Raw genomic sequence first — 52,516 nt, forward strand, 5'->3', positions numbered from 1 at the left:
GCCGTCCCGGTCCTCGCTCACCGCGCTCTTGTTCATCTCGATGAAAAATTTCAGCCGCGCGGTATCGGCGGAGCTGATCCAGCGCGCCGTCTCGAACGGGGCAGGGTCGAAGGCGACCGGCACGTTGTATTCCTGCTCGATCCGGCTCGCCAGCACATCCAGTTGCAACATGCCGACCACGCCGACGATCCAGTCCGCGCCTGTCAGCGGGCGGAAGACCTGGGTAACACCCTCCTCCGCCAGATCCTCCAGCGCCTTGCGCATCTGCTTCGCCTTCATCGGGTCGGCCAGCCGCACGCGGCGGAGAATTTCGGGGGCGAAATCCGGTATCCCGGTGAAGCGTAGAGCCTCGCCCTCGGTTAGCGTATCGCCAACCCGCAGCGTGCCGTGATTGGGAATGCCGATGATGTCTCCCGGATAGGCTTCCTCCGCCAATGAACGGTCTTGGGCGAAGAAGAAGATCGGCGCCTGAATCGCCATCGGCTTGCCAGTCCGAGAATGCACGAGCTTCATGCCGCGTCTGAACCGGCCCGAGCAGATGCGGGTAAAGGCGATACGGTCGCGGTGCTGCGGGTCCATATTGGCCTGCACCTTGAAAACGAAACCGGTGACCTGGCCTTCCTCCGGCGCCACGGCGCGCGTATCCGCCGCGCGGGGCTGCGGCGGCGGCGCGTCCGCCACCAGCCCTTCCAGCAATTCCCGCACGGCGTAATCCTTTAAAGCCGAGCCGAAATAGACCGGGGTGAGATGCCCTTCCTCGAAGGCGGCGCGGTTGAACGTTGGATAAGCGGCGCGAATCAGCTCCACCTCCTCATCCAGCTGCGCCTTCTGCGCCAGCGGGATAGCGAAATCCGCCGCCTCCGCCGCCGTCTCGCCTGGCCGGCGGGCCGAGACCAGCCGGTCATGGCGCAAATCGTAGCAGCCCCGGAACAGCCCGCCCATGCCCACCGGCCAGACCATCGGGCAGATATCCAGCGCCAGCGTATCGGCGATCTCATCCAGCAGGGCGAACGGATTCTGCCCCTCCCGGTCGATCTTGTTGATGAAGGTGGTGATGGGAATATTACGAAGGCGGCAAACCTCGAAAAGCTTGCGGGTCTGCAGCTCGATCCCCTTCGCCGCGTCGATCACCATGACGGCGCTGTCCACCGCTGTCAGCGTCCGGTAGGTATCCTCGGAGAAATCCTCATGCCCTGGCGTGTCGAGCAGGTTGAACACCGCGCCGCCGAACTCGAAGGTCATCACCGATGAGGTAACGGAAATGCCGCGCTGGCGCTCGATCTTCATCCAGTCCGAGCGGGTGTTGCGGCGGTCTTGCCGCGCCTTGACCATCCCCGCCTCGCGAATGGCCCCGCCGAAGAGCAGCAGCTTCTCGGTCAGCGTCGTCTTACCGGCGTCGGGGTGGGAGATGATGGCGAAACTGCGCCGGGGCGGGATGCCCGATGCCGCCTCGCTTTGGTGCAGGGCTTGGTCCATCGCGGCGCTCTAGCAGGTTTCGTGGTGAAACCAAACGCCCAGCCGTGGGTGATTAATAATTCGCCCACAACCCCGGAGTGGCGAATTCCAGCACGTGCCCATCCGGGTCGGCGAAGTAGAGGCTGCGCCCGCCGGCTGGCCAGCGCATCTCTCCCAGCAGATTTACCCCCGCCGCGGCCAGCCGCGCGCGCCAGGGCTCGTAGCTTTCCGCCGGGATGGCGAAGGCCATATGCAACCGCCCCGCGCCCTCATGGCCGGGGATGACGCCGCCTTTTCCATGGATATCCTCCGCGGTCGTGCCGCGCTGGAACAATAGCACAACCCCTTGCCTCCCGGCATCGAAAGAGGTCAGCCGCTCGCCGCGCACCATGCAGCGCAGCCCGAGCAACCCCTCATAAAACGCGACGGCCCGCGCCATCTCCGCCACATAGAGGGAAGTTTCGAGTATCCCGCTGATGGGCGGCGCGCCATCCCCGCTCATATCATCCCTCCTTTGTCTACCAGGGGATGATCTTGCCCCGGTAATCCAGAAATTCGTGTCCGCCTTTGCCGGCGCGAGATTCCAAAACGTCCGCCATGCCGCGGACGCTGGTTTCCACATCCAGCGGCGCGTTGGGGCCGCCCATATCCGTGCGCACCCAGCCGGGATGGAGATTGATGATGGTGAGATAGTCGTGCGCGGCGGCAAAGGAGCGGGTGAGCCGGTTGAGCATCGCCTTGCTGGCGCTATAGAGCACACTGCCGTCATTGGCGTTGAGCTCCAGGCTGCCAAGGGCCGAGGACATGAAGGCGATAACCCCCGTCTCCGGCCGGAGCAGCGGCGCCAGGCGTTCGGCCAGCCGCACCGGGGCGACAGCATTGGTCATTATCAGATGCGAAATCTCCTCGGCCGTCGCGTCGCTCAGCCCCCGGCCCTGCGGGCCGTAAATGCCGGCATTCAGCACGATGACATCAAACTGGCGGTCCTGCATCCGGGCAAGAAACGCCTCGGTAAGATGCGGATTGTTGATGTCCAGCGTATCCATCGTCAATTGCTCGTAATAATCCTCCAACCCCGCGCCGGTGATGGCGGCGCGCACCGTGGCGGTCACATGATAATCGCGCCGGAGAAACTCCTTTAAAAAACCAAGCCCCAACCCGCGTGAGGCGCCGATGACCAAAGCGGTCTTTCTTTCCGTTTTCACGCTTGCCGCCACTCCTTCCGTATTATGTTAAAAATGAAGTGCGTCTGCCTCCGCAACGCAAGGGAGCGGCGTAATAATATTGGCGTCCTGACCCGATGGCTTGATCCGGATCATGGAAAGCCCCGATCCGCGACCTATATTGAAACAAGGTTAGCGATGAGGAGTGGAAGCGCCGCATGACCACCGCGCATTACAAAATCGTCCCGCATGATGGCGGCTTCGCCTATACGCTGAACGGTAGTTTTTCAGAAACATTCGCCACTCGCGAGGCGGCGCTCGCCGCGGCGCGCGCGGTGGCCGCTGAGCAACGCGTCCCTGGCGAGACCACTCTCATTATGTATGAGACTTCGGACGGCAGCTGGCATACGGAAACCTCCCTCGGCACCGACAGGCCCGAAACCGAGGTGGAAGGCTGACGCGGCTCAGACCCGCGCCTCCAGCAGGGCTTATCTCCGCCGTTGCCGCTTATGGCGGGCGCGCTTCACTTGCTCGAGTCGCCCTCGCTGCCCCGCCCCGCCACCAGGCCCGCGCGCCAGGCCGCGGCCTCACGCGCCAGCTTGCGGTAGCTGCGCAGGGAAAAGGGCAGCATGACGACATAAGCCAACCCCGCCAGCGCTCCGGCACTATAGGGATCCGCGAAAACCAGCGCCGCGAAGACCACCACGCCCAGAAGCAGCGGCAAAATCTCCGCCGCCGGAATTTTGAAATTCTTGAAGCTCCAAACCGGCAGGGTGGAGACGCAAAGCAATGCCACCCCCACCATCACCGCCCCGGTGAAAAGCGGGTAGCTGACCAGCGCTTGCAGGCCGAACAGCCCATGCTCCCCAGCCGCGAGGCCGAGAAAAAGCGGGCAGAGGACCAGCAAAGCTCCGGCGGGAGCGGGCACGCCGGTGAAAAAATTTTGCGCGAAGGCGGGTTTGGGCGCGCTGTCCAACGTGGCGTTGAAGCGCGCCAGACGTAGCGCCATGGCGGAGGTGAACATCAAGGGCGGCAGAAAGCCGATCGCCCCCCAGGGTTCCAGAGACCAGATATAAAGCAGCAGCGCCGGGGCGATGCCGAAACAGAGAAAATCGGCGAGCGAGTCGAACTCCGCACCAAAGCGGGACGTCGCCTTGAGCAGCCGTGCCAGCCGTCCATCCAGCCCATCGATCACGCCGGAGACGGAAACGGCCAATACCGCCGCGCCATAACGGCCGTCCAGTCCCAGCCGGATGGAGGAAAGGCCGATGCATAAACCCAGCAGCGTCATCAGATTGGGCAGCACCCGGTTGAAGCTGAGCCCGGCGAGACGCTGCCGCCGGGGCAGAACGCCAGCCGGTTTCATATCACGGCGGGCAGAGGCTCGGGCAATTCGGCAATCACCGTCTCCCCGCCGATCATGCGCTGGCCCACCGCCACCAGCGGCGCCGCGCCATGAGGAAGATAGATATCGGTCCGGGAACCGAAGCGGATGATGCCGATGCGCTGCCCGGCCAACAGGGCCTGGCCTTCGGCAATGTCACATATTATGCGCCGTGCGATCAGCCCGGCGATCTGCACCACCACCAGCTCCTGCCCAAACGGGGTGCGCAGCAGGATGGAATTACGCTCGTTATCATCGCTCGCCTTGTCTTCGGCGGCGGAGAGAAACAGCCCCCGATGATAGGCGATTTTCTGCACCATGCCGGCAATCGGGGCGCGGTTGACATGCACATCCAGCACCGAGAGGAAAATCGCGACGCGCAGGCGCGGCTCTGGCGTCAAGCCCAGCTCGGCCGGTGGCACCGCCTCCATGATGCTCACCACCAGCCCATCCGCCGGAGCGAGAACCGCATTGGCGCGCGGCGGCGGCACGCGCTCAGGGTCGCGGAAGAAATAGAGGCAGAACAGGGTGAAGAGCAGGCCGAGCCAGGCGAGTGGCTTCCAGAACAACAGCCCGAGCAGGGCTACCACCACGCCGCCGGCGATAAACGGATACCCCGCCTTATGAGGCGGGCTCAGAACCGATTTGACCGTATCTTTCAAATTCATATCAAAAACCCGTGACGCTCAGCGCGCCTGTTGCGGCGGCAGGGAGAATTTCTGCCCCGGAAAAATGAGATCAGGGTCACGGATTTGCCCCGCATTGGCGGAATAGATCAGCGAATACCGGACCCCGTGGCCATAGACGCGCCGGGCGATCATCCAGAGATTATCACCAGGAACGATAACCACCTGGCCTTCCCCCAGCGCGGGGGAGAGCGTCTCAGGCGCGAAAGGCACGCTCACCTCGGGCAATGCAGCGCCGCTGCCGGTGGTTGCCTTCAGCGTGATCATCCCCGGCCCGGCGGGCACCGGCGCCTGGAGATGCCAATGCCCATTGGCGTCGGCCTGGGCAATACCGAGCGTCTTGCCCCCTTGCGTCACCGCCACGCGGGCTCCCGCAGGGCTGGCGCCGCTGAAAATGGCATGGCCCGTGGCATCATAATCCACCGCCCCCATGCCAAGTTCGCCCGGCTGGGGACCCTGCCCGCTCACCACGGCGCTGCCACCAGGGCCGGAGATGACGGCGAGCGCCTGCCCGCCATGGCCGGGCAGGTTGATGGAAGCGCTCTGCTCACCCTCTATGATGTTTCCATCCGGCAGAGTCTCGGAGAGGGTGATTTCATGCTGGCCGGGAGGAAGCGGCTTAGACGGCAGCAATACAAAAGCGCCGCGCGTATCCGCCTTGGCGGCACCGAGCACGGCGTTTCCATCCTTCACCGTCACCGTGGCGCCCGGCATGGCGCGTCCGGCCAGCACGGCATTGCCCGCCGCATCCACGCGCACGATGTCAAACCCCGGCGGGGCGGGGCCACGCGTCTGCGGCTTGGAGACCGGCGCGGCGGGCGGAAGCGCCGGGATCGGCTGCTGCCGGCGGAGATGCAAGACGAGCACCAGGCCATTCGCCAGCGCCAGCAAAACCAGCAGGACGAGCAGGGCGAGGCGCCAGCCCGGCCGTGGCGGCGCCGCGCCGGGGTGGTGTGAAACGGGGTTGCTTGCCATGGCGGTCCCAGCCTGCCACGAACGGGCCAGAACTGGAAGCGAGGCAGAGATTCGATGGGCAGTTTTTCCGTCACCGTGTTTTGCGGCTCCAATCCGGGAGCCGACCCGGCCTATGCCGAATCTGCCCGCGCGCTGGGAACGGGGCTGGGCGGGCGTGGCATGCGCCTCGTCTTCGGGGGGGGCCATGTCGGACTCATGGGCATTACGGCGGGGGCGGCGCTGGCGGCGGGCGGCGAGGTTACCGGCATCATTCCGGATTTTCTCCGCCAGCGCGAGGTGGAAATGCAGGGCCTCACCGAGCTGATCGTCACGGATTCGATGCACACCCGCAAGCGCCGCCTTTTTGCTCTGGCTGATGCCTTCGTGGTGATGCCGGGCGGCCTCGGCACCTATGATGAAACCTTCGAAATCCTCACCTGGAAACAGCTCGGCCAGCACGCCAAACCGATCATCATCGTCAATATTCTCGCCTGGGCCGCGCCCTTCCTGGCAATGGTCGAGGAAACGGTAAAGCGCGGCTTTGCCCGGCCGGAGGTTTTGAATCTCTACGAGGTGCAGCCGGATGTACCCGCGTTATTCACGCGGCTGGAGGCACTGCGCGGTGTGAGTGCCTAGGACTTGAATTTTTCCTCGGCCCGGACCATGCCACGCGCATATTTCAGCGCCTCGAACCCGGTTTCCGCCGCGATCAACGATAGCAATGCCGCCCAAGCCGCCTTCTCTGCTTCCGGCGCCGCCGCCAATTCAGCGGTAGCGGCCTCCTTCGCCCCGGCCAGCGCGGCCACGCGCTCCTCTTCCGGCCCGATATAGGCTTGCTGTAAAGCGAAATAGACCCGCCGTGCCGGCGTCACAGCGTCTTCCACCTGCATGATTTGTTTGCCGAACAGAAAACGGGCGTGATTATTCAGTTCAAGCCGGGCGCGGGTCTTGAAACGGATGACCGCGCCGTTGAGAATCATCGATTCGCCCTGTTTTAGTTCCAGGATCAGTGAAGACATGCCATCCAGCCCGTTTGCTCACACCACGTCTCTCTGTGTGCCGCAACGAGCTTAATATTCGGTGAATGCCAAAATCACACGACCTCTTTTAGATAGGGCACGCGCTTCCAAACCAGGATGATGGGAAAAGCAACGCAAAAGATCAGCGCGGCGTTGACCGGCGGCCCGATGACGATTTGCCGCGCCACCATCACCCCAAATCTTTGCAGCGCCAAAAAAACGCACCAATGGATGAGGTAGATTCCAAAGGAGCAATCACCCAGCGCCATGATCAGACGGCGCGCTCTGACTGAGAGCCTGGCCAGATCAAAACCCATGAACAGGTTGAACATCGCGAAGGAGGAGAGGAAAATAAAGAGCGACGTGTATTGATACCAGAATTCGTTCGGTCCGCCTTGGTGGCGGGCGAATTTCACCGCCAGCGCCATGTTCAAGCCACAAAGCAGTACATAAAGGCCCGCCGCCGCCCAGGGCTTCATATCGCGGATGAGAAATGGCGCGCAGAGACCGAACAGCAAAAACGAGGGCAGAGTAAAATCGAATTGATTGAGCGGAGACAGGTCGAGATGAATGAAGCCGAACCCGTTCAAAAAACCATTCAACGAGGGCAGAATGATAGAAAACACGAAGATCAGCAAAACGGGCAGTCTTTGCCTTCCGGCTTCTCCCTGTCTGGCATAGGCCAGCAATAGGGGTAAAAGCGCCGCGTAACCGGTAAAAACGGGCAGGAACCAAAGGTGAAAATTCGTCGTATCGAGAAACATGCGGCGAATGATTTCGGTCTCAGGATGAATATGGTTCACATAGGCGTAAACCAGCGACCAGAAAAGAAACGGTAACACGACCCGTTTCAACGTCTTGAGAGGCGGCCTGGGCTGATCGCGATTGATCTGGAAATAAGCCGATATGATGAAGAAGCAGGGAACACAAAAATGGGAGAAGGCATAATAAAAATTTGGCACGAGCCAGAGGCGGGGATGCGCCTTCATCAAGGTCTCATCATAGTAATATCCCATCGTGCAATGGATGAGAATCACGGCGTAAATCGCGCAGGCCCGCAGCAACTCGATATTGACGTTATCCCGCCTCTTGCCGGCGGGAGCGGCCTGCATTGCCAGCTCTGTCATGCGTCCGGCATCACGGGCGCCAGCCTGCCGCCCAGGCGCAGCGGTGAAATCCGCCGCGCGAGGCCAGTCGCATCATCCGTTTCCACAAAGGCGCCGCACAGCGTGGCCTCACCTTCCGCCGGGCTCAGCTTTTCTCCCGGCATTTTGCGAATGAACCGGCCAAGCGCGGCGCCCGTCTGCATGCCGATCACCGAATCGTAATCGCCGCTCATACCGAGATCGGTGACATAGGCGCTGCCGCCCGGAAGAATCTGATGGTCCGCCGTCGGCACATGGGTATGGGTGCCGGTGACGGCGCTCACCCGTCCATCGAAAGCATGGGCGAAGGCCATTTTTTCCGAGCTCGCCTCGGCGTGGATATCGAGCAGGATCGCCTGCGCTGTCACCCCCAACCGATGGCGGGTGAGCAATTCCTCCACGGCACGGAACGGGCAATCGAGCGGCTCCATGAAGAGCCGGCCCATCGCCTGCGCCGTCAGCACCTTGCGCCCATCCGCCAGGGTGGCGAGATAGGCGCCCTCGCCGGGCGTGCCGGGGGGAAAATTCAGGGCGCGCAGCAGCCGTCTCTCCGTGGCGATATACGGGATGATCTCCCGGCGGTCCCAGGCATGGTTGCCAAGTGTGATCACATCCGCCCCGGCGGCGAAGAGCGCCTCCGCCATCTCCGGCGCCAGGCCGAAACCGTGCGAGGCGTTCTCCGCGTTCACCGCCACGAAATCGAGCCGCAGCCGCGCGCGCAGGACGGGAATATGCTTGAGCGCCGCCTCCCGGCCCGAGCGGCCGAGCAGATCGCCGATGAGCAGAAGCCTCACGGGACCGAGGCTCCACGCGCGAAGACCAGCACGCTGGCGGTAAAATCCTGAAGCACCTCGCCCTTCTGGTTACGGGTCTGGGTACGGATGGTCACCATCCCCCGGTCCGGCTTGGAGCGCGAGGGTTTGATTGCCATCACCCGGCTTTCGACATGCAGCACGTCACCCGGGCGGGTCGGGCGCGGCCAGCTTACCTCCCCCCCCGCGCCGATGATCCCTTCCGCCAGCGGGATGGCGGCAACGAGCAGCTTCATGCTGATCGCCATGGTATGCCAGCCGCTGGCGGCAAGGCCTTGGAAATAACTCTCCTTCGCCGCCGCCTCATCGATATGAAAAGGCTGCGGGTCGAACTGCTTGGCGAAGGCGATGATCTGCTCCGCATCGAGCGTATGCTCGCCGCTGCGGAACTCGTCGCCCACCGCCAAATCTTCCAGATATAATTTCCGCCCGCTCATTCGCTGTCTCCAAGCCGCCCGGGGCCATTCACGCCTCGGCCAAAATCTCCCCTTCCCGGATCATATATCGGGCCGCCGCGCAACCCGCGAAGGGCTCCAGATCCGTGCCGGTCATCCAGGCCGGGACATCCGCCCCCGCCAGGGCGGCGAAAAGCGCCCGCCGCCTGGCGATGTCCAGATGCACCAGCGGCTCGTCGAGCAATAACAAAGGCGGCTGGCCACGCGCCGCCGCGATCAACGCGGCATGGCCGAGAATGGTGCCAAGGAGCATCGCCTTTTGCTGGCCCGTGGAGGCGAGCGCCGCGGGCTGCCCCTCCGCGTCGGCCATCAGGAGATCGGTCCGGTGCGGCCCGTACCCGGCCCGGCGCGCCTGGGCGTCGGTGGCACGGCTGGCCGCGAGCGCCCCGCGCAGCCAGTCCTCGACATCCAGAGCCGGAGCGGCTCCCAGCCGCGCACCAATGAGACAATCCAACGCCAGCCGCACCAGGGGAAACGGCGCCGCCGCCCCCGCCGCCAGCGTGGCGTTGAGGCGGGCAATGAGGGCAAGCCGCGCCGCCGTCGCCGCCACGGCATGCCGGGCCATCGCGTCCTCCAGCCCCGCGAGCCAGCGGGCATCCGCCCTGGCCTCACCCAGGAGCCGGTTGCGCTGGGCGGCGGCGTTTTCGAACGCGGCGATTTGCCGGGCATGAAAGGGTTCCAGCGCCACCACCAGCCGGTCGAGAAAGCGACGCCGGCCCGAGGCGGAATCGGTGAACAACCGGTCCATCTGCGGGGTGAGCCACACGGCGGCGAGCTGCTCCGCCACCTCTGATTGCGTCCGCGGCTTCACCCCGTTCAGCCGGAACTCCCGCCGGTCCGGGCCTTGGGCGGCTCCGCCGGTGCCGATCTCCAGCCCATCAGCGAAGCGCGCCGCCACCGCCCACCTTCCGGCACCGCCGCGCCGCGCCAGAGCCGCACCGGGCGCACCGCGCAAGCCCCGCCCCGGCACGAGCAGCGACAAGGCTTCGAGCAGGTTGGTCTTACCCGCGCCATTCGGCCCGGCGAAGACCAGTCGCCGCTCCCCAGGCGCGAAACGCAGCGCGGCGTAGGAACGGAAATCAGTTAGGGAAAGAGAAACGATCATGTATTAGAAATAAAAGCTTCAACCCTCTCTCATGAGGCGAAGCTGGGGCGCTAAACCAAAATTGGGTAAAGCCTTCCTTCTTAGGCCGAAAAATTGTCAGTGCCCACGTATCCCTTGGCGAGTTAAGCCGTTTAGCGCGGGGTATCCGTAACCACAATGGGGGGATGTAGCAGGATCATGCCCCTCGCGGGTGGTAGAGAAGCGGCGATTTGGCGGCGTTCGCTACCGTCTTTTTCAAATCAGCGCGCACAGGCCCTCAACAAACGCGAGAACAGCGGGGCCTGGTGTCTCACCTCATGCCGCTTGATATAATCGCGCATCAGCCGGGGCATGGTGCGCACTTCTGCGATAGGTGCGGTCATGCCCTGCCTTATGCCATCCCAAGCCGCCTTCAGGCGGGCATGCCGCGCGGCCACCAAGCCATAGCCCAAAATACGGGGGGAAAGGGTCAGCCATGATTGCCCCCATTTCCGGCCAATGATGAGGCGGTTGCGGATGAAATGCCTTGTTCTCTCATCCTGCCAACGCAGCCGCGCCTCTACGGCGGAAGTATGAATCACGCTCAACCCGCCATCATAGAGAATACGCCACCCGCGGGAAATCGCGGACAAACAGAAATCATATTCTTCCCAAGCGAAAAAGAAGCTTTCATCATACCCGCCCACGGCCTGCCAAGCCGCGCGGCGGATGGCATGGCCAGCGCCGACAAAGCGTGTCACCTCGAACCGCCCGCGCAAGCGCGGCAGCAAGGTTGGAGAATATCCCCAGCATCCTAAATCCGGCGCCTGCCCATCCGCCGCGAGAATGCAAAACGCGAGCGCACCGAGATCAGATTCACGCTGAAAGCGCCGCACGGCGCCCGCCACAACCTTGTTATCAGCAAACCGGGCATCATTATCCAGCCCCACCAGAATCTGACCATGGCCAAACCCGGCTAGCCGATTACGCCCTCCCGCCACGCCATGATTGGCGCTGGCGGCATAAAGCGCGAAATTGCGGGTTTTACCAAAACGCTCAATCAATTCCCGCAACATTTCCGGGCTGGACCCCTGATCGAGCACGGAAACATGAAACTCCCCGCCGCGCTGCCCCAAAGCCGAAGCAATCGCCTCTTTGGTTTCAGCCGGCCGGTTCAGTGAGAGGATGATGATATCCGCGTCATAAGCGCCGGGTGGCGGTCGCGCGCCCGCCACCAGCCTTATCTCAGACCGCACCGCCCTGCCCAACCAATACCGGCAAGGTCTGCAGCAGGATGGCGGCATCCAGCCCCCACGACCAGTTTTGGATATATTCGAGATCGCTGGCCAACCGGCTTTCCAGGGCGCGAAGATGCCTGGTTTCGCCGCGCTGTCCGCGTATCTGAGCCAAACCCGTCATCCCAGGCCTTACACGGTAGCGGAGCGGGTAAAGCGCCAAAGCGGCGTCGAAGCGCACCCCCTCCACCGTGGTTTCCGGCGCGTGCGGGCGCGGGCCAACCAAAGACATTTCACCCCGCAACACATTAATCAACTGAAGAAGCTCATCTAATGAAAGGCGGCGGAGCCACCTCCCCACGGGGGTGGCACGTTCATCGTCTGGCCTGGCTTGCTCAAACGGCGCCCCGGGATCGTGCCGCATGGTTCGGAATTTCAGCAATATAAAGGGTTGCCCGCCCGCTCCGATGCGAAGCTGCCGGTAAATAACAGGTCCTGGTCCGCTCAGCCAAACCAGGATGGCGAGTATCCCCAACACTGGCGCGAGCATGATCAATAAAACGAGAGATAAAACCAGATCCTGCCCGCGTTTCAAACACTGGGCCCCGTCTTTTACAATGTAAGGTTGCAATCTTCCGTAAGGAAAGACCTCTGCCGCCGTCCCCGCCTGCATTTTAACCTCCCGATTCCGTTTGACGGAAGCCAATGGGATCGTCTTGAGACCCACAAACTTAGGTTGTGCTTAACGGAAAACCAGTGTTTTGGAAAGAAAATAGTTAAAAACCAAACCCGCCATCGACCCCGCGGCGATACCAATGACCGGATGTTCTACGACCAATGGCCAAAACGCTACGAGCAGAAAAAATGTGCCGCGATTAGCGACGAAACCCACGGCATTCGCGGCGAGGAATTTACCCCATTGGATATGCATGGGGGCGTGCTGGATCTCGCGAAACGTCCAGATTCGGTTGATAAACCAGTTAAACGTGGCCGCGACCACAAAGCCACACGTGCCCGCGACATAAAGATTTACATGGGGCCTCAACAGGTAAACCGTTCCGGTATCCCATAAAAATCCCAAGGTACCGACCGTTGCAAAGCGAAGAAAGGCTTCGCTGAGCCCAATACGGGAAACGCGCCGTATCAGCTCATCCAATAGCTTCAAAGGGAGCAGGGCGCGTGGTCGCGGGTTAGCTGGCAAATGGGTCTTGCATCAGAATGGTGTCATCCCGCTCCGGACTCGTGGAGAGCAAGGTCACGGGCGCCTCCACCAATTCCTCGATGCGTTTGACGTATTTAATCGCCGCCGCGGGTAGATCCGCCCAGGAGCGCGCCCCGCGCGTGCTGCCGCTCCACCCTTCCAGACTCTCATAGACCGGGCGCGCCCGTGCCTGGGCGCCCATCGCGGCGGGAAGATACGAGTAGGCCTCACCGTTAATGGTATAACCCGTGCACAGCTTTAATTCTTTGAAACCATCCAGAACATCCAGCTTGGTGAGCGCCAAGCCCTGGATCCCGCCTACCTTCACCGCTTGCCGCACCAGGGCGGCGTCAAACCAGCCGCAGCGTCGCTTGCGCCCCGTCACCGTGCCGAATTCATGGCCGCGTTCACCCAAAAGCCGCCCGGTTTCGTCATCAAGCTCGGTGGGAAACGGCCCGGCGCCAACCCTCGTGCAATAAGCCTTGGCGATACCAAGCACACGCCCCGCCGCGTCAGGTCCCATCCCGCTGCCTGAGCCCGCCGTGCTGGCGACGGTATTGGACGAGGTGACGAATGGATAAGTTCCATGGTCAACGTCGAGCATCACCGCCTGGGCGCCCTCGAACAAGATTTTCTTGCCCTTTGCCTTGGCCTGGGCCAGCCGCTCCCATACCGGCTCGGCATAAGGCAGCAGGCGCGGCGCAAGACGAAGCAATTCCGCCAGCAGCGAGTCCTTATCGAAGGTGGCCGCGCCCAGCCCCGCCAAGAGCGTGTTGTGATGTAATAATAATTCGTCCAGCTTGGCAGCCAGCGTGTCCGGCTCCGCCAGATCGCAGACGCGGATCGCCCTCCGCGCCACCTTGTCCTCATAGGCCGGGCCGATCCCACGCCCGGTCGTGCCGATCTTGCGGTCCCCGCGCGCCGCCTCGCGCGCGGAATCCAGCGCCGCATGCAACGGCAGAATCAGGGGCGCGTTTTCGGCTATACGCAACGTCTCAGGCGTGACCTTCAACCCCTGCGCCGAAACCCGCTCGATTTCCGCTAAGAGCGCATGAGGATCCACCACCACGCCGTTGCCGATAATGCCGAGCTTTCCGTTGACCACACCGGAAGGCAACAGAGAGAGTTTATAAGTCTGGTTGCCCACCACCAAGGTATGCCCAGCATTGTGCCCGCCCTGGAAGCGCACCACGATATCGGCGCGGCTGGCCAGCCAGTCCACCACCTTACCCTTACCCTCATCGCCCCATTGGGCTCCGATGATCGTCACATTGGCCATTATGTTTTTTCCGTTTCCTCCAAGAGCGCCTGGATTTTGCCGTCCTGCAGCAAATGGCTGCAATAGAGCCGGCGGGCTTCCCTCTCCGGCGCCGAATTAGGCGCTAGCCCCGCCACGGTGGCGTAGCCCTGGGAACGCGCGGCGGCGGCCTCCGCCGGGCTAGTGCCAAAAGGCAGGTAAAGCCGGAAGCGCAGCGCCATGGGCCGGGCCAGCCGTATGATCCGTTCAGGATAGAGAGTAATGCCGGTGGCGGGCTCCGCGTCACCACATAAATACCGCCCGCCCCGGCCCAGCTCCATTTGCTGGCCTGTCGCGAAAATCGTCATCGCGACGCCCGTATGGTAGCGATACCCGCGAAATTCCACCGGGTCCACCGTCAGCTTCACCTCCGGCAACACGGCACGCACCGCCTTCACCGTTTCAGCCAGGCGTTCGGCCTGGGAGCGAACCGCCTCTGGCAACCCAGCCGCCAGCAGCGCCGGCACGGCGCGGGCGGCGGGACCGCTCGCCTCCAGCAATTTCAACAACAATCCGGCCTGGGCGCCGCCGAGTTCGGCCACGGCTGCCGCGTCTTTGCGGTCAAGCGCGTGGGCAAGGTCAAAATGAAGGGGCGCGGGCAATTCATCCAGCAACATCGGCGCCAGCCGGGGAATGGTAAGATCGACGGAAAGATCTTCCAGCCCCACCGCCTTCAGCGCGGCGATGGCGGTGAGTATGATTTCGGCATCGGCCGCCGCCAGGTCAGGGCCGATCAGCTCGATCCCCGCCTGGGAAAGCTGGCGTTCGGGCTGCATCTGGGTGCCGCGTACCAACAGCACCGGCCCGCAATAGGCAAGTCGCAGCGGGCGCGGCGCGTCCGCCAGCCGGCTGGTCGCCAGCCGGGCGATTTGCGGCGTGGTATCGGCGCGCAATCCCATCATCCGCTGGCTTTCCGGATCCATCAGCCGGAAGGTCTGCTCCGCCGTCGCGGCGCCAGACCCGGCGAACAAGGAGTCCTCGAATTCCAGCAAGGGCGGTGTCACCCGCTCATACCCGTGCGCGGCGAAGCAATCCATGATCACCTCGGCGGAGCGGGCCTGCCGTTCGGCCTCGGGCGGCAAAATATCCGCGAGGCCGGCAGGCAGCAGGGCAGGATGGGCGTTCGGCGTCTCGTTCATGGCAACCAGGTTGATGCGGGCGGCGCTATAACACCGCCGGGCGAAAGGGCCAATTGCCAGACACCGGATGATTGGGTTAAGCAAACCATACAACCTAAACGGGCATACAGCATGCTCTTCAACAGCAGGGATTTTATTCTCGGCTTTCTGCCGGTGGCGCTGGCGGGGTTCTGGCTGTTCGGGCGGCGCCCCACCGCCGCGCTCGGCTGGCTGCTGGGGTGCAGCCTCTTTTTTTATGCATGGTGGAGGCCGCCGATGCTGGCCTTGCTCCTGGCTTCCATCGCCGTGAATTTCCTCATCTCCCGGCTAATGCGGCGGGCAGACCGGCGCGAACCCTGGCTCATCGCGGGGCTCGTTTTCAATCTCGGCTTGCTCGGTCTCTATAAATATGGCGGCATGCTGGGCCTCGCCTGGCTGGGCCTCGCGCTGCCGCTCGGCATTTCCTTCTTCACGTTTCAACAAATCATGTTCCTGGTAGATAGCTACAGGGACGAAATCCCCCCGCCCCCATTTCTCGATTACGCCTGCTTCGTCGCCTTTTTCCCCCATCTGATCTCGGGGCCAATCGTTCGCCCCGGCCATATTCTGCCTCAGCTCGCCCGCTTGGCGCCGCGCCGGGAAACCGCAGCGCGGCTGGCCGCCGGCTTGGAAATTTTCCTGCTGGGTCTTGCCAAAAAACTCGTCCTCGCCGACGGCTTGGCGCGCTTCGCCGATCCCGGCTTCGCCGCCGCCGGGCGGGGCGACGCGCTGACGCTGATCGAGGCCTGGGTGGCCCTTCTCGCCTATGCGTTGCAAATTTATTTCGACTTCTCCGGCTATTCGGATATGGCGATCGGCCTCGCCCGCATGTTCGGGATTGAATTTCCCGTCAATTTCCGCTCGCCTTACCAGGCCCGTGACATCAGCGATTTCTGGCGCCGCTGGAACATCACGCTCAGCGGGTTTCTCAAGGAGTATCTTTATATCCCTCTCGGCGGCAACCGCCATGGCGAGGTCAAGCGTATCCGCAATCTCATGATCACCATGCTGCTGGGCGGATTATGGCATGGCGCGGCATGGCGCTTTCTGCTCTGGGGCGGGCTGCACGGGGCTTATCTCACGGCGCATGGGTGGAGCAAAACCCGGCTGCGCCTGCCCCGCCCCATCGCCTGGGGGTTGACCCTCCTGGCGGTGCTGCTCGCCTGGGTGCCGTTCCGGGCTCAGAATTTCAATGCGGCATGGACGATGTATAAAGGGCTATTCGGGCTGAATGGATTGGCTGTGCCCGCCATGCTGGCCCGCTTCATCCCCTTCGGCCACGTAGTGCCGGTTCTGCCTCATCTGGGCGATGCCCGGGGCATGAGTCTGCCGCAAGCGGTGCTGCTGCTCGCTTGCGGATGGTTCGTCGCCCTCGCCCTGCCCGATCTCGCCGCGATGAATCCCCGGCGCCGGGCAGCCGCCCTGGTGGCGAGCTTCGCCTTCACCATGCAGGCGCTGTTCTTTGCCCCCGCGGCCCTTCCCTTTCTTTATTTCCAATTTTAATGCGCCGCCTCGCCGCCTGCGCCGCGCTTTCCTTGAGCCTCTATTTCCTGCTGTTCGGCCTGGTGCTGGATCGCCCCCTCTCTTTGGAACCGCTGCGGCTGGAGCTGCTCTGGAAAGCGGGCCGGCTCGCCGCCTTGCCCTCGCCCAAACTTGTCATCATCGCTGGCTCCAACGGACCATATTCCCATAGCTGCGCCGTGATCGGCCCGATGCTCGGCCTAGCTTGTGAAAATGCCGGCATCGCGGTGGGCATCGGTCTGGATGAGATCTTCACCCGCTACGCGCCCGCGCTGCGCCCCGGCGATATCGTCTATATGCCGATGGAGCTTGAGCAATATGCCATGACCCGCGCCGAATATAATGCGCTGGTCGATGGCGCGCTCTTGCTCCGGCATGACAAGACGAATTTGGCGACGCTGCCGCCAGGGCGGGTGGCGGGCGCGCTCTTCTGCTGCACGCTGGGCGACGCGTTGGAGGCGCTGGTGGAAATGCCTTTGGCGGCGCTCCATTGGCAGAACCCGGCCGCCATGCTGGCGCGGCAATATAACGCGGAAGGCGACCGCGTTGACAACCTCGCCGCCGGGGCGGATGCAGCGCTGCTCTCCGGCCCGGCGCGCGCGGCACCCAGCGCGGCGGAGATTCAAAACGGCTACGGCGCCTGGTTGATCGCGCGCTTCGTGGCGCAAGAACGGGCGCGGGGGATTAGGATCATCGGCGGCTGGCCGGTGGATTTTACCGATGCGCGGGTTTCCGCCGCGGCACGGGCGGCGGTGTTACGGGTTTATGGAGGGGATTTTCTCAACCTGCCGGGACAAAGCCTTTACCCCCGCGCTGATTTCTTCAACAGCGAGGATCATCTGGCTCGGCCGTTCCAGATCAGGCATTCGATAACCATCGCGCTCGGGCTAGCGGGGATGCTCGGGCGGAAACCGGCGCCGCCGGATGAAACCATCAAAGCCCTGGCCTGGAATGGCAGCCCCTCTGAAGCATCGCCATTCAAGCCTGGCCACCAATCCTCACCGTAAAATCCTCGTTACGCCAAGTCCCGTTCATGTCATGCCAGGTAAACACGACGCTTCCGCCGGGCGGCATCGCCTCGGTCGGTAGCTTCACGGCGTATATGCCGAGGCCTGAATCGTAGGTTGGGGTTTCATGCACCGTCTTCCAGCCGTCATCGCTCCAATGCACAATGGCGGGTTCGCGCAATTCCACGCGCAGACTCTGTCCCGCCGGCAATTCGCTTCGCCGCCAGCTCTCACGCCAGTCCCGGCAAACTGGCTGCCGATTCTCGATGATATAACGTTGAACCGCTTGGGGCGGCAGGTCAAAAACCTCCTCATCCCGCAAAGACCTGAGCAGTTTTATATATTCCGCATGCGCCCAGACCAGCGGCATGGCCGAGCCGGTGGGCCGGCCGCGAAACAATTCTCTGGCGGGAATATCCTCCGCGTCCCATACCTGTTCGGGAAACAAACCGCCTTCACTGGTGCTTCCTTCCATTGTCTTGCATAAACGGGATGCCTCGCCAAAATTACGCGCGGCGATCTCGTAGTGAGCGCGTTCGCCGGTAAGCAGTGGCCAGGCTCTCCCGTGGCCCGTGCCATCAAACGGCCGCCCGTCATGATGCTCCCCATAACCGTCACCATTATACCGGTGCCAAACGGGCCCTTGCGGCAATTCGACGCGAGTCAGATGATCAATGACCTTGATCGTGTCTAAAATCCGGGGATCATCAGCGGGGCGCAACCCAAACCGCACCAACGCGAGAGCATCCGGGCCAACCAAATTTTCAGAAGCCATTTCAGCTTTGCCGGAAGGGCGGTTTCGTACGGCTACCCGGGCATGGACCGGCGAGTCTGATAAATCATGGCTTCCGCCTGGGGAGATGCGCAAATAATAGCCTCTCACCCCGCACTGCTTGGCCAGTTCCGTATCCGTCACATAAATCCAGCGTTCGACATCGGCGTTCCAGGCATCCGCCGTCTCGCGCAGAAAGCGGGCGGCCTCGACCCTGCCGGATCGTTCCGCGAAATCGGCCGAGATCAATAGCGCCACGATTTCCACCGCGATGGTGGCCGGCGTGTACCCTGCGTTTTCCTCCCAGCGATCCTGGTCGGTCGCGGGCCCGTTCCAGATGATGAAGCCGCAGGCGCGCTCCACCATCGGCCAGTATTCCTCCAGCTCCCTTTCCGGAATCGCCCCATTGCGGAAGGCGAGATCGAGCAGGAGAACGGGAAACGCCGTCTCATCCATTTGCGTGCCGTTCCAATAGGCCGAGCCGTCGAGCCAGCTATTCTGCTGCCAGTGGCCATCCGGCTCTTGAATGGTGCGCAGATAATCCAGGGTCCGCCGTGCATCGGCCAGCGCCCCGCAGGCGAGCATCCCGCCGGCGGTCTCTACTAAATCCCGTGGCCAAACCAGATGATAGCCGCCAAGGTCGTCGTCGCCTTTGCTATCGCCCCAGGGAATCGAGAGGCTCGCTATGACCCCTCCCGGAAAAAGCGGGCTTTCATGGCAGCGCAGCACGGTTGTACTGATTCTATAATGGTTATGGGGCGTGACCTGATGGGCCGGGTCGAGAGGCTGCAACATTTCCTGCCAGCCCTGCCAGCCCGCGACATAGCCGGCTGCGGCGCGCTCATAGCCGCCATTCAGGCTCGCCCGGGCCTGGAAAGCCGCTGTTTCGGGCGTTCTTCCAAACCCGATGGCCAGGATGAACGGAACAGCGGGATCGAGTTCAGCCACCAGGGCGACATTTCCGTCCGCTGCGCGGTCATAACTCTCGGTAAGATATCCAGCGCGGCGCAACATCTGCCAGCCATCCGAATAGCCTACAAAACCGACGCTGCGCGCGAGAAAGCCGGTGGAGCAGGCAAGCGCCAAGGCGCTCCGCTTTCCCGTGGCAAAAAGCATCGGGGCGCCTTTATAATCTCCCAGCCAGCCCGTGTTATGCGACCCGGCATTAACGAGGTGGGGGGCGAGCAGCCCGAACAGCCGTAGTCCCGTCACGCCTTGCGCTGGCGACAATGTAATCTTTTGCAGGACACAATCATAAGCAGGGTCCGCGACGATTTGTTTTTCAATGGTGAAGCGCCCGCGCTTACAGGTATTGGTAATCGTGAACAGGGGAACGCCATCGGCAAATCGGCGGGTGAGCGTGGTCGTGTCGCGTTTTTCCTCGGCAAAAAAACCGCCCGCGATGCCGTCCGTTACAATCAGGCCGCAATCGCGGGTACAGGCTTGGTCCACGCAAGGATAATAAATTTCGTTGAGAATGCCATGGCTATGGGTGAACCATACGTTACTCCGGGGAGAAAGCGCGGTTCCAATTCCGTCTTTGGCGCTCGTCGTCCAGCGTGGGTTTATCCCCGGATGGCCAGGGGCATCGGTCATAAGCGCCTCCGTTGGCGGTCTGCGGCAAGGCGAGGTTGACCGGGATAGGCGGGAAGATCAAGCACCCCGCCCGATGGCCGGGCCCATGCCGCGCGATGCTTCCTGCGAAACATACGGCGCCACGAAAAGCGAGCCGTGATACGCGCCGCGCAAAGTACGCGCCGCCACCATCGCCCACAGGATAAGAAACAGCCAGCTCAGCCCCTCGCCGGTCAGGGCAAAGACTCGTAAGTCCGTCTGCCCCGCCAGCGCGTTGGTGGCGAGAATGAACACGCCAAGCGGGAAGGTGAACCCCCACCAGCCCATGTTGAAGGGCAGACGATGAGGCCGGTAGGCCAGGGTCATCACCACGGCAAGCCCCAGCCACCAGAGGCCATAGGCCCATAATACCAGCGCGCCGATGATGCCGAGCCCCTGGGCCGCGCTGGAAGCCGCCGCCAGCGGCGTGGCGCTGAAGGCCAGAGGGGCGGCATGGCCAAGCAGCAGCAACCCCAGCGCCCCGGTGCCGAGCGGCCCCAGCGGCAGCCAGCACGAGACCGCGAGTTCCGGCGGCGGCAGAGAATGCAGCACCAGCCGCAGGAACAGGATGGTGAGGATGCCAAGCGCCAGCGGCACGGAGAGCGCCCACAACCCATACCCCGCCACGAGCAGAGGCGCCGCAAGGCCAGCGGGCAGATGCGGCGCCAGCAATCCGGCGCCCGCCGCCGCCACCTCGCATGGCACCACCGGCAGCAGCCAGACGGCGGTCATTTTCTCCAGGGCATGAGTCTGACGCAGGATCATGGCGGCGGGCACGCACAGCCCGGCGAGCACGGCGAGCCCGCTCTCCACCGCCCAGAGCCGCAACGCCAGGTCCGGATCATGAGCAAAGACCAACGCGCCATTCGCAATGGTGGCAAGGCCCATCGGGATGGCCCCCAGGAACATCGGCGCCACTGGATGGCTGAAGATTTGCGCCGGCTCCCGGGGGTAGAGCAGCCAGCGCGCGGCGTAAAGCAGGCTGAACAGGCCAAACAAGCCAATATTGACCTTCCAGACCAGCGGCGCGGTGGCGGTGAGCCAGGCCGGGCCGGGCATCTGGGCAAGGATGAGAGCCAGCACGCCGGTGCCCATGGTGACGGTGAACCAATTGGCGGTGAAATGCCGCAGGGCTTCACCGGGTCGAAGATGATAGCTGAGGGAACGGCGCAACATTCGGGTCCTTTCCTTTATCCCTGCTAAGCTAGGTCCCGTAATATCATTTGAAAAACTGATTATTCTTTTTAAACCAACAAATTTTAGTTATGAATCACCATGACATTCGAACAGTTACGCATTTTCGTGGCGGTGGCGGAGCGGCAGCATGTCACCCGGGCAGCCGCCGCCCTCCATCTCACCCAGGCGGCGGTGTCCGCCTCCATTGCCGGGCTGGAAGGGCAATACGGCGTGAAGCTTTTCGACCGGGTGGGGCGCGGCATATCTTTGACCGCCGCGGGGCGGATGTTTCTGGAGGAGGCGCGCGCCGTGCTGGCCCGGGCCGCGGCGGCGGAGGCGGCGCTGCGCGACCAGGCCGGGTTGAAGCAGGGACGGCTTTCCGTTCATGCCAGCCAGACCATCGCCAGCTATTATCTACCCCGGCTGATCGTCGAATTCCGCCGCCGCTATCCAGGCCTGGCCGTGGACCTCGCCATCGGCAACACGGCCCAGGTGGCGGGGGCGGTGGGCAGCGGCGCGGCGGAGCTGGGCTTCGTCGAGGGACCGTTGGACGCGCCCGCCTTCGCCAGCGAGGAGGTTGAGGGTGAGCGTATGCTTGTCGTGGTGGCACCCTCCCATCCCTGGGCGCGGGGCGGGGCGCTGACCAATGCCGATCTGCGCCAGGCGGATTGGGTGTTCCGCGAGCCAGGCTCCGGCACGCGCGAGGCGTTTCTCGCGGCGCTGGCCGCGCGCGGCCTGGACGTGGCGGCGCTGAAAGTGGCGTTTACCCTGCCCTCCAACGAGGCGGTGCGCGAGGCCGTGGCCGAGGGAGCGGGGGCGGGTTGTCTCTCGCCCCTGGTATGTGTCCGGGCGCTGGCGGCGGGCGCGCTCAAACGCGCCAATATTCTGTTACCACCGCGGCCCTTCCAGGCCGTATGGCACAAGGAACGTTATATGCCGCAGGCCGCGGCGGCGTTTTTGGAGCTGGCGCGCACCGCTCCGCGGGTCATCCCGAGCTGAGCGGCAGACCCGCGCCCACCCAGGCGTTGAGGCCGCCCTCCAGATGGCCGCGCACCGGCATCCCCGCCTCGGCGCACAGAGCGGCCGCGCGCAACGAGCGTATGCCGGCCGCGCAGACCAGGACGATGTCTCCGGCGGGCAAGGTCGCGGGATCGAAGCAGGAGAGCGGCAGGTTGACCGCGCCCGCGATACGCGCCGCCTCGAACTCCTTCGGCTCGCGCACATCGACAAGGATGACGCTATGCGCCGCCAGCGCGTCGTGCAGCGCGGCGGCGTCGAGGCGGAGAAAGGGGGAGGTGGAAGATTGGGACAAAGCCATAGCGGCGATCCTTGGATGGTGGGCCGGGGCGCCGGTTTAGGCGCGCGCCCACGCCCCGGCAAGCGCGGCCACCATTACAAAACACCAAGCTCACTCGGCGGCGGCGCGCAAAGCAAGGCCCGCCCCCAGCGGCGCCAGCGGCAGCGCTGCCAGTAGAATGGCCCCCAGCATATAGAGCGGCCCCGCTGGATGCGGCGCCAGCGTGGCGGTGCCAAAAATCAGGCTCGGGATCATCAGGGGCAAGGTGAGAAGCGGCATCAGCATCGCCCCGCGCCGCGCCCCCAGGGCGAGCGCCGCCGCCAGCGTGCCGATGAGTGAAAAGATGAGGGTGCCGGGCAGCAGGCCGGCGAGCAGCGGCGCGATCTGCCCGGCGGGCAAACGCAGCATCACCGCCAGCGGCACGGCGATGAGGAGGAGCGGCAGGCCGGTGGTCAGCCAATGCACAGCCGCCTTGGCGGCCGCGATGGCGGCGGCGGGCCAGCCGGAGAGGAGCAGCAGATCGAGCGTGCCATCCTCGAAATCCGGGCCGAAAAGCCGCTCCAGCGGCAGCAGCGCCGCCAGCAAGGCCGTCACCCACACCACGCCTGGAGCGATGCGAGCCAGCGCCGCCGCATCCGGCCCCACCGCGAAGGCGAAGAGCGTGGCCGCTATGACGAAAAACAGCAAAGCCGCCATGCTCTCCGCCCCCTGGCGCAGGCATAGCCGCAAATCCCGGGCGATGAGAGCGATCACAATTCCAGCGCCTCCGCCCCAGGCAGGGCGAGTGGGGTATGGGTGCTGGCGATGACCATGCCGCCGCGGGCCCTTTGCGCCGCGCACAGCGCCAGCAGCCGCGCCACGGATTCCGCGTCCAGCCCCGTCGCAGGCTCGTCCAGCAGCCAGAGCGGCCGCGCCGCCGCCGCCAGCCGCGCCAGGGCGAGCCGCCGCCTCTGCCCAGCCGAGAGAAATCTCGCCGGCAGAGGCGCGAATTTTTCCAGGCCCAGCGCGGCGAGGGCGGCGGGCGGCGCCTGCTCTGCCACCGTGAGGGCGGGCTTCACCCCGTCCTGATGACCGAGCCAGCCGATGCGCGCGGCATGGGCCTCCCGGTCCGCCAGCGCGGGCATGCCCGCCCAGAGCAGTTCACCCGCCGCAAGCGGCGTCAGCCCAGCCAGTGCCCGCAACAGGCTGGACTTACCCGCGCCATTCGCCCCACGCAGCAAGAGCGCTGAGCCCGGAGCCAGCGAGAAGCCGATACCGCTCAGTACCAGCCGGTCGCCACGGAAAACCGAGAGTTTTTGAGCGGTGAGCAGGGGCGGATTCCTCTGGCGGCGGAATGGACGGATAGGACAGGCTATGGTTTAAGCCCGGCAAGACCGGCATGGTCTAGTTGAACGCCGTCCGCGGTCAACCAGGCCGGATACCGGTCGTGAAGATAATTCACCAGCGGCAACAACAGCAGAGAAAGGTTCTGCCCATGACTGCGATCGGCCATGACAGCCTGGCAACCCGGAAAACCCTGACCGTCGACGGCAAGTCCTATGAGTATTTCTCGCTGCCGGCGGCGGCGGAAAAGCTGGGCGACATTTCCAAATTGCCCAAAACGCTGAAGGTGCTGCTGGAGAACGTGCTGCGCTTCGAGAATGGCGGCAGCTACACGGTGGATGACGCCAAGGCCATCGTCGCCTGGCAGGAGAAAGCCAGCTCCACCAAGGAAGTCCCCTTCAAGCCCGCCCGCATCCTGATGCAGGATTTCACCGGCGTGCCGGCGGTGGTCGACCTTGCCGCCATGCGCGATGGCATCATCCAGCTGGGCGCGGCGCCGGAGAAGGTCAACCCGCTGATCCCGGTGGATCTCGTCATCGACCACTCGGTGATGGTGGATTATTACGGCACCAAGGATGCGTTGCGGAAAAACATCGAGCTGGAATTCGAGCGCAATGCCGAGCGCTACCGCTTTCTACGCTGGGGGCAGAAAGCCTTTCATAATTTCCGCGTCGTGCCGCCCGGCACCGGCATCTGCCACCAGGTCAATCTCGAATATCTCGCCCAGGTCGCCTGGACCTCGGAAAATAACGGCAAGACCTTCGTCTATCCCGACACGCTCTATGGCACCGATTCCCACACGACCATGGTCAACGGTCTCGGCGTGCTGGGCTGGGGCGTGGGCGGCATCGAGGCCGAGGCCGCCATGCTCGGCCAGCCCATCGCCATGCTGATCCCCGATGTCGTCGGCTTCAAGCTGACCGGCAAGCTCTCCGAGGGCGTGACCGCCACCGATCTCGTGCTGACCGTGACCCAGATGCTGCGCGCCAAGAAGGTGGTGGGCAAGTTTGTCGAGTTCTACGGCCCCGGCATGGCCGAGATGGCGCTGGCCGACCGCGCCACCATCGGCAACATGGCCCCTGAATATGGCGCGACCTGCGGCTTTTTCCCCGTGGATAATGTAACCCTCGATTATCTGCGCCTCTCGGGGCGCGATGAGCACCGGATCAAGCTCATCGAGGCCTATGCCAAGGCCCAGGGACTCTGGCGCACCGATGAGGAGCCGCTTTTCTCCGATACGCTGGAGCTCGATCTTTCCACCGTGCAGCCCTCTCTCGCCGGGCCGAAACGCCCGCAGGACCGCGTCCTGCTGAAGGATGCCGCCGCCTCTTTCAAGGCCGAGCTGACCAAGGGACTGGGCGTGCCGCCCGAGGCGGTGAACATCAGGGCGAAGGTGGAAGGCAGCAATTATGAACTGACGCATGGCGATGTGGTCATCGCGGCCATCACCTCCTGCACCAATACCTCCAACCCCAACGTGCTGGTCGCGGCCGGGCTGGTGGCGCGCAAGGCCCGCGCCCTCGGCCTGCATCCGAAGCCCTGGGTGAAAACCTCGCTCGCCCCCGGCTCGCAGGTGGTGACCGAATATCTCGACAAATCCGGCCTCACCGGTGATCTCGACGCCATGGGATTCGAGACGGTCGGCTATGGCTGCACGACCTGTATCGGCAATTCCGGGCCGCTGGCCGAGCCGATCGCGGACGCCATCGAGACCAACAAGCTGGTGGCGGTTTCCGTGCTCTCCGGCAACCGCAACTTCGAGGGGCGGGTGCATCCCAATGTGCGGGCCAATTATCTCGCCTCGCCGCCGCTGGTGGTGGCCTATTCGCTGCTCGGCAATATGCGCGAGGATATCGCCACCGCGCAGATCGGCACCTCTCAGGATGGCAAGCCGGTCTATCTCAAGGATATCTGGCCGACGAACAAGGAGATTCACGACATCGTCAATTCCGTGGTGACGCGGGAGATGTTCGTGGAGCGCTATTCCGATGTGTTCAAGGGTCCCAGGCAGTGGCAGGAGATTCAGATTTCCGGCGGCACCGACACCTATTCCTGGCCGCCTTCCACCTATGTGAAAAACCCGCCTTATTTCGAGGGCATCACGCCGGAGCCGCGGCCGGTCACCGATATCAAGGGCGCCCGCATCCTGGCGTTGCTGGGCGATTCCATTACCACCGACCATATTTCCCCGGCCGGGACCATCAAGAAATCCTCCCCCGCCGGCATCTACCTTTCCGAGCACCAGGTGGCGGAGAAGGATTTCAACTCCTACGGCTCCCGCCGCGGCAATGACGAGGTGATGGTGCGCGGCACCTTCGCCAATATCCGCATCAAGAATGAGATGATGGGCGGGGTCGAGGGCGGTTACACCAAGCATTATCCGGGCGGCGAGGAGCTTTCCATCTACGACGCCGCGATGAAATACAAGAAGGAGGGCGTGCCGTTGGTGGTGGTGGCCGGGCAGGAATACGGTACCGGCTCCTCCCGCGACTGGGCGGCCAAGGGCACCATGCTCTTGGGGGTGAAGGCGGTGATCGCCGAGAGCTTCGAGCGCATCCACCGCTCCAACCTCGTGGGCATGGGCGTGCTGCCGCTCCTCTTCAAAAACGGCCAGACCCGTAAGACGCTGGGACTGACCGGCGAGGAGATGTTCGACATTCTCGGTCTCGAGAGGCTCTCCCCGCGCATGGACATCAAGGCGGTCATTACCCGGCCGGACGGCAAAAAGGAGGAGATCGAACTGCTCTGCCGTGTGGATACCGCCGATGAGGTGAACTACTACAAGCATGGCGGTATTTTGCATTATGTGCTGCGCAGCATGGCCAAGGCCGCTTGATGGCAATTAAAGGCTAGGGAGGATTTGCGCTCCCTCCCTCTCAAACGGCCCTCGATATGAGGGCCGTTTTTTTTGGCCCTGTTGTGCTAAGCTTTCATCAAACGGTCATTCGCTTTTGCCCCCAGGCTCTGGAACAGCCCTGGAAAGCAGTAGCCAGGAGTCGCGCAGATGCGGATCAGTTTCGTCGTTCCCGCCTATAACGAGCAGGCGCTGATCGCCCCCTCGCTCATCGCGATCCGCGACGAGATCGCGCGGGTTGGATTGAAACTGGGCGAGGAGGCGGAGATCATCGTCGTCAACAATGCCAGCACGGACGACACGCGCGCGGCGGCGTTGGCGGTGGCGGGCGTGCGGGTGGTGGACGAGCCCCGCAAGGGCCTCGTCCAGGCGCGCTGGACCGGTTTTGAGAGTGCAACCGGCGAGTTGATCGCCAATATCGACGCCGACACGGTGATTCCGCCCGGCTGGCTGGACGAGGTGCTGCGCCAATTCGCGCGCTCGGACGCGCTGGTGGGTCTCTCCGGGCCGTATGTGTATTACGGCGTGCCCCGCAAGGTGAACTGGGTGGCGGCGGCCTATTACCGGCTGGCCTGGCTTGCCTACGCCTTCAATCATTACATTCTCAATATCGGCGCCATGCTCCAGGGCGGAAATTTCGTCGTCAAACGCGCGGCGATGCTGAAACTCGGCAACCCGGATCTGCGGTTTTCTTTTTACGGAGAAGATACGGATATGGCCAACCGCCTCGCCAAAGTGGGGACAGTGAAGTTCACCTTCCGCCTGCCCGCGCGCTCCTCCGGCCGCAGGCTGGTGGGGGAGGGCGTGTTCACCATCGGGTTACGCTACACGATGAATTTTTTCTGGGCGACCTTCCGCAAAAAACCCTTCACCGAGGAATGGCAGGATATCAGGGAGGCGTGACGCCCGGCACGCTTGGCGCCTGGCGCCGGGCGGGCGCCGGCTTGGACGAGGCTGCGGCGGGCTGGGATGATGGAAGAAACCGCTGGTTGGTGAGGAACCAGCACCGGAAGAGGAGATTTTCCAGTGCGGTGCGGCGCTTAAAATGCGGGCAGCGCAGCGCGCGCAGCCGGGCCGCCAGGGTGCCGCCCAGCCCCTGGCGGATGAGCGCCAGATCCCGCCGCGTCTCAGGGCTGAGCCGGGCGGAGAGAGCATGCAGCGCATCGGCATGGCGACGCATCATCGTTATGTACACGGCCGGACCGCGCCGCAATGCCGCCAGCGCCCGGCCCAGCCCCGGCTGCGCCCGCCCGATGAGATTGCCTTTGTGCAACCGGTAGAGGAGTTGGGGCCGGTCATCGAACATCACTTGGCCGCCAAAGGCGGAGACGACGATATAACTCCACCAATCATGCACCGCGCCCTCCGGCTCCCTGGCGGTGGCGACCAGCGCCGCCGCCGCCGCGTTCATCACCACTGTGTTGCCATTGGCGATGTTCTGGGTAAGGCAGGCGGGAAAGCCTGGCGTGCCGGCATAGGACGCGGATAACACCGCGCCGCGTAGCTCCGCGTCCACCCGGTACTGGCGGGCGCAATAGAGCGCCGGCGCCTCCCCCGCCAGGGCGAGACGCGCCAGCGCGCAATGCAGCTTGTCCGGCAGCCAGACATCATCCTGATCCGCGAAGGCGATGATCTGGCCGGCGGCCGTTTCCCGCAATAAAGAGAGGAAGCTGGCCGCCGCGCCAAGATGATGGCCGGAGGAAGGGGATTCCACACAACGCTCCGGGCCGATCTGCGCCGCGAAATCCCGCATGATGCGCAAGGTGCCGTCGGACGAGCCGTCGTCACGCCAATGCAGCACCCAGTTGGTATGGGTCTGGCCGCGCAGGCTGTGCAATTGGGCGGGAAGGAACGCCTCGCCGTTGAACGTGGAAAGGAGAATGGCGACAGCGGCGCCGGAATTTTCCGCCAAATGAAACGCGGAGGGTGATGCCGGACCGCTCATCAAGCCGGGGCTCTCTCTTTGGTTGCCGGAGGCGCGAGGGTGATCACGCCTCATGTTACGAGGTGCGGGCTGAAGGTTGAGATATTATAAAAAACCAGCAAAGTCTGGCAACGGTTTTACGGTTTTGTAATCTCATCCCTCTTGGGCCAGCAGCGCCGTGACTATGCTGGGAAGCGTCTGCCGCCATTCCGGCAGGGTGACACCGAAGATTTCGGCCAGTTTACCGCAATCCAGGCGGGAATCCGGGGGGCGGCGGGTGGGTGTTGGCCAATCGGCGGTGGCGATGGGATGCACCGGTGGGGGCTGATAGCCGTGGCGCGCCGCCTCAGTGAAGATGGCGCTGGCGAAACCATGCCAGGTGGTCTCTCCCTGGCTGGTGGCGTGGAAAATGCCCCGATATTCGGGCCGCCAGCCGGTGGCGGCGAGCCGGGCGGCGATGGCGAGGATGGCATCGGCGAGATCCGCCGCCGCCGTGGGAGTGCCGCGCTGATCCGCGACCACCCGCAATTCCGGCGCCCGCCGCCCGGCGGCCAGCATGGTGCGGGCGAAATTCTTGCCATGGGCCGAATAGACCCAGGCGGTGCGCAAGATGATGGCGCGGGCGCTGGTAGCGAGAATCGCCTCCTCGCCGTCGCGCTTGGTGGCGCCATAAACCCCGGTGGGGCAGGTGGGGTCGGATTCCAGATAGGGCGCGCCCTTGGTCCCGTCGAATACGTAATCCGTGGAAACATGGATGAAGGGAGTGGAAGCCGCGGCGCAGAGCTGAGCCAAGGCGAGCGGGCCGGTATGGTTGCCCGCGCGCGCCGCCTCCTGGTCGGTCTCGGCCTTATCCACCGCCGTGTAGGCGGCGGCGTTGATGACGAGGCTGGGGGCGGCGGCGGCGAAGGCCGAGGTGATGGTCTCGGGTTTGCGAAAGTCGAATTGCGGCCGGGCGAGCGCGATGAAGGCGGCTCCTTGGCCCGCGAGCCGGCGGCTGAGGGCGTCGCCCAACTGGCCGGTGGCGCCGGTGACGAGAATCATGGGTAGGTGAACCAGGCTTCGCCGGGGTCGAAGAGCGGGGCGGCGGCATCCTTCTCTGAAAGCACCGCCTCACCCGGCGCCACCGGCCAGGGCAGGGCCAGGGTGGGGTCATCCCAGCGCACCGCCCGCTCACACTCGCGGGCATAATCGCCGGTGACTTTGTAAATGACCTCGGTATCAGGGAGGAGCGTGCAGAATCCGTGCAGGAACCCGCCGGGAATCCAGAGCTGCGCCCAGTTCTCGGCGGAAAGTTCCGCGGCCACCCACTGGCCGAATGTCGGAGACCCCTGGCGGATATCCACCGCCACATCCCAGATGGCGCCGCGAATGACGCGCACCAGCTTGCCCTGGATATGCGGCGCGATTTGGCAATGCAGGCCGCGAATCGTGCCCTTCTGGGCCGAGAGGCTGTGATTATCCTGAACGAAATGCTCGTCGAAGCCCAGCGGCCTGAGCTTGGCCGCGCTCCAGCTTTCCGAGAAGAAGCCGCGGCTATCCCCGTATTTCGGCGGGGTGATCAGCTTGACCTCGGGGATGGCGAGGGAGTCGAGCTTCATCAGTGGTGCACCCCATCGGCGATATTGCAAAGGATCCGCCCCAGCTCCGTCTTGGCGATGAGCCGGGCGCGGGCGCGCAGCTGATCGGCCTCGATGAAGCCCATGCGGAAGGCGACCTCCTCGGGGCAGCCGACCAGATTGCCCTGCCGGTCCTGGATGGTCTGCACGAAGGTGGCGGCCTGGAGCAGCGAATCCGGCGTGCCGGCATCGAGCCAGGCGGTGCCGCGCCCCAGCCGCTCCACCTTCAGCGTGCCCTCATGCAGATACATGTTGTTGAGGTCGGTGATCTCGAGTTCGCCTCGCGCCGAGGGCTTCACCCGCCGGGCGAATTCAGTCACCCGCGCATCGTAGAAATAGAGCCCGGTGACGGCCCAATGGGAGCGCGGGTTTTCAGGTTTCTCGACGATATCCAGCACCTTGCCATCGGCGTCGAAGGAGACGACACCGTAGCGTTCCGGGTCGCGCACCTGATAGGCGAAGACGGTGGCACCCTCAGGCCGCGCTCCGGCGGCGCGCAGCAGGGTGGAAAGATGATCGCCATGGATGAGATTGTCGCCGAGAGCAAGGGCGCAGGCCTCACCGTCGATCCATTCCTCGCCGATGAGGAAGGCCTGGGCGAGCCCGTCCGGGCTCGGCTGCTCGGCATAGGTGATGCGGATGCCCAGATGCGCGCCATCATGAAACAGGCGCTGAAATTGTGGCAGATCCTGTGGGGTCGAAATGATCAGCACCTCGCGGATGCCCGCCAGCATCAGCGTGCAGAGCGGGTAATAAATCATCGGCTTGTCAAAGACGGGGAGAAGCTGCTTGGAGGTGGCCTGGGTGATGGGATGCAGCCTTGTGCCGGAACCGCCGGCGAGGATGATGCCCTTGCGGATCACGCCGCCGCTCCCAGGCGCTGGCCCGCGTACCGGCGGGCGCGGATGGCCTCCCACCAGGGGCGATGGTCGAGATACCAGCCGATGGTTTCCGCCAGCCCGCGCTCGAAATCATGAGCCGCCTTCCAGGCCAGGGCGCCCTCGGCCCCGGAGGGGTCGATCTCATAGCGGTGGTCATGGCCCGGACGGTCCGCCACATAGGTGATGAGCCGCTCGCGCGCTCCCTCCGGGCTGGGCAGGCGCTGGTCGACCAGCGCGCAGATCGCCCGCACCACCTCGATATTGCGGCGGGGCTGGCGGGCGCCGATGCAATAGGTGGCGCCGGGCGCGCCCTCCGCCACCACTTTCAGCAGCGCCTCGGCATGGTCGTCCACGTACAGCCAATCGCGGGTGTTGCGCCCGTCGCCATAAACCGGCAACGGTTTTTCCTCGATGGCGTTGATCAGCATCAGCGGGATCAGCTTCTCCGGAAACTGCCATTTTCCGTAATTATTGGTGGTGTTGGAGACGATGACCGGCAGGCCGTAAGTGTGCATCCAGGCGCGGGCGAGATGGTCCGAGGCGGCCTTGGAGGCGGAATAGGGGCTGCGCGGGTCGTAGGGCGTATGCTGGTCGAAGGGTGGGTCATCATCCGCCAGCGCGCCGAACACCTCATCGGTGGAAATGTGATGGAAACGGAACCGCTCCTTTTTTTCGCCGGAGAGGGTGGCGAAATACTCCCGCGCCGCCTCCAGCATGATGAAGGTGCCGGTGACATTGGTATGAACGAAGGCGGCGGGACCGTCGATCGAGCGGTCGACATGGCTCTCGGCGGCGAGATGCATCACCGCGTCAGGCTGATGCTGGGAGAAGGCGGCGCGCATGGCGGGCAGATCGCAGATATCCGCCTTGATGAGCGTATGATGGGGGTGGTGCAGCGCCTCCTCCAAGGCGTCCTCCGAGGCGGCATAGGTCATCTTATCGAGATTGATGATCTCGTGCCCGTCGCGGATCGCCCGCCTGACCACGGCGGAGCCGATGAAACCGCAGCCGCCGGTAAGGAATATCCGCATACGTGCTCCGCTCGCCAGTTCGATCCGGGCTAGTAAAATCAGACCTTTCGGCGTCTGGCAACCGGAGCGGCGGGTTTATTTTTTGCGCGTGCGAACTGGGCCTTGAGTTCGGCGCGATAGGCCCGCTGGGCAGCCTGTGCCGCTTCGTCCAACCCCAGCGCGGTGGCGGCGATTGCGTGCAGCCGGGCGATTTCCGCCAAATGCGCCGCCGGGTCCAGCCGCGCCGTCACCCCCGCCTCATGCCGCCGATGGGTGTTGAGCGGCGCCGCCTCGTAAGCCACCCGGCCCTCCTGGCCAGTAAGCGCCGCCAGATAGAGCCGCCAATCCCCGGCGAGCTTCCACTCTTCCAGATCCGGCACCCCGGCGAGGGCTTTGAGCAGCGCCTCCCGCCGCCAGAGCACGGCGCTGACATTGGGGATGAGGTTGCGCACGGCCAGGAATTTTTCTGCGAAGGCGAAGGCTTCCCAACTGGCCGAGGCCGCGAGATCACGGATACCGGATTGAAAATAATAACTTTGGTAGCTGGGCATAAGCTCGCGCCCCGCCGCATCCACCGCGCGGCTGTCGGAAAAGGCGCAGAGCGCGTCTCCCGCCCGCTCCATCGCCTCGACCAGACGGGCCAGCAAGGTGGGATGGGCGGCGTCATCCGCCTCGCACAGCCAGATATAATCGCCCCGCGCCGCCATCGCCGCGCGCCGCCATTGGGCGAAGACCGAGCCGGAATTGCGCCGGTTGGCGAGGATTTTCACCTCCCGCTCCGCCCGCGCCGCCACGGCCTCCGCGGTGGCGAGGCTGTCATCGGTGGAGGCGTCGTCCAACAGGATGATTTCCTGAATGGGGTAGGTCTGGGCGAAGATGCTTTCCAGCCGCTCCGGCAGATGAGCCGCGTAATTGAAATTGAGCACGACGGCGCTGATCCGGCATAGACCCGGCGCGGCCAGGCGCAGCAACTCATCCACATAGACGGCGAAATCGAACCGGCGCTCGGCCACATGCATCAGGCGCGGACGCAGGGCTTTCAGCTGGTCATGGTCGAGCAGCGCTTCCAGCCCGGCCTGGTAATCATCGAGATCGCCAGGACGCGCGACATAGCCACCACCCACCGCACCCAGCAATTCCGGCACGCCGCCGCTTTCACCGAAGGCGGTGCAAGGCATGCCGCAGGCCAGCGCCTCCATTACCACCGTCGGCATCGGGTCCTCGCGCGAGGTGAGGGCCAGCACATCGGCGGCGGAAAAATACCCCCCCACCTGCTCGGTGAAGGGGATATGGGTGAAGCGGCCGGCGCGGGCGAGGGCCGCCATCTCCGGTTCGAGATAGGTTTTCAGCTTGGATTCGATATCCCCCGCCCAGAGGAAATGCACATCGGCGCGGCGCGCGCCCAGCCGGCGGGCGAGTTGAAGAAACAGGTCGAACCCCTTCCGGATATGGCCGAACCCGGCGCCCAGGATGAAAAAATCCGAATCCGCCAAGCCCAGCCCGGCGCGGATGCGGGCGCGGGCCAGCGGATCGAAGCCGATGCGCTGGTAATTGCCCTGGGGCAGCACGGTCTCGTTGCCGCCATCCAGCCCCACGGCGGCCCGGAATTTGTCCGCCGCATAGGCCGAGGAGAAGATCAGCCGTCGCGCCGCCGCGCCGCCCAGCCGCGCCTGGATTTCGAGATTATATTCCTTCAGCAATTGCGGCAGCTCATGGATCAGCAGCACGGATTCGATATTACGCGCCTCCGCCCATGGGACCACCCGCGCCGAGGCGGCGGAATTGACGATGGCGTGGCGGATGCCCATCATCCGGTACTGGTTGATATGATGGCCGATGAGGGTTTTGTCATAGGCGACGGTGACATCCGCCACCTCATAATAACGCCCAAGCAACGGCCCCACCCCCAGCAGGAGCAGGTGGATTTTGATACCCCATTGGCGCTTGAGCTGGCGGGCGATGTGGAGCAGCAAAAGCTGGGCGCCATGGGCCTGGGCGTCGTGCCCCACCAGCAATATCCCGGCGGTGAGGTCGCCCGCCTCACGCTCGCACACCGCCCGCGCCGTGGCGTTGAGAAAGGCCGCGCCGGCATGAACGTCCGGCTCAAGGAAGGCGCCCTCCGCCCATTCGTTCCAGGCGTTCACGCAGATGAGCTTCTGGCCATAGAAAGGATGGTCGGCGGTATAAGCGATGAGCCGCTCCAGCCATGCCTGGTACTTGGCCGGGGTGACGTTGTGCAAGGCGAGTCCCCTGCCCTCGCGGCGGGGATCATTGTCCCAGCCCGGCACGATGGTCTTGATCAACGGATAGTCCGGCACCGGCAGGGCGAGTGACGTCTCCGCCAGGGTCTGATAATCATGCACCGTTGCCGAGAAATCCGGGTCGAGCAGGTCGAGCGTGTCGTTGATGCGGGACGTGGCCTGGCTCAGCTTATGGGGGGGAAATTCGACCGCGCCATCCAGGCCGTAAGGCGTGGGATCGTAATCATCGCCCATGCTCTGGGCCATGACCAAGAGCGGCCGCTCGCCATGGTTACGCTCGAACAAAATTCGCCATTTGCGGATGCGCGCCAGCGCGTCCGGGATCAGCCCGGCGCGGTAGATCATCAAAAGCGGCCGGGTCTCGATACGGATATAGCGCGGATCGGCGAAGAGCCGGGCGAAGCTCGCCAGCAGCGCCTCGTCGTCCTCCTCCCGGTATTCCTGGGCGATGAGCACCTCCCGCTCCATCCCGTCCCAGCGGCGGGTCCAGTTCTCATTGGCCCACATCGCGCAGAAGGAGATATCCAAAGAGGAATCCGCCAGGAATTGCTCCAGCGGCTTTTCCAGCAGCCGGTGGCGGTTGAACCAATAATAATAGAAGACGAAGCCTGAGAGGCCCGCCGCCTTGGCCATCTCCACCTGGCGGCGCAAAGTGGTGGGATCGTCCAGCGAATAATGGCCGAGATCGCGCGGGATGCGCGGCTGCACATGGCCGACGAAACGCGGCATGGCGCGGCTGAGATTGGTCCAGTCAGTGAAGCCCTTGCCCCACCAGGCGTCGTTTTCGGCGACGCGGTGGAATTGCGGCAGATAAAACGCGAGTAGGCGGGCGCGACGGGCGGAATGGGCAGGCGCCGGGCTGAATTCCTCGAAAAACGGCGCCGGGCGGGTGGAACGGCGCACCGCGGCGGGGATCAGCCCCTCCTGCTCCGGACGGCGGGGGAGAAAAACCCCGCTCTCGATGTTAGCGAGGTAGTGCAGCAATGGATTCTGGCCGCGTAGATATTTGCCGTACCGGCCGAGATAGAACTTGATGTCAAATTCCGGCGAGGGATCGCGCTCTTCCGCCACGCCGAAGGCCAGGAAATGCTCGAACGGATCGGCGCCGCCCTCGGCCACGTCACGGTTCTGGTCGAGATACCAGGCAGCGTCGAACAGCGGTACCGGGCTGACCTGGCCCGAGGTACGGCGGGGCAGAAAATGATGAAGCACGGAGGCTCCGGGAGGAAGGCCATAGGTTTCCCGGTACCAGGCGGCGAAGAAATAAGGGCCTGGGTCGCGGCCCTCCGCCTCGCCGGCCGTGATGTAATGCAAAAGCGGATTGCCGCCATTTTCCGCCACATCCGGGTAACGGGTAAGATACCATTGCGGGTCGAAATAGGGGTTGGGGCGCGCACCCTGCCGCCAGCCCAAAGCGCAGAAATGGGCGACAGGGTCCCCCCCCGCCGCCTCCGGATATTGGGAGAGATACCATTCCGGCAAAAACAGACCGCTTTGCCGGATAATCTCGATTTCGGTCTCTAACCCGGGAATATCCAAACGCCACCCTTCCTCGGGGAGGGGTATCATGAAGGCCCGGCCGGGACCAGCCCGTCAGGCCGCGTCGTCGGCGCGGCGCTCGGCCTTTTTGCGCTCATGCGGGTCAAGATAGCGTTTGCGTAGCCGAACGGCGGAAGGCGTCACCTCCACCAGCTCGTCATCCTCGATATAGGCGATGGCCTGCTCCAGCGACATCCGGCGCGGCGGCGTGAGCAACAGCGCCTCGTCCTTGCCGGCAGCGCGGATATTGGTGAGCTTCTTCTCTTTGACCGGATTCACGTCGAGATCGTTTTCCCGGCTGTGCTCGCCCAGGATCATGCCGACATAAACCTTATCGCCAGGATTGACGAAGAGGGTGCCGCGCTCCTGCAGGTAGAACAAGGCGTATTGCACCGCCTCCCCATCCTCGGAGGAAATAAGCGCGCCGTTGCGCCGGCCCTCGATGCGGCCTTTCCAGGGGCCGTACCCGGCGAAGAGGCGGTTCATAACCCCTGTGCCGCGCGTATCGGTCAAAAACTCGCCATGATAGCCAATGAGACCGCGCGAGGGGATGCGGAAGGTGAGCCGCTGCTTATCTCCGCCGGAGGGGCGGATATCGACGAGTTCGCCCTTGCGGCGGCTCATCTTGTCCACGACCGCTCCGGCATAAGGCTCATCGACGTCAATGAGCACCTCTTCGTAAGGCTCCTCCCTCTCTCCCGTCTCCTCGTTGATACGAGTGAGAACGCGGGGGCGACCGATCGTCAGCTCGAATCCCTCCCGGCGCATCGTCTCGATCAGCACGCCGAGCTGCAATTCGCCGCGCCCGGAGACCTCGAAAGCATCGGTCTCGGTGGAGGCGGTGACCTGAATGGCGACATTGCCCTCCGTCTCGGCGAAAAGCCGGTCGCGGATCTGGCGTGAGGTGACCTTTTTGCCCTCGCGGCCGCCGAGCGGACCGTCATTGATGCGGAAGGTCATCGAGAGAGTGGGCGGATCGATCGGCGCGGCGGCAAGGGGCGCCGCCACCTCCGGCGCGCATATGGTGTAGGGAATGGTCGCCTCCGAGAGCCCGGCGACGGCGACAATGTCGCCTGCCTGAACTTCCTCCACCGGCACGCGCTCCAGGCCGCGGAAGGAGAGCAGCTTGGTCAGCCGGCCCGTCTCCACCGTCTTGCCGTCCAGGCTCAAAACCTTGACCGGCATGTTGATCGTGGCGCGGCCCTGCTCCACCCGACCGGTGAGTACGCGGCCCAAGAATGTGTCGGATTCAAGGATGGAGGCGACCATGGCGAAAGGCGCCTCGCTATCCAGCGCCGGCGCGGGAACATGGGAGAGGATGAGGTCGAAAAGCGGAGCGAGGCTCTCGCGCGGCTCGTCGAGGTCGGCTACCGCCCAGCCCTGGCGGCCGGAGGCGAACAGTGTGGGAAAGTCAAGCTGCTCCTCATTGGCGCCGAGGGCGGCGAAAAGATCGAAAATCTCGTTATGCACGTCGTCCGGGCGGGCGTCGCCCCGATCGATCTTGTTGACGACGACCATCGGCTTCAAGCCGCGCGCCAGCGCCTTGCCCAGCACGAATTTGGTCTGGGGCAGCACGCCCTCGGCAGCGTCCACCAGCAGCACCGCGCCATCCACCATCGAGAGAATGCGCTCCACCTCGCCGCCGAAATCGGCGTGGCCGGGCGTGTCCACGATGTTGATCCGCACATCCTTCCATACCACCGAGGCGACCTTGGCGAGAATGGTGATGCCGCGCTCCTTTTCCAGATCATTGCGGTCGAGCGCACGCTCGGCCACGGCCTGATGCGCGGCGAGCGCGCCAGATTGTTTGAGCAGCTGGTCGGTAAGCGTGGTTTTGCCATGGTCGACATGGGCGATGATGGCGATATTGCGGATCTTCGGCGCGGACATCGGAACTACCTATCGGAAAGAGCAAACCGGCCAAACCGGCACGCCATGGGCGCGCCGGACTGGCCGGATGCTCGAAAGCTGAATTGGCCCCTCCATAGCTATATTGCGCCGCGAAAGCGAGGACAAAACGCTGATGGAGAAGCATGGGCGCCTTGCGGCGCCCGTGCCGCTCAGGTGGCGGGAGGAACAGCGGCCCCGGAAGACCCGTTGGGATAACGCATGGAACCGGGATGAGAGGCGGAACCGCCCTGATTCGTATTCATCCCGCCGTTCATTCCGCTGCTCATCCCATTGCTGTCGCCGCCGGCGCTCGCTTGCTGCAAAGCGGACTCGGTGGCTTGGAGCGCGTTCGCGCTATCATGGGCGCGGAGGGCGGCGCGGGCCTGCTGGATGGAGGTAACCGCAGGAGAGTTATCCACTGGCGATGGGTTGGACTGGTCCACCGCCCGGGTTAACAAGCGCGTTTCAGCCCGGGAGAGGGCTTCCTCAGCCTGGCTGTAATTATGCGCGGAGATCGCGCTTTTGGCGATATCGAGATAAGCGGTGGCGCTCGCATTCTCAGGCAGGGCATGGCTACCGCCCATACGATGCCAGGGATGAGCGTTGGAGGATTGGGGCCCCGCGGCGCCTGAACCCATTCCGGATGAGCCGGTCCCCATCCCGCTGGCCGCGCCGCCCGAACCGGTGGCGCCACCGCTGCCCATACCTGACCCGCCATTCATCCCCGAGCCGGCGCCATTCATCCCCGAGCCGGCGCCGTTCATACCCGAGCCGGTGCTGCCGTTCATGCCCGAGCCGGTGCTGCCGTTCATGCCTGAGCCGGTGCTGCCATTCATACCCGAGCCGGTGCTGCCGCTCATCCCTGAACTCGTGCCGCCGCTCATCCCCGTGCCCGTGCTGCCAGCTTGGCCGGAGCCGTTATCCATGCCCGTCCCGCCGCTCATTCCAGACCCAGCGGTGCCTTGAGAAGAAGGCGCGGTAGCGCCAGGCGCGCCGCCCGGCGGGGTCTCGCTCGGCGCGGCCACTGAGCCGTCCGGCGAGGGCGAGGTGGTGCTGGTCTGGGCGCAGGCGAGGCCCGTTGTCATGAACAAAGCGGCGGCCGAAGCCATCCAAATGGAACGCATGAGGGTTTCTCCTTTTTGGTCTGTTCCGGCACGATGGTCCGGTGGTCTACTCAAAAACTGGGGGGCCTGCGGGAGATGCCAAGATCGAAAGGGCTTGAGATTGGATTAAAGCCTTGTCATTCCCCCAGTGAGCGGTGGTTGCAGAGGCGAAAATCCGGTTCTAGAGCAGGCTCATCATGAATGAGATGGCATCCCCCCAGCCGAGCTGGCCCTTCCGTGAAGCCGAACGCATCGCCGAGCGCTTGAGGCAGAAGGGCAAGACGGAGGCGCTATTCGAAACGGGCTACGGCCCCTCCGGCTTGCCGCATATCGGCACCTTCGGCGAGGTGGCGCGGACGAGCTGGGTGCGCCACGCCTTCTCCGAACTGACAGGCATGAAATCCCGCCTCATCGCCTTCTCGGACGATATGGATGGGCTGCGCAAAGTGCCGGACAACGTGCCAAACAAGGAGATGCTGCGCCAGCATCTCGGCAAGCCGCTGACCCGCATCCCCGACCCGTTCGGAAAATTCGAGAGTTTCGGGGCGCATAATAACAACATGCTCCAGGAGTTCCTGCGGGCTTTCGGCTTCGAGTTCGAGTTCGCCTCCGCCAACGATTATTACGCCTCGGGCCGGTTCGACGACGCGCTGCTGCACGTGCTGCGCCATCACGACCAGATTACCCGCATCATCCTGCCCACTCTGGGCGATGAAAGGCGGGCGACCTATTCGCCCATTCTGCCCATCCATCCCCGCACCGGGGTCGTGATGCAGGTTCCCATCGAAAAGGTGGACCCAGATCACGGCACGGTGTTCTGGCGCGATCCAGAGACTGGCGTGCGCTTCGAGACCTCCGTGCTCGGCGGCCAGGCCAAGCTGCAATGGAAGGCGGATTGGGCGATGCGCTGGTACGCGCTGGATGTGGATTATGAGATGTCCGGCAAAGATCTCATCGAGAGCGTCAAACTGTCCTCCGCCATTTGCCGGGCGCTGGGCAAGGAGCCGCCGGTCACCTTCACCTATGAATTATTCCTTGACGAGAAAGGGCAGAAAATCTCCAAATCCAAGGGCAACGGCCTCTCGATCGAGCAATGGCTGATCTACGCGCCCAAGGAGAGCCTCGCCCAGTTCATGTATCACGCGCCGCAGCGCGCCAAGCGCCTGTTCTTCGACGTGATTCCCCGCGCCACGGATGAATACATCGCCAATGTCGCGGCGCTGCCCATAGCGGCTGACCCGCACGCCAACCCGGCCTGGCATATCCATGCCGGCAAGCTGCCCGAGCATGGGGGTTCACCCATCAGCTTCACCATGCTGCTCAACCTCGCCTCGGTGAGCAATGCCGACAATCCGGAGATGCTCTGGGGCTTCATCCGCGCCTATATACCGGGGGCGAATGCCGAGACCTACCCTTTTCTGGCCGAACTCGTGCATCACGCCATCGCCTATAACCGGGATTTCGTGGCGCCGAAGCGCCGCTACCGCTCCCCGACGGAGGTGGAGCGAGCGGCGCTGGAGGATCTCGCCCGCAGCCTGAAAGCCGGGGAACAATCCCAGCACCCTGGCGCGACCGAGGCGGAGCGGTTGCAGAATCTGGTTTACGCCGTGGGCAAGCGTCATCCCTTCCAGCCCCTCAAAGCTTGGTTCGACTGCCTGTACCAGGTGCTGCTCGGCACGCCGGAAGGGCCGCGCTTCGGCGGGTTCATCGCCCTCTACGGGGTGGAGCGGACCATCGCGCTGATCGAAGCCAGCCTTGCCCGGGTGGAGACGGCGGCCTGAAGGCTTGCGCCGGCTCACCAAATTTCTGCCTCCGGCTCTGGGCCTGCTGCTGCTGGCGGGCATCGGCCTCGGGTTGCGCGGGTTTCTCAGAAATACCAGCCTGGGAGACGTCTTCGCCGCCTTCGCCGCCACGCCCGTCCCGGACGTGCTGCGGGCGCTGGGGCTGCTCACCGTCTCCTTCTGCATCATGGCGGCCTATGATCTGCCCGGGGTAAAATTCGCGCGCCGTACGGGAGAGTGTCCGCCTTTGCCGTTTTACCGCGTCGGCCTCGCTTCTTTTTGCGCCTACGCGCTGAGCCACGTGTTAGGCGCCACGGCGCTGAGCGCGGCGGCCATCCGCCTGCGCTTCTATTCTCATTGGGGCGTGCCCCCCGCCGGGTTGGGGCGGATCGTCGCCCTATCGGGGTCCAGCTTCTCACTTGGCATCGCCACTCTGCTCGGCGCGCTGCTGCTGGCCGACCCTGGAGCCGTGCCGCTGCCGGGCGATATGGCGCCGCCCTTGCTGCGGCTGGCCGGCGCGCTGTTGCTGGCCGTGCCGGCGGCCTATGTCGGGCTGGCGAGGCGGTTCGATTCGGTCAGGATCTTCGGGCGGCGCATCGCCCTGCCGGGACCGCGCATCGCCGTGGCGCAGACCATTCTCTCCTGCCTGGACATCGCCTGCTCCTGCGCCATACTTCATACGGTGCTGCCGCCCGCCCCTGGCCTCTCCTACCCCGTCACGCTCAGCCTTTACGCCGGGGCCTTCATGGCCGGGTCGGCCTCCGGCCTGCCGGGCGGGGTAGGCGTGTTCGATTCCGTGTTGCTACTCGGCTTTTCGGACTACCTCTCTGCCTCCGACGCGCTGGGCGCCATCCTGCTGTTCCGGGTGATGTACTTTCTGGCCCCGGCCAGCTTCGCCGGGCTATGCTATATGGGGCATGAATTCTGGATCCATGTTTTTTTAAGAGACGGAAAAAAATGAACCTACAACAGACGATTTCTCCGGTGGATGGCAGCATCTATGTCGAACGGCCTTATGCCAGCCCGGCGGTCATCTCCGCGACGCTGGACCGCGCGCGGGCGGCGCAGGCGATATGGAAGAGCACCAGCCTCGCCGAGCGCGCCGCCATCGCGCATAAATTCTGCGACGCGCTGCTGGCGCGCGCCCACGAAATCGGCCTTGAAATTTGCTGGCAGATGGGCCGGCCCATCGCCCAGGCGCCGAACGAGGCGCGCACCGGGGTGGAACGCGCCCGCTTCATGATCGACGAGGCGGAGGCCGGCCTGGCCAGCCACGACCCCGGACCCAAGCCCGGCTTCAAGCGCTACATCAAGCGCGAGCCGCTGGGGGTGGTCTATGTCATAGCCCCTTGGAATTATCCCATTCTGACCACGGTCAATTCGGTGATCCCGGCGATCATGGCGGGCAATGCCGTGGTGCTCAAACACTCGCCTCAGACGCCCTTGGTGGCGGAGCGCTTCGCCGAATGCTTCGCGGAGGCGGGGCTGCCCAAAGGCGTGTTCCAGGTGCTGCATTTGACCCATGAGGATGCCGAGGGCTTGATCCGCGATTCACGGGTGAATCATGTCGCCTTCACCGGTTCCGTCGCCACTGGGCACAAGGTGCAGCGCGCCGCTGCCGAGCGATTCATCTCCGTGGGGCTGGAACTGGGGGGCAAGGACCCCGGCTATGTCCGCGCCGATGCCGATGTGGCCTTCGCGGTGGAGAATTTGATCGACGGGGCCTTCTTCAATTCCGGCCAATGCTGTTGCGGAATCGAGCGGCTTTATCTGCACGAGGCGGTTTACGATGAGTTCATCGAGCGCGCGGTAGCGATGGCGAATGGCTACCGGCTGGGCGATCCCACCCGCCAGGACACCAATCTTGGCCCGGTGGTGAATACCCGGGCGGCGGAGTTCATTCGCGGCCAGGTGGCGGAAGCCGTGGCTGAGGGGGCGCGCACGCTGGTGGATACCAGCCGGTTCGAGCTCGACCGCCCCGGCAGCACCTATGTGGCGCCGCAAATTCTGGTCGATGTCAATCATTCGATGCGGGTGATGACGGAGGAGACGTTCGGCCCCATCGTCGGGGTCATGAAGGTACGCTCCGACGCCGAGGCGCTGCGGCTGATGAACGACACGCCTTACGGGCTGACAGCCGCCATTTTCACCCGTGACGCCGAGGCGGCGGAGACGCTGGGCGAGCAGATCGAGACCGGGACCGTGTTTCTCAACCGTTGCGACGCGTTGGACCCCGCTTTGCCCTGGGTGGGTGTGAAGGATAGCGGGCGGGGCTACACCCTCTCCCGCTGGGGATACGAGACGCTGACCCGGCCCAAGGCGTTTCATCTGCGCCTGCCGGAATGAAACCGGGCGCGCCGCCAACCGTGGGGCTGGCGGCCGCACAGTTCAGCGGCGGAGGTTGAGCCGCCCGATGAGATCCTGATAGCGCTTCACGTTCTTGCGCTTCAGATAGTCGAGCAGCGAGCGGCGCTGACCGACCAGCACCAGCAGGCCACGGCGGGAATGATAATCCTTGGCGTGGGTCTTGAGATGTTCGGTGAGATTGGAGATGCGCTCGGAGAGCAGGGCCACCTGCACCTCGGGGGAGCCGGTATCGTTGGCCGCGGTCGCGTAGTCCTTGATGAGCTCCGCGCGGCGCTCTGGGGTGATCGACATCGGGATGTTCCTTGTCAAAACGGTTAAAACAAGCGCTCGGGCTTCAGCCAACCCTCGGAGAGCCGGGCCATGGCCTTCACGCGCCCCGCCGCCATCACGCGCACCAGCCCCTCATCGGGGTTGGCGGCATCCGGAATCCGCCCCATCAGCTCGACCAAGCTAAGTGCTTGGCCTTGCGAAAGGGCAAAAAACTCCGCTTGGCTCAGGGCCAGTGCCGGGATGTCGTCCAGCGCGGTCTCGAGCGGCAGCAGGGTTTCGGCAAGAGTGGCGGGGTTCTGCGCCGGATCCAGGAAAAAGTCCAGGGGATGGGCCATGTTTTCCCGGAACGGCCCCACCCGCAGCCGGCGCAGGGCCGCGATATGCCCGACCGTACCGCAGGCACGCGCGAGGTCACGGGCCAGAGCGCGCATGTAAACCCCTTTACCGGACCGCACCTCGAAGACGGCGTGATCCGCGTCCGGCCTCGCGATCAGCGTGAAGCGGTCCACCTGGGCTGGCCGGGGTGGCAATTCCGGCGGGCGGCCCTCGCGCGCCAGATCATAGGCGCGCTCGCCCTCTACCTTAAGGGCGGAGAAAACCGGCGGCACCTGCATGATGCGGCCGGTGAAGCGGGGCAGCGCGGCGAGAATTTCGGCATCGCCGGGCCGGATGTCAGAGGTGGCGATGACATCGCCCTCGGCGTCGTCCGTATCCCGAGCCTCGCCGAATTTGAGGGTGAAATGATAGATCTTGGTACTGTCCATCACATAGGGCACGGTTTTGGTCGCCGCGCCGAAGGCGAGCGGCAGAACGCCGGTGGCCAACGGGTCGAGCGTGCCACCATGCCCGGCTTTCTGCGCGTCGAGGGCGCGCTTGACCTTGTTCAGAGCCTGGGTACTGGTGATGCCTTGCGGCTTATCGAGAATGATCCAGCCGTCGAGTTTGCGGCCTTTTTTCTGCCGGGCCATGTCGTCCTATGCAAGATGATGGCGCCGCTGATAAAGGGGCGCCGGGCGGGGCGCAACCCGCGCCGTCCGCGGGGCAGCAGGGCCCGGCCTGGCTTCAGAGCCGGGCCGGATGCCGGGCGAGCGGCGTGACCGTGGTAGTAATGTATGGAAAGAGCGGCAACGCGGAGACCAGGCGGTGCAATTCGTCGGCATCCGCGCAATCAACGATCGAGATATTGGCATAGCGCCCCGCCACGCGCCACATTTGCGGCCATTTGCCCTCCCGCTGATATTGCTGGACCTGCGCCGTCTCCCGCGCTCGCAGATCGTTGGCCTTCTCCTCTGGCATATCGGGCGGCAGATTGATCTCGATATAAAGGTGAAACAGCATTTTTCCTCCCAAGCGGACAATATTAGACTTGAAACAAGGTTAGCGGAGGCGTTCCCGGCTTTTCTTGGCGGCAGCCCTCGGCTGCTCTTGCATGTTCCTCTGGATTTGGACTGATCTACCCGCTGATTACCGCATCTTCGCAAAAATGTGCGGATAAAGACAACGATTAACGCTTATCTAATTCTGGCCCGGCTTTTGAAAAACTGGTGGCTGATCGGAGGCCGAGAAGCTGTGCCGCCACCGCGACGGCAATGATGGCGGGTTCCTTGCCCGAGATGCCCGGCAAGCCGATGGGACAGACAAGACGGGAACTATCCAACCCCTCCGCCCGCAGCCGGGTGAGAAACCGCGCCCGCTTGGTGGCGGAGCCGATGAGGCCGACGAAGCCCGCCGCTCCCCCCAGAGCGGCGGCGACGAGGCGGTAATCCAGCCCGTGATCATGGGTTAAAATCAGCGCCACCGTCTCCGCCGGGGCGTTGGCCAGCCGCGCCGCCATCTCCTCGGGCGGGCAATGGCGCAGGCCCGGCGCGGCGGGCAGATCGGCCCGGCTGTCCAGCCAATGGAGGGCGAAGGGCAAACCTTCCAGGGCGCGGGCGATGGCCTGGCCGACATGACCGCCGCCGCAGAGCAGCACCGGTGGGGCGGGCGCCGCCAGGGACTCGATAAACCGCGCGCCCGCCCCCGGCTTGTCGCCGCGGGCGGAGGGCAAATAGGCGGCCTGACCCACGCCATAGGCGCGATGGACGCGGTGTTCCTCCAACTCGGTGATCAGGCTCTCACCGGCAGGCTCCGCCAGAAAGCCGCAGGCCGCGGGGTCGAGATGCTCGATCAGCAGCCGCACCCGCCCGCCGCAGCATTGGCCGAGCAGGGGTCCCAGCGGGTAATCCTGCACCGCCCAGCTTCCCGGCGGGCGGGTAAGCGCGGCGCGCGCCTGGGCGATGGCGGTGAATTCAAGATTGCCGCCACCAATGCTGCCCCAGCTTTCCGTAGGGGAGATGACCATGCGCGCCCCCGCCTCGCGCGGGGCCGAACCCTCCGTGGCTAGCACGCTGACCAGTGCCGCCGGACCGCGCGCGAGCGCCACGCGCGCCGACTCCCGCCAGTCCTCACCCATGCCGGGCTTTCAGCTCGGCTATGGCGGCAAGAATCCGCTCCGGCGTCGCGGGAGCGTCGAGCCGGGGAAAACCCGCCCCCGGCACCGCGGCGGCCACCGCGGCGGTGAGGGCGCAGAACACCGAGTTGGCCAGCATCAGCGGCGGCTCGCCCACCGCCTTGGAGCGGTGAATGGTGGGGGACGGGTTGCGGCCCGCCGCCCAGAGCCTGATTTCCATCCGTGCCGGGCGGTCCGACGCGGTGGGGATTTTATAGGTCGAGGGCGCGTGGGTGAGCAGGCGGCCCGCAGCGTCGAAGACCAACTCCTCGGTGGTGAGCCAGCCCATGCCTTGAACAAAGCCGCCCTCCACCTGGCCGAGATCGATCGCCGGGTTCAGCGAGCGGCCCGCATCGTGGAGGATATCCACCGCCAGCACCTTATGCTCGCCGGTCAAGGTATCGATGGCGACCTCCGAAACCGCCGCGCCATAGGCGAAATAGAAGAAAGGGCGGCCCGTATGGGTCTTGCGGTCGTAATGGATCTCCGGCGTGGCGTAGAAGCCATTGGCGGAGAGGGACACGCGGTTGAAATAGGCGAGCCGGCAAAGCTCCGTGAAATCGACCCGCTCCGCCCCCGCCCACACCCCCGCCGGGGTGAAGCGCACCGCCTCCTCCGGCACCGAGAACTGGCGGGAGGCGAAGGCGACGAGGCGCTGGCGGATGGCTTCCGCCGCGTTATAGGCGGCCATGCCATTGATATCGGTGCCGGAGGAGGCCGCCGTGGCCGATGTGTTGGGGACCTTATCCGTGCGGGTGGCGCAAACGCGCACGGTTTCCACCGGCACGGCGAATACATCCGCCACCACCTGCGCCACCTTGATCATCAGCCCCTGCCCCATCTCCGTGCCGCCATGATTGAGGAGGATGGAGCCGTCCGTATAGACATGCACCAGCGCGCCGCCCTGGTTGAGATGGGTGGTGGTGAAGCTGATGCCGAATTTGACAGGGGTGAGGGCGATGCCCTTTTTGATGACGCGCCGGGCGCGGTTCCACTCCGCCACCGCCGCGCGCCGGCCCTCGTAATCGCTGGAGCGGGCCAGCTCCGCGACGAGCTCGGGCGCGATATTGTCGGTGACCCGCATCGCATAGGGCGTCATGTCCCGCCCGGGAGCGTAGAAATTGCGGCGGCGCACCTCCAGCGGATCCAGCCCCAATTCATGGGCGACATGGTCGATCATCCGCTCCGCCGCCAGCATGCCCTGCGGCCCACCGAAACCACGAAAAGCGGTGGCGGAGACGGTATGGGTGCGGGCGCGGTGGGAGACGATGCTGACCGCCGGGTAAAAATAGCAATTATCGGCGTGAAACATCGCCCTATCGTTGATGGCGTGGGAGAGGTCGGCGGTGCAGCCGCAGCGGGAGGCGAGTTCCAGCGAGACGGCATGAAGCACGCCAGCCTCGTCGAACCCGGCATCATAGACGGCGGTGAATTCATGCCGCTTGCCGGTCATGATCATATCGTCGTCCCGGTCGAGCCGGATCTTGACCTGCCGTCCCGTCTTGGCCGCCGCCAGCGCCGCCGCCGCCGCGAACCAGGCGGCCTGGGTCTCTTTACCGCCGAAGCCGCCGCCCATGCGGCGCACCTCCACCGTCACCTCGGCATCGGCGCGGCCCAGCACGCGCGCGATGATGTGCTGCACCTCGCTCGGGTGCTGGGTGGAGGAGAGGACGTGCATTCCGCCTTCCTCCTGCGGGGTGGCGAGGGCGATCTGCCCTTCCAGGTAGAAATGATCCTGACCGCCGATTTCGAGTTCGCCACACACCCGCCGGGGCGCGGCGGCGAGCGCGGCGGCGGTATCGCCGCGCCCCATGAGCTGGGTGGGTTCCAGCACGGAGCCGGCGGCCAGCGCCTCGGCGGTGGTGAGCAGCGGCGGCAGGGGCTGGTATTCCATCCGGGCCAGCCGGGCGGCGGCGCGGGCGGCGCGGTGGCTCTCCGCCACCACCAGAAACAGCGCCTGGCCGTGATAGATCGTCTCGCCCTCGGCGAAGAGCCGGTCATCCCCGGCGAAGGGGCTGACATCGTTGCGGCCGGGAATATCGGCTGCGGTGAACACCGCCGCCACGCCAGGGGCGGCGCGCACCGCGGCCAGATCCATGCCGAGAATCCGGGCATGGGCATGCGTGGAAAGGCCGAACGCCCCGTGCAGCGCGTTCGCGGCCAGCGGCACGTCATCCACGTAAAGCGCGGTGCCGGCGGCATGGGCGCGGGCGGAATCATGGGGAAGCGCCCGTGTCACAGCGCCCGGGGCGGGCATTTCCTGGTCAGCCATCGGCCAGCTCGCGCACATCCGCCGTCTCGTTCTGGCTTTGCGCCCAGAGCCGGGCCAGTAGATTACCCGCCACCTCCATGCGGTAGACGGCGCTGCCGCGCAGATCAGTGAGCGGGGCAAAATCCTCGCGCAGCCGGGGGGCGGCGGCGGTGAGCGTGTCCTCGGTAAACGGCGCGCCGGTGAGCGCCGCCTCCAGCGCCCGCGCCCGCCTGGGCGTGGCCGCCATGCCGCCAAAGGCGATGCGGGCGCGGATGATGCGCCCCGCCTCGACCCGCAGATTGAACGCCCCGCAGACGGAGGAGATGTCGCTGTCGAAGCGCTTGGAGAGTTTGCTGATCGAGATGACATCCTCCGGGCCGGGGCGGGGGATGGTGACCGCCTCGATGAACTCACCAGGGGCGCGGTCCTGCTCGCCATAGGCGATGAAAAAATCCTCTAAAGCGAGGGTGCGCCGCGCCTCGCCCCAGCGCAAGGTGAGCGTGGCGCCGAGGGCGATGAGGGCGGGCGGCATGTCGCCGATCGGCGAGCCATTGGCGATATTGCCGCCGATGGTCCCGGCATTGCGTATCTGCGCGCCGCCGATGCGGCGGACCAGCCGCCCCAGCGCCGGGTGCAGCCGCGTGAAAGCGGGCAGCGCCTCGGCATAGCGCACCATGGCGCCGAGACGCAGCGCCTCCGGCGTTTCCTCGATAAAGCGCAGATCGCCGAGGCCGCCGAGAAAAATAACCTCATCCTCCAGCACCCGCAGATGCTTGGTCACCCACAGCCCGATATCGGTGGCCCCCGCCACCAGCCGCGCCCTGGGATGGGCGAGGCAGAGGGCGGCGAGTTCATCGGCGCTGGCGGGCAGGAAAACGCGAGAGGCGCCATGGCGGATCTCTTTTGGCCCCGGATCCGCCGCCAGCGCCCGCAGGGCGGCGAGGGTGGAGGTGTCATCGCGCGGATGGGTGGCAAGAGCGCGGGCGGTGGCGAGAATCGGCCCATACCCGGTGCAGCGGCAGAGATTACCCGCCAGGGCATCCTCCACGCTCTGCCCCGCGCCGAGCCCGCCGATGGAGCGGGCATAGAGCGACATGACGATGCCCGGCGTGCAGAAGCCGCATTGCGAGCCATGCCGCGCCGCCAGCTCCGCCTGCACCGGATGCGTCCCGCCCAGGCTCTCGATGGTGAGCAAGGCGCGGCCCGCCAGCATCGGCAGAAAAAGGATGCAGGCATTCACCGCGCGCCAGAGAACGCGCCCGCCCGCCAGCTCTCCCAGCAGCACGGTGCAAGCGCCGCAATCGCCCTCGGCGCAGCCCTCCTTGGTGCCGGTGCGCCGCGCGCGCAGGCGCAACCACTCCAGCACCGTCATGGCGGGCTCCACCGCCTCCAGCGTGATCAATTCGTCATCCAGCAGGAAACGCAGGCTCATGCGGGGCCTCTCCCTTGAGCAGATCAGGGAGTTTTCCCGGCCCTCCGGCCCGTGTCAATTAAAAGCTGGCGGACTCAGCTCTTGCGGGTGACAGTGAAGCGGGCGAGCGCCTGGAGCAGGGCCGCGCGATCCCCGAACCCGTCCAGATGCGCCGCAGCCTGCGCGGCGAGGCGCATCGCCTGGTCGCGAGCGCGCTCCAGCCCGAGAATGCGCACCATCGTCGCCTTGCCCGCGGCGGCGTCCTTGCCCGCGGTCTTGCCCAGCTCGGCGGCGGAGTCGGTCTCGTCCAGCACGTCGTCATAGATCTGGAAAGCCGCGCCGAGATCACGCCCATAGGCAATGATGGCGTGGCGCTGCGTAACCGGGGCGCGTCCCAGAATCGCCCCCGCCTCGGCGGCGTATTGGATGAGCCGCCCGGTTTTCAGCGCCTGCAGCCGGGTGATCTCGGGAGCGGATAGCTCCTTGCCCTCGGATTCCATATCGATCATCTGGCCGCCGACCATGCCGCGCATTCCCGCCGCCTGGGCCAGCGCCAACACCAGCTCGATCCGCGCCTCGGCATCGGCATGGGTGTCTTCGTCCGCCAGCACCTCGAAGGCGCGGGTCTGGAGCGCGTCCCCGGCGAGGATGGCGGTCGCCTCGTCGAATTTCCGGTGACAGCTGGGCTGGCCCCGGCGCAGATCGTCGTCATCCATGGCGGGAAGATCGTCATGGACGAGCGAATAGGCGTGCAGCATCTCCACCGAGGCGGCGACCCGCGCCGCGCAGGTACGGTTGACGGAAAACAGCCGCGCCGTCTCCATGACGAGAAAAGCGCGCATCCGCTTGCCGCCGTTGAGCACCGCGTAGCGCATCGCCTCCACCAGGCGGGCCTCGGCGGTGTCGGGTACCGGCAGCAGCGCGTCCAGCTGCGCCTCCACCAGCTGGGCCGTCTCGGCCAGGGCGGCGGCCAGCTCGGCGGGTTGTTTCACCAAATCCAGCGCCATCTCACTCCCCATCCTTCAAGCCCAGCGAGCCATCCGCCCGCGCCACGATCGCCTGCACGCGGGCCTCGGCCTGGGCCAGCTTCTCCTCGCAATGCTTGCGCAGCGCCGCGCCCCGCTCATAGGCGGTGATCGCGTCCTCCAGCTTCTGCTGGCCGGATTCCAGCCCGCGCACGATGGCTTCCAGCGCCGCCAGCGCCTCCTCGAAGGACATGGCGGCGATATCTGAATGATCTGTCATGTCCGCTCCCCTAGCCGCGCCCGGCGGAAATCACAACCGCATGAGCGTCCGCACATGGGTGGCGCAGCTTGAGGCCAGAGCGTCAAGGTTGTAGCCGCCCTCCAGCAGGGACACAACGCGCCCCTGGGCGCTGCCATCCGCCACCGCCATCAACTCCGCCGTGATCCAGGCGAAATCCGGCTCGCGCAGGCGCAGCTGCGCCAGCGGGTCCGCGGCGTGGGCATCGAACCCGGCGGAGATGATGACCAGCTCCGGCGCGAAGGCGTGGAGCTTGGGCAGGCCGGCCATATCCCAGAGCTGGCGGAACTCGTCGCCATTGCTGCCGGGCAGCAGCGGCAGGTTGATGATGTTCCCCACCCCCCGCTCATGCACCGCGCCAGTACCGGGGAAACATGGGGCCTGATGCGAGGAGGCGTACATCACCCCCGGCTCGCTGGCGAAGATATGCTGGGTGCCGTTGCCGTGGTGAACGTCGAAATCGACGATCGCCACTTTTTTCAGCCCCCAGCGGTTCATGGCGTGGCGGGCGGCGATGGCGGCATTGTTGAAGAAGCAGAATCCCATGGCGCGGTCCGCCTCGGCGTGGTGGCCGGGCGGGCGCATCGCCACGAAGGCGGCCTTCGCCCAGCCCTCCATCACCGCGTCCACCGCCGCGGCCGCCCCGCCCGCCGCGCGCAAGGCGGCCTCCAGCGTGCCAGGGCCGTATACCGTGTCACCGTCGATCAGCGTCTCCCGGTCGCGCGGCAGGGCGAAGACCGAATCGACATATGTTTCAAGATGCGCCGCGCAAAGCTGCTCCCGGCTGGCCTCGGGCGCCATCTCGCGCAACAGGGGGGCGAAATCCGGCGTTTCCAGCGCGCGCAGCACGTAGCGCAACCGCTCCGCGCATTCCGGATGGTCGGGCCCGGTATCGTGTGCGAGGGCGGCGGGGTGGGTGAACAGCGCGACGGTCACGCCCCGCCCGGTCCGCGCTTGAGGGAAAAACTATAGACGCCCCTGGATTCGCCCGCCGCGATGAGGGCGTGGCCGCTCTGCTTGCAGAACTCCCGCAAATCGGCCAGCGCCTCGGGGTCGGTGGCGAGGAGCCGTAATTTGTCTCCCGGCGCCATGCCCCGCAAGGCGCGCGCCGCGCGCAAGACCGGGATCGGCGATTTCTGAAATTGCGCATCAATCAGACGTTCAACCATGGCGCGATGATGCCCATTACGGACCGCTTGAGCAAGACGCCGTTTCGGCCCAGAAACCGGCCATGACACGGCGCATTGGCATCGATCTCGGCGGCACGAAAACGGAAATCATCGTTCTGGACGAGAATGGCGCGGCCCTTTTGCGGCGGCGGCGGTCCACCCCCACCGGTTATGAGGCGGCACTGCACGGCATCGCGGCCATGGTGGCCGAGGCGGAGCAGGAAACCGGCGGCCGGGCCACGGTGGGGGTGGGGATACCCGGCTGCATCTCCCCCGCGACCGGGCTGGTGAAGAACGCCTGCGCTAATGCGCTCAACGGCCAGGCTTTCGACCGCGACCTCGCCGCCCTGCTGGGGCGCGAGGTGCGCGTGGCGAATGATGCCAATTGCTTCGCCCTCTCCGAGGCCGTGGATGGCGCGGCCGCGGGGGCGGACATCGTCTTCGGTGTCATTCTCGGCACCGGCACCGGGGCGGGCATCGTGGTGAATGGCCGCGTGTTGGAGGGGCGGCACCGCTTGGCGGGGGAATTCGGCCATACCCCCCTGCCCTGGCCGGCGCCGGAGGATTTGCCGCTGCCCGGCTGCTGGTGCGGGCAGCGGGGCTGCCTCGAACTTTATCTGGCGGGGCCTTCCCTAGCGCGCGATTGCGACGGGCCGGGCCATGCCGACGCCAGCGCCTTGCCCGCCCGCGCCGCCGCCGGGG

50 protein-coding genes (1 of these 50 running past the window's edge) are annotated in these 52,516 nt (G+C 64.8%); 11 read left to right on the plus strand and 39 right to left on the minus strand.

Annotation, left to right across the window (positions count from 1 at the left end):
* The 3 genes in view from M7H45_RS07880 to M7H45_RS07890 are tightly spaced (at most 52 nt apart) and all read right to left on the minus strand, a layout consistent with a single transcriptional unit that may run on beyond the window.
* On the minus strand, positions 1-1,476 hold the 5' portion of the coding sequence (locus M7H45_RS07880; protein ID WP_298215838.1) for a peptide chain release factor 3. It extends 96 nt beyond the left edge of the window; the window shows 1,476 of its 1,572 coding nt (coding positions 1-1,476); the start codon lies at positions 1,474-1,476; its stop codon lies beyond the left edge, outside the window.
* Positions 1,477-1,528: 52 nt separating this feature from the next.
* The gene (locus M7H45_RS07885; RefSeq protein WP_298215840.1) at positions 1,529-1,957 is read right to left on the minus strand and encodes a VOC family protein; all 429 of its coding nucleotides are present in this window, start codon (positions 1,955-1,957) and stop codon (positions 1,529-1,531) included.
* 16 nt (positions 1,958-1,973) lie between these two features.
* Positions 1,974-2,660: an SDR family oxidoreductase gene (locus tag M7H45_RS07890; protein WP_298215841.1), complete on the minus strand. Its 687-nt coding sequence runs from the start codon at positions 2,658-2,660 to the stop codon at positions 1,974-1,976.
* 176 nt (positions 2,661-2,836) lie between these two features.
* On the opposite strand from M7H45_RS07890, the gene M7H45_RS07895 reads away from it, so the two are divergent.
* Positions 2,837-3,076, plus strand: a complete 240-nt coding sequence (locus M7H45_RS07895; protein WP_298215843.1) for a DUF2188 domain-containing protein — start codon at positions 2,837-2,839, stop codon at positions 3,074-3,076.
* A gap of 65 nt (positions 3,077-3,141) precedes the next feature.
* Here the strand turns inward: M7H45_RS07895 and M7H45_RS07900 are convergent, their stop codons facing one another.
* The 3 genes from M7H45_RS07900 to M7H45_RS07910 are packed head-to-tail and all read right to left on the minus strand — an operon-like array spanning position 3,142 to position 5,663.
* The gene (locus M7H45_RS07900; RefSeq protein ID WP_298215845.1) at positions 3,142-3,984 is read right to left on the minus strand and encodes a phosphatidylcholine/phosphatidylserine synthase; all 843 of its coding nucleotides are present in this window, start codon (positions 3,982-3,984) and stop codon (positions 3,142-3,144) included.
* The gene (locus tag M7H45_RS07905; RefSeq protein WP_298215846.1) at positions 3,981-4,670 is read right to left on the minus strand and encodes a phosphatidylserine decarboxylase; all 690 of its coding nucleotides are present in this window, start codon (positions 4,668-4,670) and stop codon (positions 3,981-3,983) included. Before M7H45_RS07905 ends, M7H45_RS07900 begins: the two co-directional genes overlap by 4 nt.
* An 18-nt stretch (positions 4,671-4,688) precedes the next feature.
* A complete protein-coding gene (locus tag M7H45_RS07910; RefSeq protein ID WP_298215847.1) occupies positions 4,689-5,663 on the minus strand; it encodes an Ig-like domain-containing protein in 975 nt (324 codons plus the stop codon).
* A 54-nt stretch (positions 5,664-5,717) separates the two neighbouring features.
* Here M7H45_RS07910 and M7H45_RS07915 point away from each other — a divergent pair, with 54 nt between their 5' ends.
* Complete coding sequence (locus M7H45_RS07915; RefSeq protein WP_298215848.1) at positions 5,718-6,278, plus strand: TIGR00730 family Rossman fold protein; 561 nt, start codon at positions 5,718-5,720, stop codon at positions 6,276-6,278.
* Here the strand turns inward: M7H45_RS07915 and M7H45_RS07920 are convergent.
* The 10 genes from M7H45_RS07920 to M7H45_RS07965 form a co-directional block, all read right to left on the minus strand.
* Positions 6,275-6,661, minus strand: coding sequence for a flagellar biosynthesis repressor FlbT (locus M7H45_RS07920; RefSeq protein WP_298215850.1), 387 nt, complete (start codon positions 6,659-6,661; stop codon positions 6,275-6,277). The genes M7H45_RS07915 and M7H45_RS07920 overlap by 4 nt on opposite strands.
* A gap of 74 nt (positions 6,662-6,735) precedes the next feature.
* Entirely contained in the window at positions 6,736-7,788 is a 1,053-nt protein-coding gene (locus M7H45_RS07925; RefSeq protein WP_298215851.1) for an acyltransferase, read from the minus strand.
* Positions 7,785-8,600, minus strand: coding sequence for a TIGR00282 family metallophosphoesterase (locus M7H45_RS07930; RefSeq protein ID WP_298215853.1), 816 nt, complete (start codon positions 8,598-8,600; stop codon positions 7,785-7,787). The genes M7H45_RS07925 and M7H45_RS07930 overlap by 4 nt, the downstream gene beginning before the upstream one ends.
* Positions 8,597-9,055 (minus strand): MaoC family dehydratase, encoded by a 459-nt coding sequence (locus M7H45_RS07935; RefSeq protein ID WP_298215855.1) that lies wholly within the window; start codon positions 9,053-9,055, stop codon positions 8,597-8,599. The genes M7H45_RS07930 and M7H45_RS07935 overlap by 4 nt, the downstream gene beginning before the upstream one ends.
* A gap of 28 nt (positions 9,056-9,083) precedes the next feature.
* Positions 9,084-10,178, minus strand: a complete 1,095-nt coding sequence (recF, locus tag M7H45_RS07940; protein ID WP_298215857.1) for a DNA replication/repair protein RecF — start codon at positions 10,176-10,178, stop codon at positions 9,084-9,086.
* Between the two features lie 239 nt (positions 10,179-10,417).
* The gene (locus tag M7H45_RS07945) at positions 10,418-11,371 is read right to left on the minus strand and encodes a glycosyltransferase family 2 protein (RefSeq protein ID WP_298215859.1); all 954 of its coding nucleotides are present in this window, start codon (positions 11,369-11,371) and stop codon (positions 10,418-10,420) included.
* A 10-nt stretch (positions 11,372-11,381) separates the two neighbouring features.
* Entirely contained in the window at positions 11,382-12,044 is a 663-nt protein-coding gene (locus M7H45_RS07950) for a sugar transferase (protein WP_298215860.1), read from the minus strand.
* Between the two features lie 69 nt (positions 12,045-12,113).
* Positions 12,114-12,527 (minus strand): GtrA family protein, encoded by a 414-nt coding sequence (locus M7H45_RS07955; RefSeq protein WP_298215862.1) that lies wholly within the window; start codon positions 12,525-12,527, stop codon positions 12,114-12,116.
* Between the two features lie 34 nt (positions 12,528-12,561).
* Positions 12,562-13,851, minus strand: a complete 1,290-nt coding sequence (locus tag M7H45_RS07960; protein WP_298215863.1) for an adenylosuccinate synthase — start codon at positions 13,849-13,851, stop codon at positions 12,562-12,564.
* Positions 13,851-15,008 carry an ATP phosphoribosyltransferase regulatory subunit gene (locus tag M7H45_RS07965; protein WP_298215864.1) on the minus strand — a complete coding sequence of 386 codons (1,158 nt, stop codon included), beginning with the start codon at positions 15,006-15,008 and terminating at the stop codon, positions 13,851-13,853. Before M7H45_RS07965 ends, M7H45_RS07960 begins: the two co-directional genes overlap by 1 nt.
* Before the next feature lie 111 nt (positions 15,009-15,119).
* Between M7H45_RS07965 and M7H45_RS07970 the strand changes: the two genes are divergently transcribed.
* Together M7H45_RS07970 and M7H45_RS07975 are read left to right on the plus strand one after the other, a co-directional pair.
* Entirely contained in the window at positions 15,120-16,529 is a 1,410-nt protein-coding gene (locus M7H45_RS07970) for an MBOAT family protein (RefSeq protein WP_298215865.1), read from the plus strand.
* A complete protein-coding gene (locus M7H45_RS07975) occupies positions 16,529-17,554 on the plus strand; it encodes a hypothetical protein (RefSeq protein WP_298215867.1) in 1,026 nt (341 codons plus the stop codon). The genes M7H45_RS07970 and M7H45_RS07975 overlap by 1 nt, the downstream gene beginning before the upstream one ends.
* On the opposite strand, the gene M7H45_RS07980 is transcribed toward M7H45_RS07975, so the two are convergent.
* Positions 17,526-19,922: a glucan 1,4-alpha-glucosidase gene (locus tag M7H45_RS07980; protein ID WP_298215868.1), complete on the minus strand. Its 2,397-nt coding sequence runs from the start codon at positions 19,920-19,922 to the stop codon at positions 17,526-17,528. The genes M7H45_RS07975 and M7H45_RS07980 overlap by 29 nt on opposite strands.
* Positions 19,923-19,979: 57 nt before the next feature.
* Positions 19,980-21,116 (minus strand): C4-dicarboxylate ABC transporter, encoded by a 1,137-nt coding sequence (locus tag M7H45_RS07985; protein WP_298215869.1) that lies wholly within the window; start codon positions 21,114-21,116, stop codon positions 19,980-19,982.
* Positions 21,117-21,215: 99 nt separating this feature from the next.
* Between M7H45_RS07985 and M7H45_RS07990 the strand changes: the two genes are divergently transcribed.
* On the plus strand, positions 21,216-22,115 hold the full coding sequence (locus M7H45_RS07990; RefSeq protein WP_298215871.1) for a LysR family transcriptional regulator: 900 nt from the start codon (positions 21,216-21,218) through the stop codon (positions 22,113-22,115).
* On the opposite strand, the gene M7H45_RS07995 is transcribed toward M7H45_RS07990, so the two are convergent.
* The 3 genes from M7H45_RS07995 to ccmA all read right to left on the minus strand — a co-directional run bounded on the left by M7H45_RS07995 (position 22,102) and on the right by ccmA (position 23,768).
* A complete protein-coding gene (locus M7H45_RS07995; RefSeq protein WP_298215872.1) occupies positions 22,102-22,434 on the minus strand; it encodes a rhodanese-like domain-containing protein in 333 nt (110 codons plus the stop codon). The two genes, M7H45_RS07990 and M7H45_RS07995, sit on opposite strands and share 14 nt — an antisense overlap.
* A gap of 90 nt (positions 22,435-22,524) precedes the next feature.
* A complete protein-coding gene (ccmB, locus tag M7H45_RS08000) occupies positions 22,525-23,166 on the minus strand; it encodes a heme exporter protein CcmB (RefSeq protein WP_298215873.1) in 642 nt (213 codons plus the stop codon).
* Positions 23,163-23,768, minus strand: coding sequence for a heme ABC exporter ATP-binding protein CcmA (gene ccmA / locus M7H45_RS08005; RefSeq protein WP_366145524.1), 606 nt, complete (start codon positions 23,766-23,768; stop codon positions 23,163-23,165). The genes ccmB and ccmA overlap by 4 nt, the downstream gene beginning before the upstream one ends.
* 119 nt (positions 23,769-23,887) lie before the next feature.
* On the opposite strand from ccmA, the gene acnA reads away from it, so the two are divergent.
* Positions 23,888-26,572 (plus strand): aconitate hydratase AcnA, encoded by a 2,685-nt coding sequence (gene acnA / locus M7H45_RS08010; protein ID WP_298215875.1) that lies wholly within the window; start codon positions 23,888-23,890, stop codon positions 26,570-26,572.
* A 168-nt stretch (positions 26,573-26,740) separates the two neighbouring features.
* Entirely contained in the window at positions 26,741-27,493 is a 753-nt protein-coding gene (locus tag M7H45_RS08015) for a glycosyltransferase family 2 protein (RefSeq protein ID WP_298215876.1), read from the plus strand.
* Here the strand turns inward: M7H45_RS08015 and M7H45_RS08020 are convergent.
* The 8 genes from M7H45_RS08020 to M7H45_RS08055 form a co-directional block, all read right to left on the minus strand.
* Positions 27,480-28,535: a glycosyltransferase gene (locus M7H45_RS08020; protein ID WP_298215878.1), complete on the minus strand. Its 1,056-nt coding sequence runs from the start codon at positions 28,533-28,535 to the stop codon at positions 27,480-27,482. The two genes, M7H45_RS08015 and M7H45_RS08020, sit on opposite strands and share 14 nt — an antisense overlap.
* Positions 28,536-28,667: 132 nt before the next feature.
* Positions 28,668-29,555 (minus strand): dTDP-4-dehydrorhamnose reductase, encoded by an 888-nt coding sequence (gene rfbD, locus M7H45_RS08025; RefSeq protein ID WP_298215880.1) that lies wholly within the window; start codon positions 29,553-29,555, stop codon positions 28,668-28,670.
* A complete protein-coding gene (gene rfbC / locus M7H45_RS08030; protein ID WP_298215882.1) occupies positions 29,552-30,112 on the minus strand; it encodes a dTDP-4-dehydrorhamnose 3,5-epimerase in 561 nt (186 codons plus the stop codon). The genes rfbD and rfbC overlap by 4 nt, the downstream gene beginning before the upstream one ends.
* Positions 30,112-30,993 carry a glucose-1-phosphate thymidylyltransferase RfbA gene (gene rfbA, locus M7H45_RS08035; RefSeq protein ID WP_298215884.1) on the minus strand — a complete coding sequence of 294 codons (882 nt, stop codon included), beginning with the start codon at positions 30,991-30,993 and terminating at the stop codon, positions 30,112-30,114. Before rfbA ends, rfbC begins: the two co-directional genes overlap by 1 nt.
* The gene (gene rfbB / locus M7H45_RS08040) at positions 30,990-32,042 is read right to left on the minus strand and encodes a dTDP-glucose 4,6-dehydratase (RefSeq protein ID WP_298215886.1); all 1,053 of its coding nucleotides are present in this window, start codon (positions 32,040-32,042) and stop codon (positions 30,990-30,992) included. Before rfbB ends, rfbA begins: the two co-directional genes overlap by 4 nt.
* A gap of 38 nt (positions 32,043-32,080) precedes the next feature.
* Positions 32,081-35,851, minus strand: coding sequence for a glycoside hydrolase family 99-like domain-containing protein (locus M7H45_RS08045; protein WP_298215887.1), 3,771 nt, complete (start codon positions 35,849-35,851; stop codon positions 32,081-32,083).
* A 24-nt stretch (positions 35,852-35,875) separates the two neighbouring features.
* The gene (typA, locus tag M7H45_RS08050; RefSeq protein WP_298215889.1) at positions 35,876-37,711 is read right to left on the minus strand and encodes a translational GTPase TypA; all 1,836 of its coding nucleotides are present in this window, start codon (positions 37,709-37,711) and stop codon (positions 35,876-35,878) included.
* A gap of 170 nt (positions 37,712-37,881) precedes the next feature.
* Positions 37,882-38,835, minus strand: coding sequence for a hypothetical protein (locus M7H45_RS08055; RefSeq protein WP_298215890.1), 954 nt, complete (start codon positions 38,833-38,835; stop codon positions 37,882-37,884).
* A 176-nt stretch (positions 38,836-39,011) separates the two neighbouring features.
* On the opposite strand from M7H45_RS08055, the gene M7H45_RS08060 reads away from it, so the two are divergent.
* From M7H45_RS08060 to M7H45_RS08070, 3 genes are read left to right on the plus strand one after another with little or no spacing between them, the layout of a single operon-like run.
* On the plus strand, positions 39,012-40,595 hold the full coding sequence (locus M7H45_RS08060) for a lysine--tRNA ligase (protein WP_298215891.1): 1,584 nt from the start codon (positions 39,012-39,014) through the stop codon (positions 40,593-40,595).
* A 4-nt stretch (positions 40,596-40,599) separates the two neighbouring features.
* Positions 40,600-41,556, plus strand: coding sequence for a hypothetical protein (locus M7H45_RS08065; protein WP_298215892.1), 957 nt, complete (start codon positions 40,600-40,602; stop codon positions 41,554-41,556).
* The gene (locus M7H45_RS08070; protein WP_298215893.1) at positions 41,553-42,941 is read left to right on the plus strand and encodes an aldehyde dehydrogenase family protein; all 1,389 of its coding nucleotides are present in this window, start codon (positions 41,553-41,555) and stop codon (positions 42,939-42,941) included. The genes M7H45_RS08065 and M7H45_RS08070 overlap by 4 nt, the downstream gene beginning before the upstream one ends.
* Before the next feature lie 42 nt (positions 42,942-42,983).
* Here the strand turns inward: M7H45_RS08070 and rpsO are convergent, their stop codons facing one another.
* The 10 genes from rpsO to M7H45_RS08120 form a co-directional block, all read right to left on the minus strand.
* Positions 42,984-43,253 (minus strand): 30S ribosomal protein S15, encoded by a 270-nt coding sequence (gene rpsO / locus M7H45_RS08075; protein ID WP_298215895.1) that lies wholly within the window; start codon positions 43,251-43,253, stop codon positions 42,984-42,986.
* Between the two features lie 23 nt (positions 43,254-43,276).
* Positions 43,277-44,200, minus strand: coding sequence for a tRNA pseudouridine(55) synthase TruB (gene truB, locus M7H45_RS08080; RefSeq protein WP_298215897.1), 924 nt, complete (start codon positions 44,198-44,200; stop codon positions 43,277-43,279).
* A gap of 94 nt (positions 44,201-44,294) precedes the next feature.
* Entirely contained in the window at positions 44,295-44,570 is a 276-nt protein-coding gene (locus M7H45_RS08085) for a muconolactone Delta-isomerase family protein (RefSeq protein WP_298215898.1), read from the minus strand.
* Positions 44,571-44,736: 166 nt separating this feature from the next.
* Positions 44,737-45,654, minus strand: a complete 918-nt coding sequence (gene xdhC / locus M7H45_RS08090) for a xanthine dehydrogenase accessory protein XdhC (protein ID WP_298215899.1) — start codon at positions 45,652-45,654, stop codon at positions 44,737-44,739.
* 22 nt (positions 45,655-45,676) lie between these two features.
* Positions 45,677-47,992, minus strand: a complete 2,316-nt coding sequence (gene xdhB, locus M7H45_RS08095; RefSeq protein ID WP_298215901.1) for a xanthine dehydrogenase molybdopterin binding subunit — start codon at positions 47,990-47,992, stop codon at positions 45,677-45,679.
* Positions 47,985-49,403 (minus strand): xanthine dehydrogenase small subunit, encoded by a 1,419-nt coding sequence (gene xdhA, locus M7H45_RS08100; RefSeq protein WP_298215902.1) that lies wholly within the window; start codon positions 49,401-49,403, stop codon positions 47,985-47,987. Before xdhA ends, xdhB begins: the two co-directional genes overlap by 8 nt.
* Before the next feature lie 74 nt (positions 49,404-49,477).
* Positions 49,478-50,389 (minus strand): polyprenyl synthetase family protein, encoded by a 912-nt coding sequence (locus M7H45_RS08105; RefSeq protein WP_298215904.1) that lies wholly within the window; start codon positions 50,387-50,389, stop codon positions 49,478-49,480.
* A gap of 1 nt (position 50,390) precedes the next feature.
* On the minus strand, positions 50,391-50,627 hold the full coding sequence (locus M7H45_RS08110) for an exodeoxyribonuclease VII small subunit (RefSeq protein WP_298215906.1): 237 nt from the start codon (positions 50,625-50,627) through the stop codon (positions 50,391-50,393).
* A 30-nt stretch (positions 50,628-50,657) separates the two neighbouring features.
* Positions 50,658-51,581: a histone deacetylase family protein gene (locus M7H45_RS08115; RefSeq protein WP_298215908.1), complete on the minus strand. Its 924-nt coding sequence runs from the start codon at positions 51,579-51,581 to the stop codon at positions 50,658-50,660.
* Positions 51,578-51,814 (minus strand): sulfurtransferase TusA family protein, encoded by a 237-nt coding sequence (locus tag M7H45_RS08120; RefSeq protein ID WP_298215910.1) that lies wholly within the window; start codon positions 51,812-51,814, stop codon positions 51,578-51,580. Before M7H45_RS08120 ends, M7H45_RS08115 begins: the two co-directional genes overlap by 4 nt.
* Positions 51,815-51,876: 62 nt before the next feature.
* Between M7H45_RS08120 and M7H45_RS08125 the strand changes: the two genes are divergently transcribed.
* Positions 51,877-52,516: ROK family protein (locus tag M7H45_RS08125; protein ID WP_298215912.1), on the plus strand; the 640-nt coding region annotated here is incomplete at its 3' end.

Source organism: Acidocella sp. (genome assembly GCF_027352905.1).
Classification (GTDB): Bacteria; Pseudomonadota; Alphaproteobacteria; order Acetobacterales; family Acetobacteraceae; genus Acidocella.

Coding starts and splice junctions, on each gene's coding strand:
- M7H45_RS07885 (WP_298215840.1), bottom strand. CDS start 1,957: ATGAGCGGGGATGGCGCGCCGCCCATCAGCGGGATACTCGAAACTTCC.
- M7H45_RS07895 (WP_298215843.1), top strand. CDS start 2,837: ATGACCACCGCGCATTACAAAATCGTCCCGCATGATGGCGGCTTCGCC.
- M7H45_RS07900 (WP_298215845.1), bottom strand. CDS start 3,984: ATGAAACCGGCTGGCGTTCTGCCCCGGCGGCAGCGTCTCGCCGGGCTC.
- M7H45_RS07905 (WP_298215846.1), bottom strand. CDS start 4,670: ATGAATTTGAAAGATACGGTCAAATCGGTTCTGAGCCCGCCTCATAAG.
- M7H45_RS07910 (WP_298215847.1), bottom strand. CDS start 5,663: ATGGCAAGCAACCCCGTTTCACACCACCCCGGCGCGGCGCCGCCACGG.
- M7H45_RS07915 (WP_298215848.1), top strand. CDS start 5,718: ATGGGCAGTTTTTCCGTCACCGTGTTTTGCGGCTCCAATCCGGGAGCC.
- M7H45_RS07920 (WP_298215850.1), bottom strand. CDS start 6,661: ATGTCTTCACTGATCCTGGAACTAAAACAGGGCGAATCGATGATTCTC.
- M7H45_RS07925 (WP_298215851.1), bottom strand. CDS start 7,788: ATGACAGAGCTGGCAATGCAGGCCGCTCCCGCCGGCAAGAGGCGGGAT.
- M7H45_RS07935 (WP_298215855.1), bottom strand. CDS start 9,055: ATGAGCGGGCGGAAATTATATCTGGAAGATTTGGCGGTGGGCGACGAG.
- recF (WP_298215857.1), bottom strand. CDS start 10,178: ATGATCGTTTCTCTTTCCCTAACTGATTTCCGTTCCTACGCCGCGCTG.
- M7H45_RS07950 (WP_298215860.1), bottom strand. CDS start 12,044: ATGCAGGCGGGGACGGCGGCAGAGGTCTTTCCTTACGGAAGATTGCAA.
- M7H45_RS07960 (WP_298215863.1), bottom strand. CDS start 13,851: ATGGCCAATGTGACGATCATCGGAGCCCAATGGGGCGATGAGGGTAAG.
- M7H45_RS07965 (WP_298215864.1), bottom strand. CDS start 15,008: ATGAACGAGACGCCGAACGCCCATCCTGCCCTGCTGCCTGCCGGCCTC.
- M7H45_RS07970 (WP_298215865.1), top strand. CDS start 15,120: ATGCTCTTCAACAGCAGGGATTTTATTCTCGGCTTTCTGCCGGTGGCG.
- M7H45_RS07975 (WP_298215867.1), top strand. CDS start 16,529: ATGCGCCGCCTCGCCGCCTGCGCCGCGCTTTCCTTGAGCCTCTATTTC.
- M7H45_RS07980 (WP_298215868.1), bottom strand. CDS start 19,922: ATGACCGATGCCCCTGGCCATCCGGGGATAAACCCACGCTGGACGACG.
- M7H45_RS07985 (WP_298215869.1), bottom strand. CDS start 21,116: ATGTTGCGCCGTTCCCTCAGCTATCATCTTCGACCCGGTGAAGCCCTG.
- M7H45_RS07990 (WP_298215871.1), top strand. CDS start 21,216: ATGACATTCGAACAGTTACGCATTTTCGTGGCGGTGGCGGAGCGGCAG.
- M7H45_RS07995 (WP_298215872.1), bottom strand. CDS start 22,434: ATGGCTTTGTCCCAATCTTCCACCTCCCCCTTTCTCCGCCTCGACGCC.
- acnA (WP_298215875.1), top strand. CDS start 23,888: ATGACTGCGATCGGCCATGACAGCCTGGCAACCCGGAAAACCCTGACC.
- M7H45_RS08015 (WP_298215876.1), top strand. CDS start 26,741: ATGCGGATCAGTTTCGTCGTTCCCGCCTATAACGAGCAGGCGCTGATC.
- M7H45_RS08020 (WP_298215878.1), bottom strand. CDS start 28,535: ATGAGCGGTCCGGCATCACCCTCCGCGTTTCATTTGGCGGAAAATTCC.
- rfbD (WP_298215880.1), bottom strand. CDS start 29,555: ATGATTCTCGTCACCGGCGCCACCGGCCAGTTGGGCGACGCCCTCAGC.
- rfbC (WP_298215882.1), bottom strand. CDS start 30,112: ATGAAGCTCGACTCCCTCGCCATCCCCGAGGTCAAGCTGATCACCCCG.
- rfbB (WP_298215886.1), bottom strand. CDS start 32,042: ATGCGGATATTCCTTACCGGCGGCTGCGGTTTCATCGGCTCCGCCGTG.
- M7H45_RS08045 (WP_298215887.1), bottom strand. CDS start 35,851: ATGATACCCCTCCCCGAGGAAGGGTGGCGTTTGGATATTCCCGGGTTA.
- typA (WP_298215889.1), bottom strand. CDS start 37,711: ATGTCCGCGCCGAAGATCCGCAATATCGCCATCATCGCCCATGTCGAC.
- M7H45_RS08055 (WP_298215890.1), bottom strand. CDS start 38,835: ATGCGTTCCATTTGGATGGCTTCGGCCGCCGCTTTGTTCATGACAACG.
- M7H45_RS08060 (WP_298215891.1), top strand. CDS start 39,012: ATGAATGAGATGGCATCCCCCCAGCCGAGCTGGCCCTTCCGTGAAGCC.
- M7H45_RS08070 (WP_298215893.1), top strand. CDS start 41,553: ATGAACCTACAACAGACGATTTCTCCGGTGGATGGCAGCATCTATGTC.
- rpsO (WP_298215895.1), bottom strand. CDS start 43,253: ATGTCGATCACCCCAGAGCGCCGCGCGGAGCTCATCAAGGACTACGCG.
- truB (WP_298215897.1), bottom strand. CDS start 44,200: ATGGCCCGGCAGAAAAAAGGCCGCAAACTCGACGGCTGGATCATTCTC.
- M7H45_RS08085 (WP_298215898.1), bottom strand. CDS start 44,570: ATGCTGTTTCACCTTTATATCGAGATCAATCTGCCGCCCGATATGCCA.
- xdhB (WP_298215901.1), bottom strand. CDS start 47,992: ATGGCTGACCAGGAAATGCCCGCCCCGGGCGCTGTGACACGGGCGCTT.
- xdhA (WP_298215902.1), bottom strand. CDS start 49,403: ATGAGCCTGCGTTTCCTGCTGGATGACGAATTGATCACGCTGGAGGCG.
- M7H45_RS08105 (WP_298215904.1), bottom strand. CDS start 50,389: ATGGCGCTGGATTTGGTGAAACAACCCGCCGAGCTGGCCGCCGCCCTG.
- M7H45_RS08110 (WP_298215906.1), bottom strand. CDS start 50,627: ATGACAGATCATTCAGATATCGCCGCCATGTCCTTCGAGGAGGCGCTG.
- M7H45_RS08120 (WP_298215910.1), bottom strand. CDS start 51,814: ATGGTTGAACGTCTGATTGATGCGCAATTTCAGAAATCGCCGATCCCG.